Below are 57,335 nucleotides of genomic sequence, written 5' to 3'. Positions count from 1 at the left end.
ATTGGGCTGCTCGCCCGCGCCGGTTCCGCCGGCTGCGCGGCCTCGGCGTCGGCCACGCTCAACTGCAGCGCGGCGTCCAGTTCGGCGGCCAGCTGGCCGTCGTGATAGACGGTGTAGCCCATGGCCTGCAGCCAGGCCTGCTGGGCCGATGACCACAGCACGGGCAGGTCCTGGCTCACGCGGCCTCGGGCTTCTTGCGCAGGCGCTGCACCGCCCACATCACCGGGCCGGACAGCGCGTACAGGATGCCGACCGCAAACAGCACGCGCGGCAGATCGATCACCGCGATGGCGATGGCAACCGGCACCAGTGCCAGCACCAGGAATGGCACCCGGTCCGAACGGCCGCCCTTGGCGGCACCGCCCTTGAAGCTCCAGAAGCGGATGCGGCTGACCATCAGCAGTGCAGCGACAATCGTCACCGCCAGCGCCACATAGCGCAGCTGGTTGCCGTCCCAGCCCAGGTTTCCATCGGCGAAGGCCCAGACGAAGGACATCATCAGCCCGGCCGCGGCCGGGCTGGCCAGGCCGACGAACCAGCGCTTGTCGACCACCGCCACCTGGGTATTGAAGCGGGCAAGGCGCAGTGCCGCGCAGGCGGCATACAGGAAGGCCACGGCCCAGCCGACGCGCCCCAGCAGCGGGTCATCGAACTTCAGCCACGACAGCGACCAGTGGTACATCACCAGCGCCGGAGCCATGCCGAAGCTGACCAGGTCGGCCAGCGAGTCGTACTGCACGCCGAACTCGCTGCTGGTGCCGGTCAGGCGCGCCACGCGCCCGTCCAGGCCATCCATCACCGCCGCTACGAACACGGCGATGCTGGCATTGACGAAATCCCCGTTGGCCGCGGCGATGATCGCGTAGAAGCCGGCGAACAGCCCGGCGGTGGTGAACAGGTTGGGCAGCAGGTAAATCGTGCGCGAGCGCGGCGGCGGTGTGATCGGGTCCATGGAATCCAGTTTAATCGACTTGCCAGTGGTCGGCGGCAATGCTGCAATCGGCGTTCTACGCCCATTCCGTGGAGTTTGCCATGCGTGCCCTGTCCTGCCTTGGATGCCTGCTGCTGTTGGCCAGTGCCAACGCCGTGGCCGGCCCGGTCTATAAATGGAAGGACGCCAATGGCGTGACCCAGTATTCGGAGACCCCGCCGGCGGGCAAGACGTTCGAGACCCGCGAGCAGGCCCGCAGCCCGCAGGCGACGGCAGCAGACGCGCCCGCCGCTCCCGCAGCCACCCCGGTTCCCGAGCAGTGCAGCACCGCCCGCGCCAACCTGGCCCTGCTGGAAGGCTCCGGCACCGTCATGCAGGACACCAACGGCGACGGCAAGGCCGATACCGCGTTGACCCAGGACCAGCGCAGCGCGCAGAAGGGATTGGCTGAAGCCGCCATCAAGGCCTACTGCCCGGCGGAGTGAGGGTATCGGCAGGGCTTGCAGCCCTGCACCTGCTTCAAGCCACATCAACGTCAAATGCCAAAGCGGCTTCCTGAGGGATGGCGGGGCACTGTGGGTTTGCGGGGACGCCGTAAACCCGTCCGTGGGGGCTTGGTCGCCGCATCCATGCGGCTCACACCCCGCAAACCCACAGTACCCCGCCTTCGACAGTTGGCCGGCGGTCAGTAGGTCCACGTCATGCGTGGATCAATCTCCATGGAAATCGAATATTTCGAGAATTGATCGAACAACAGCCGAGCATGGCTCGGCTCTACAAAAGGGCGACAGATCGCGGAAAACTGTCAGAGGCGGGGTGGGTCCGGTTGCGGGGGTGTCAGCCGCATGGATGCGGCTGCCAAGCCCCTAGGGACGGGTTCACGGCGTCCCCCGCAACCGGACCCACCCCGCCCTACCACGGGAAACCCGTTGTTGCTGTTGCTGTTGCTGTTGACGTTGCTTGAGGCGGGTGCAGGGCGCAGCCCTGCCGATACCCCTCCCCCCGGCCGGGCTGGCAGAATAGGCGTCTCTGCCGTTATCCGAAGCCGCCGATGCGCCTCTCCCAGTTCCACCTGCACACCACCAAGGAAACCCCCAGCGACGCCGAGCTCACCAGCCACCGGCTGATGCTGCGCGCGGGCATGATCCGCAAGCTCGCATCCGGCCTGTACACCTGGTCGCCGCTGGGCCTGCGCGTGCTGCGCAAGGTTGAACGCATCGTCCGCGAGGAAATGGACCGTGCCGGTGCCGTGGAATTCCAGATCCCGACCATCCAGCCGAAGGAACTGTGGGAGCAGACCGGCCGCTGGCAGAAGTTCGGCCCGCAGCTGCTGAAGATCAAGGACCGCAAGGACCAGGTGTTCTGCTACAGCCCGACCGCCGAAGAAGCCGCTTGCGACTTCGCGCGCAGCGAGCTGTCCAGCTACAAGCAGCTGCCGGTGAACTTCTACCAGGTGCAGACCAAGTTTCGCGACGAGATCCGTCCGCGCTTCGGCGTGATGCGTTCACGCGAGTTCCTGATGAAGGACGCCTATTCGTTCCACCTGCACGATGAGTGCCTGGTGCGCGAGTACGAGAACATGAAGTCGGCCTACAGCCGCATCTTCACCCGCCTCGGCCTGGATTTCCGCATGGTGCAGGCCGATTCCGGCGCGATCGGCGGTGACGCCTCGCAGGAATTCCACGTGATCGCCGATTCCGGTGAGGACGCGCTGGTGTTCTCCACCGGCTCGGACTACGCAGCCAACATGGAAGCGGCGATCGCTGCCGATCCGGCGCCGCGTGCGGCCGCCACCGAAACGATGCGCAAGGTGGATACCCCCACCCAGAAGACCTGCGAGGATGTCGCGGCGCTGCTCGGCATCGACCTGCAGCGCACGGTGAAATCGGTGGCGCTGATCGCCGGCGAAGGCAAGGCACAGCAGTTCGTGCTGGTGCTGGTGCGTGGCGACCACGAGGTCAACGAGATCAAGCTGGCCAAGGTTGCCGGCCTGGATGAGCAGCGCTTCGCCAGTGAAGCGGAAATCGCCGAGTTCCTGGGCAGCGTGCCGGGCTTCCTCGGCCCGGTCGCTCCGGCCAAGGCCATCCGCGTGGTGGCTGACCGCGAAGTGGCGGCGATGTCCGACTTCGTCGTCGGCGCCAACGAAGCCGGTTTCCACCTGGCGGGCGTCAACTGGGGCCGCGACCTGGCCGAACCGGAAGTGGCTGACATCCGCAACGTGCGTGCCGGCGATCGTGCCATGGACGGCGGTGAGCTGAAGATCGCCCGCGGCATCGAAGTCGGTCACGTGTTCCAGCTCGGCCGTACGTACGCCCGAGCGCTTGATGCCACCGTGCTGGACGAGAACGGCAAGGCGGCGGTGATGGCGATGGGTTGCTACGGCATCGGTATCTCGCGCGTGGTGGCTGCCGCGATCGAACAGAACCATGACGATGCCGGCATCATCTGGCCGGACGCGATGGCGCCGTGGCAGGTGGTGGTGTGCGTGATCAACCCGAAGGGGGACGCCACCGTGGCCGACGCCGCCGCCAACCTGCTGCAGGAACTGCGTGATGCGGGCCTGGACGCTGCGTTGGACGACCGTGGCCTGCGCCCGGGCGCGATGTTCGCCGACATGGAACTGATCGGTATTCCGCACCGCGTGGTGGTGAGCGAACGTGGCCTTGCCGCCGGTACCTACGAGTACCGCTCGCGCCGCGCCAGCGAAGCGGAAAGCCTGGACAAGGCCACCCTGCTGCAGCGCCTGCAGGGTTGATCAAAAAAAGACCGGGGCATGCCCCGGTCTTTTTTTGCGTTGTGTTCATCTAATCGATATTGCAGCGGACATAATCCGGTCAAAATCGACGCAATGCAGCCGGCATGCCGCCAAGCCCTGTCCTGCCTGCATTTGTGCTCTGATTAATTCATCACTATTCTGTCCGCCGACGCCATGGACTGGCTCGTCCCGTCCACACATTAGTTTCCGGAGTAACCGTAAATGAGCATTGACCTGACCGGCCTGTCGGCACGCGAGCTGGGCGCCCTGATCCGCACCGCCAAGAAGCAGCAGACCATCGTCGCCAAGCGCCGGCCGATCACCAAGGTCCGGGCCCAGCTGATCAAGCTGGCCAAGACCGAGGGTTACACCATCGAGGAACTGTTCGGCGATGCCCCGGCCCCGCGCGCGCGCAAAGTGGCCAAGGTCGCCAAGGCCCCCTCGAAGACCGCTGGCCGCAAGCTGGGCAAGGTTGCGCCGAAGTACCGCAACCCGGCCAACCCGAAGGAAACCTGGACCGGCCGTGGCAAGCAGCCGCGCTGGATGGCCGAACTGACCTCCAAGGGCAACAAGAAGCCGGAAGATTTCCTGATCAAGAAGGCCTGAGGCCGGATTGGAATGCAATGAAAAACGCCGGCGAAAGCCGGCGTTTTTCATTCTTCGGTGTGTGGACCAACGGTCCACACCTACAGGGTTTTGCGGGCCGGCATCAGCAGGTTGCCGAACAGCAGGCCGGCGACCAGCGCCATCACCACGTTCAGTACGGTCAGGAACACGCTTTGGCCGGCGCCTACGTCCTGCTGCTGGACCAGGGTCAGCACGCCACGCAGGCTGGTGCTGCCGGGCACCATCATGATGATGCCGGGCAGGCGGATGATCGCGCCCGGGCGCCCGACCAGGCGGCCGAACAGGTTGCCACCGGCGGTCAGCAGCATCGCCGACAGGAAGATGCCTGCCGGCGCTCCCCAGGCATGGCCGCCGAACTTTGAGATCGCATAGCCGGCCACCGAGGCGGCGATCACCCACGGATAGTCGCGGCGGTTGGCCTTGAACAGCATCGCGAAAGCGAAGGCCGCGGTAAGCAGCGAACCCCACTCGACCCACGGCCCCTGCGGACGCGTCGCACGGATCACCGGATCCAGGCCGAGCACGTCGGCCAGGGTCACCGCGATCATCGCGCCTACGCTGAGCTTCATGATGGTGGTCAACGCACCGGCGAAGCGCGCGGTACCCGACACCCAGTGCTGGCTGGCCAGCTCGTTGACCGCATTGGTCAGCGACATGCCCGGCAGCAGCACCACCAGCGAGGCGATGATCACCGTGTTGAGGTTGAGCGCGCCAACGAAGGAGGCCACCAGCGTGGCCACGAGGCCGGCCAGCAGCGCAGCCAGTGCCTCGGCTGCCTCGCGGGTGGCCGGGCGGCGATCGGTGACCATGCCGAGCAGGCCGATCATCAAGCCGATGACACCGGCGGTGGCGATGTCCAGCCACGGCAGCTTCCACATGCCGGCCACGCCGGCCGCACCGAGAGTAAACGAAAGGATGGTGCGCAGCTTGCCGCGCCGGCCCGGATCCTTGTCCAGCTGGCGCAGCGCGGTGTGGCCCTGGGCGATGCTCATCCGCCCATTGGCCACTTCCTCGGCGATATGGTCGGCGACGCTGAGCTTGTGCAGATCGTTTTCACCGGGCGCCAGGCGGATCACGCGGGTGATGTCACTGGAGCCGATCGCCTGCGCCGGGTCGCTGAAGCTGAGAATGATACCGGTGGGATTCGACCACGGTTCACAATCCAGATCGAGCTGGCGTGCCAGTGCCACCACTGCCGTTTCCAGGCGCTGGGCCGTTGTGCCGTAGCTGTGCAGGCGTCCGGCGATCTCGGAAACAAAGGCCACGCGCTGTGCGTAGGTGGCCTGGGGCGTGGGGATCGTGTGAGCGTCTGCGGACATGCGCCGTAGTATTACCTAGGCTGGGGCTTACCGGAGAAATTCATCCGAGTTCGACGCGAAGCCCGATTCAGAACGGTTATGCTGCGACCCGAATGGCCCAAGTGACCCCGAACCACGCCCCCCAGCTCGAACAGGATGCCCATGACCCGGGCCTGATCCGCCTGTCCGGTACCTGGACCCTGAAGACCGCGCTGGCCGCGGCCGAAGTCCTGCGCGACGTTCCCGACACGTTGACCGGCATCGATGCCACCGGCATCGAGAAGATGGATTCGGCGGGCGTGCTGCAGGTGCTGCGCGTGGCCCATCGCGCCGACCTCGGCGAGGACGCGCTGCAGTTCCGTCCGGACCATCAGGCGCTGGTGTGCACCATCGAGGAAGTGGCCGACGACCGGCCCAAGCCCAAGCGCGATTTCGGCGTGCTGGCCGCGCTGGAGCGGCTGGGTGTCAGCGTCCACACCACCGGCCACAACATCAAGGCGCTGTGCAGTTTCCTTGGCGAGAACCTGGTCAAGGCCGCCCGCCTGGTCAAGGAGCCGCGCCGTTTCCGCATGACCGCGACCGTGCACCAGATGGAGCAGGTCGGGCTGGACGCGGTACCGCTGGTGGCGCTGCTGTCCTATCTGGTCGGCGCGGTGATCGCCTTCCTCGGCTCGACCATCCTGCGCGATTTCGGCGCCGAGATTTACGTGGTCGAACTGGTCAACATCGCCTTCCTGCGCGAGTTCGCCGTGCTGCTGACCGCGATCGTGCTGGCCGGCCGCACCGCCAGCGCGTTCACCGCGCAGATCGGTGCGATGAAGGCGCGCGAGGAAATCGATGCGATGCGCACGCTGGGCCTGGACCCGATCGACCTGCTGGTACTGCCACGGCTGCTGGCGCTGCTGGTCACCCTGCCGCTGCTGACCTTCATTGCAATGGTCGCCGGCCTGGCCGGCGGCATCACCGTCGGCGCGTTCGACCTGGATATCCCGCCGCAGATGTATATCGCCCGCATGCACGACACGATGGAAGTGCGGCACATGCTGGTCGGCCTGTCCAAGGCGCCGGTGTTCGCGCTGGTGATCGGCCTGATCGGCTGCCTGGAAGGCCTGAAGGTCGAAGGCACGGCGCAGTCGGTCGGCGAACGCACCACCTCCAGCGTGGTGCAGACGATTTCGCTGGTGATCATCATCGATGCCTTCGCGGCGTTGTGGTTCATGCACATGGACTGGTGACATGAGCACGCATCCGACGCCCGAAGAAATTCCCATGCAGGACGACGACGGCCACGAGCTGGCCATCCGCGTGCGCGGGCTGGTCAACCGTTTCGGCAGCCAGACTGTGCACGAGGACCTGGACCTGGACGTGCGCCGAGGCGAAATCCTCGGCGTGGTGGGCGGTTCGGGTACCGGCAAATCGGTGCTGATGCGCTCGATCCTCGGCCTGCGCGTGCCTGATGCCGGGCAGATCGAAGTGCTCGGCCGCGATGCGCGCGCCGACGACGCCGAGAGCCGCCTGCACATCGAACGCAACACCGGCGTGCTGTTCCAGGACGGTGCGTTGTTCTCCTCGCTGACCGTGGGCGAGAACGTGCAGGTACCGCTGAAGGAGCATCACCGCGAACTGCCCGAGCGCTGGCACTACGAACTGGCGCTGCTGAAGGTGAAGCTGGCCGGCCTGCCCGCCGACGCGATCAACAAGCTGCCCTCGCAGCTGTCCGGCGGCATGCGCAAGCGTGCCGGCCTGGCCCGTGCATTGGCCCTGGACCCGCCGCTGCTGTTCCTGGATGAACCCACTGCTGGACTGGACCCGATCGGCGCGGCGGCGTTCGACCGCCTGATCAAGACCCTGCAGGAAGCACTGGGCCTGACCGTGTTCCTGATCACCCACGACCTGGACACGCTGTACGCGATCTGCGACCGGGTAGCGGTGATCGCCGACCGCAAGGTGGTGGCCAATGCGCCGCTGCCTGACATCGAGAAACTGGATCATCCGTGGATCCAGGAATACTTCCACGGACCCCGCGCGCGTGCCGCGCGTGGCGAACAGATCGAGAGTGCCTGAGCCATGGAAACCAAAGCCAACTACGTGCTGATCGGCGCGTTCACCCTGATCACCGGCCTGGCCCTGCTGGCCTTCGGCCTGTGGGCCGCCAAGTACTCCTCCGACCGCACCTGGCAGGAATACCGCGTGGTGTTCCGCGAGGCGGTCACCGGCCTGTCGGTGGGCAGCCCGGTGCAGTACAACGGCATCGCGGTGGGCTCGATCACCGAACTCAACCTGGTACCGGACGACCCGCGCCAGGTGGTGGCACGCATACGCCTGAACTCCAACACGCCGGTGAAGACCGATACCCGTGCCAAGCTGGCGATCACCAGCCTGACCGGCCCGTCGATCATCCAGCTCAGCGGTGGTACGCCGCAGTCGCCGGCACTGACCACGGTCAACAAGGACCCGGCGCCGATCATTCCGACCACGCCGTCGGCCCTGCAGAACATCACCGACGTCGCCAACCGCATTGTCGAGCGCATGGACCAGATCCTCAGCGACCGCAACGTTGCGTCGATCAACGCAACGTTGGCCAACCTGGAAACCATCAGCGGCGGCCTGGCCGACCGCGACCAGGGCACCCAGGCACTGCTGCTCAGCGCGCGTGACGCCGCACGCAGCCTCGACACCACGCTGAAGACCACCAACGGCACCATCGAGCGGCTGGACAAGAACCTGGTGCAGCAGCTGCCGGGCATCATCGACAAGCTCGACGGCACCCTGGTCAAGCTCGACTCGGCCGCCGGCAACGCCGATTCGATCCTTGGCGAGAACCGCGCCGCGATCAACAGCTTTGCCAACGACGGCCTCGGCCAGCTCGGCCCGACGCTGACCGAACTGCGCGGGCTGATCCGCGACCTGCGCCGGGTCAGCGACCGCCTCGAGAACAACCCCGCGCGCTATCTGCTTGGCCGCGACGCCCCGAAGGAGTTCGAACCCCAATGAGCCCGACCACCCTTCCGCGCCTGCTGCTGGCCGCTTCGATGGTCGCCCTGCTGGGCGGCTGCTCCATCCTCGGCAGCAGCGAAAAGACCGCGGTGACGCTGTATTCGCCGTCCGTGCAGGTGAAGCCGGATCCGGCGTGGCCGCAGGCCAGCTGGCAGCTGGTGCTGGCCAAGCCCAGCGCCGCACGCATGGTCGACAGCCCACGCATCAACGTGCGGCCGACGCCATCGCAGCTGGAGATCTACAAGGGGGCCAGCTGGGCGCAGCCGGCCACCGACATGATCGAGGACACCCTGCTGCGCGGCTTCGAGGATTCCGGCCGGATCCGTGGCGTGGCCCGCAGCACCGCCGGCATCCGTGCCGACTACAAGCTGTCCACCGACGTGCGCCGTTTCGAATCGGACTACCAGGGCCAGGCGACGCCGACGGTGGTGATCGAGGTCAACGCCAAGCTGATCCACGTCGCCGACCAGCGCGTGGTCGCTGACCGTACCTTCCGCCAGTCGCAGCCGGTCGGCAGCACCGACGTGCCGGCGGTGACCGCCGCCTTCGAACGTGGCCTGCAGCAGCTGGCGCAGGATGTGGTCGGTTGGACGCTGCAGAGCGGGCAGGCCGACCAGCCGACCATCGCGCGCTGATCGCCGCATTCGCCGGGCACGTGAGTTACGGGGTCAGATCCCTTTCCGGCAGGAAAGGGATCTGACCCCTTCTTCGTCAACGCGGCGTAATCCAGCGGAAGGTCAGGTTGATGCGCTCACCCTGCACCCGCGCCGTCTTCGGCAACGCATGCTGGTAGAAGCGCTGGGTCTGGCCGGCCATCAGCAGCAGGTCGCCATGGCCAAGCAGGAATTCGGCCTTCCGCGCCGGGTCATCGCGCCGGCGCAGCAGGAACCGCCGCACTGCGCCCAGGCTGAGTGAGGCGATCAGCGGCGCCGGCCCCAGCTCCGGCTCGTCGTCGCTGTGCCAGCCCATGTAGTCGCCACCACCGCGATAGCGATTCAGCAGCACGCTGTTGAAGCGGCCGATGCCTTTGGTTTCCAGATGCTCACGCACACCCTGTAGCGACAGCGGCCAGGGGTGCGGCACGAATTCAGCACCGGAATAGCGGTAGCGCGCCTGCGGATCGCCGATCCAGCAACTCAACCGCGGCGAATCCACCCAGTTGCCGAACATGCGGATCCGGTGGACCTCCCACGGGACTTCGGCCTGCAGCGCGGTCAGGAGCCGATCGGCATCGGCTGCGGCCAGCCAGCCCGGCAGGTGCTGGACGTCGGCATCGGGCAGGTCATCTGGGAACAGCATGGCCACACGCTAGCACGCCGGCGTTTGCTGTCATGACCGCCAGCACCGAAAATGGCCCCATGACCATTGCCCAGATGCTGATGCCGTCCGCTTGCCCCCTTTCGTGGGGCCCAGCCCGATGAGCGTACGCCAATCGCTGTTCCCGTTGCTGCGCGCCATGTTCCGGGCCTTGCCGCTGCCACAGGCGCAGCGTGACCGGCTGCGCACCCGGTTGTTGGCGCGGCATGGCGACTGGGTACCGCCGCCACCCAAGGGCCAGCAGGCTGAGGGGGGCACCGGCGCCAGCGCCCAGCTGCGCTGGCGTGCAGACGAGCCGGCGATCGGCCACGTGCCATGGCGTGAGGCGACCTTGCCGTCTCCTTTGCCGGCGACGCTGGTCGCGTTCTACCTGCCGCAGTTCCACACATTTCCCGAGAATGACGCCTGGTGGGGCAAGGGCTTTACCGAATGGCGCAACGTGACCCGCGCGCTGCCTCAGTTCGAGGGCCACGTCCAGCCGCGCCTGCCGGCAGACCTGGGCTTCTACGACCTGCGCAACCCTCAGGTGATGCGGGACCAGGCACGCCTCGCAGCTGAGTACGGCATCGGCGCGTTCTGCTTCTACTACTACTGGTTCAGTGGCCGCACTTTGATGGAGGACCCGCTGCGCCAATGGCTGGCCGACGACAGCATCGAACTGCCGTTCTGCCTGTGCTGGGCCAACGAGAACTGGGCACGACGCTGGGACGGCCGCGACGAGGACATCCTGATCGGCCAGCTGCACAGCGCCGAGGATGATCTGGCCTTCATCGCACATGTCGCGCCCTACCTGCGCGACCGCCGCGCATTGAAGGTCGAGGGCCGGCCAATGCTGCTGGTCTATCGCCCGCACCTGCTGCCCGACGCCCGGGCGACCACCGAGCGCTGGCGCCGCTGGTGCCGCGACAATGGCGTCGGCGAAATCCATCTGGCGTACGTGCAGGGCTTCGAGCGCCCGGATCCCCGCGACATCGGCTTCGATGCGGCAGTAGAGTTCCCGCCGAACATGAGCAATCCGCGCTCCCTGTCAGCGCAGCAATGGTTGCTCAATCCGGCCTTCAATGGCGATGTCCGCGACTGGCGCGAACTGGCCACCGAGATCGCATCACGGCCGCTGCCAGACTATCCGCTCTACCCTGGCGTGAACCCCGGCTGGGACAATGAGGCGCGTCGCTCCGGTCGCGGCCGCGTCTACCTGCATGCATCACCGCGCGGTTATCGCGACTGGCTGCGCACCACGATCCATGAGCGCCTGTCCGCTGCACCGCAGGCGCAGCGCATGGTCTTCATCAACGCCTGGAACGAATGGGCAGAAGGCGCCGTGCTGGAACCGGATGCGCGGCTGGGCCATGCCTGGCTGCAGGCCACCCGCGATGCGCTGGCGCCTGCTCCGGCACTGCGTCAGAAACCGGCAGTACATCTCCACGCCTGGTATCTGGAAACGCTGCCGGAGGTATTGTCCGCACTGCGCGAGGCCGCCCTCGACTGGACAATCGTGGTGACTACGCCGGCACAACAGGTGGATCTGGCCAGGCAGGCTCTTGTGGCACATGGGCTGCAGGGTGAGGTCATCGCCGTAGATAACCATGGTCGCGACATTCTTCCGTTCCTTGAGGTCTCCGAACGGCTGCTGCAGGCTGATCACGATGTGGTGCTGAAACTCCACACGAAGCGTTCAACCCATCGCGCCGATGGCGACCAGTGGCGGCAGGAACTACTGCAACGACTGGTACAGGGCGGACGTGCCGCACGCATCCATGCCGCGTTCCAGGCCGACCCCGCACTGGGCATGGTGGTCGCCGAAGGACATCTGTTGCCCGTCGCCGCCTTCGTGGGCGGCAATGGTCCCGCATTGGCACGACTGCAGGCGCGACTTGGGCTGGAAACACCAGCGGACGCCAGTCAATTTGGCGCCGGCAGCATGGGCTGGTGGCGGCTGCAGGCCCTGCGTCCATTACTGGACGCGCATCTGCATCGCAGCGCGTTCGAGGACGAGCAGGGCCAGATCGACGGAACGCTGGCCCATGCCATTGAACGTGCGCTGGGCGCCTGCTGCGAACACGCCGGACTGCGCGTCACGACAGCCGCAGCGTGCCTCGGCGAGGCCGATGCCAGCAGCGACGAGTACGCCTACGCCCGACGCAGCTGAGGATGAAGGGGGCACAACGCCCCCCTCCCCGTATCGATCAGCCGCGCTGGAACGCGACCCCGGTCTTTTCCTTCAGCTCGTCATCGCTGACGCCCGGTGCCGCTTCCACCAGCAACAGGCCCTGGTCAGTCACGTCGAACACAGCCAGGTCGGTGATGATGCGGTCGACCACGCCCACACCGGTCAGCGGCAGCGTGCATTCGGCGAGGATCTTGTGTTCGCCGTTCTTGGCGGTGTGCTCCATCAGCACCACCACGCGCTGTACGCCAGCTACCAGGTCCATCGCCCCGCCCATGCCCTTGACCATCTTGCCGGGCACCATCCAGTTGGCCAGGTCGCCCTTGTCGGTGACCTGCATGGCGCCGAGGATGGCCAGGTTGACGTGGCCACCGCGGATCATCGCGAAGCTGTCGTGGCTGCCGAAGTAGCTGGCGCCGGCACGCGCGGTGACGGTCTGCTTGCCGGCGTTGATCAGGTCGGCGTCGACCTCGGCTTCGGTCGGGAACGGACCGATGCCAAGCAGGCCGTTTTCCGACTGCAGCCACACGTCCACGCCTTCGGGAATATGGTTGGCAACCAGGGTCGGCAGGCCGATGCCCAGGTTCACGTATGCACCGTCGGTCAGTTCGCGGGCGGCGCGTGCCGCCATTTCATCGCGGGTCCACGCCATGTCAGTTGCCCTCCGCGCGGATGGTGCGCTGTTCGATACGTTTTTCGGGGGTGGGGTTGTGCACGATCCGGTGCACGTAGATGCCCGGCAGGTGCACCTGGTCGGGATCGATCGCGCCGACCGGCACCACCTCTTCCACTTCCACGATGCAGACCTTGCCGGCCATCGCGCAGGCCGGATTGAAGTTGCGTGCGGTCTTGCGGAACACCAGGTTGCCAGCCTCGTCGGCCTTCCACGCCTTGACCAGCGCGACATCGGCACGCAGCGCGGTCTCCATCACGTAGTGCTTGCCGTCGAACTCGCGGGTTTCCTTGCCTTCGGCCACCACGGTGCCGTACCCGGTGGCGGTGAAGAACGCCGGGATGCCCGCGCCGCCGGCACGCAGGCGCTCGGCCAGGGTGCCCTGCGGGTTGAATTCCAGCTCCAGCTCGCCGGCCAGGAACTGGCGCTCGAATTCCTTGTTCTCGCCCACGTAGGACGAGATCATCTTCCTGATCTGCCGGGTTTCCAGCAGCTGCCCGAGGCCGAAGCCGTCAACGCCGGCATTGTTGGAGATCACGGTCAGGCCCTTGGCGCCACTGTCGCGCAGCGCGGCGATCAGCGCCTCGGGAATGCCACACAGGCCGAAGCCCCCCACGGCCAGGGTCTGGCCATCGGCGATCACACCCTGCAGTGCATCTGCCGCAGAGGCGAAACGCTTGCTGCGCGTGCTGCTGGAAGTCGATTGCTGCATCTCTACTGCCCTACCCGGTGAGAATCCCGCCATTCTAGCGGCACACCCGTTACCGGCTGGGATGCGCCGCAGCATGACTCGGCATGACGGGCTGCCAATCCGTAGAATGTCCCCTTCCCCGCTTGCGTGCCCCGGGCAACGCCTGCTGCAGATGGAGAGGACAGGACGACGCATGGCCGAAGTATTCACCGGAGGGGAACTGTCCCGCTGGCTGGATGCGGGGACACTGGAAAAGGGCAGACAACGCGTATTGGCAGTGCGTGAACTGGGCTACAGGGCACCGCTGCTGACCGCGCAGGTCGAAGCCCGGCAGGTGATGATCGACCTGGAAGCCAGTGCCCGCACACCGCAAAGCCCCCTGCAGAGTCGCTGCACCTGTCCTGCGGGAGGTCACTGCGAACATGTTGCCGCCGTGCTGCTGGCTGCACTGGAGACCTCATTGGAGGGAGACACCGGCTCGCTGCGTCCGGCCGCCCATCCGACACTGCCTACCCTGCAGATCCAGGCGATGACGCCTATTCTCCATCTGCACAGCATGGAATACCGTCCTGCCTGGCTCACCGAGCGCGATGCCTCGCAGTGGCTGGACGTCGCTACCGTCGCCTTCGAGTACGACGAGCACGTGCGCTTTCTCGATGACCCGTCGCTGTTCGTGCATGACGCCGAGGGACAGCTCTACCTGCTGCCGCGTGACCTGCACGAGGAGGCACGGCGGGAAACTGAACTTCACAGCGTGCACCTGCACCGCGAACGGCAACCGCGCATCGCGCTGGATGGTGGCGGGCCACTGTTCGAGCTGCGCAGTTTCGACTGGACCCGCTTCCTTTTGGAGGACGTGCTGCGGCTGGAGGCACTGGGCTGGAAGATAGAGACCGACGATGCCTTCCGCCATCGCATCTTCCGCGTAGACCAGATTGATCTGGACCTGCAGGCGGCGCCGGCCGACAGCGCCACGTTCGACCTGGCCCTGACCATCGAGGTCGATGGCCGCAGCGTCGCGCTGGTTCCGTTGTTGCAGGCCGTACTGCAATCGGATCCACGCTGGCTGCGCGGCCAGCTGGATGCGATCAGCGATGACGAAAACGTGCTGCTGACGACGGCGGACAATGAACGCCTCGCCTTGCGGGCGGGTCGCCTGAAACCGGTGATCGCGCTGCTGGCGGATCTGTTCAGCGACTCTGGACAATCCCTGCGCCTGCAGGCACATGACCGCGGCCGCCTGCAGGCACTGCAGGAAGCCGCCCAGCTGCGCCTGCACGCCAGCGACGATACCCGTGCGCGCGTGCAGCGCCTGCTGGATGCGCCGGCCATGGCCGCGGTACCGCCACCCAAAGGGCTGCACGCTACGCTGCGCCCCTACCAGCTGGACGGCCTGTCGTGGCTGCAGTACCTGCGCCAGCAGGGGCTGGGCGGGGTGCTGGCCGATGACATGGGGCTGGGCAAGACCCTGCAGACCCTGGCCCATCTGCTGGTCGAAAAGGAAAGTGATCGTCTGGACCGGCCGGCCCTGCTGGTAGTGCCGACCTCGCTGCTGCACAACTGGCAGAGCGAAGCGGCACGCTTCACCCCGGACCTGCGCGTGCTGACCCTGCACGGACCGGCCCGCGAGACGCTGTTCGACGCGATTCCCGCACATGACCTCGTGCTCACCACCTATCCCCTGCTGTGGCGCGACGAGCAGGCATTGCAGGCGCACTCCTACCATCTGCTGATCCTGGATGAGGCGCAGCAGGTGAAGAACCCGAAATCACGTGCGGCAGTCACGCTGCGCACGCTGCGGGCCCGCCACCGTCTATGCCTGACCGGTACGCCGCTGGAGAACCATCTGGGCGAATTGTGGACGCAGTTCGACTTCCTGCTGCCCGGGCTGCTTGGCAGCGAAAAGCAGTTCAACCAGCATTGGCGCCACCCCATCGAACGCGGCAGCGACCAGCGCCGTGCCCAGCTGCTGGCACAGCGGCTGCGCCCTTTCATCCTGCGCCGGCGCAAGGACCAGGTGGCTGCCGAGCTGCCACCAAAGACCCTCATCACCCGTGCGGTAACGATGGAGGGCGGGCAGCGTGATCTCTATGAAACCGTGCGTGCGGCGATGGAGAAGCAGGTCCGCGAGGCGATCAGCGACAGCGGACTGGCACGCAGCCACATCAGGGTACTGGATGCGCTGCTGAAGCTGCGCCAGGTCTGCTGCGATCCGCGCCTGCTGCCGGGCGAAACGCCGGCACGCAATGCCGGTTCGGCCAAGTTGGAACTGTTGCGTGAGATGCTGCCGTCGATGGTCGAGGAAGGTCGCCGCATCCTGTTGTTCTCGCAGTTCACCGGCATGCTGGCGCTGATCGCGCAGGCGCTCGACGGGCTGGGCCTGGCCTATGTGACCCTGACCGGCGATACCCAGGACCGGGTCACGCCAGTACAGCGTTTCATGCAGGGCGAAGTGCCGCTGTTCCTGATCAGCCTGAAGGCCGGTGGCGTGGGGCTGAACCTGACCGCTGCCGACACCGTCATCCACTTCGATCCCTGGTGGAATCCGGCCGCCGAGAACCAGGCGAGTGACCGTGCCCATCGCATCGGCCAGCAGCAGCCGGTCTTCGTCTACCGGCTGATTGCCGCCGGCAGCATCGAAGAGCGGATCGCCGAGCTGCAGGAGCGCAAGGCGATGCTGGCCGAATCGATTCTTGAAGGCGGCGGCAGCGCCGGACCACGTTTCAGCGAAGAGGACGTGCAGGCGCTGCTGGCACCGTTGCCGGGCGCACCGGCCAAACGCCCTGGCCGGGCCGGCAGGCGGCCAGCGCAGGCCTGATATCGAACATCAGTCACCTGGCGTTGCCTGATGGAAACGATTCCCATACGGGTCGGGCGCTACAATGAAAGACTGAGCTCACAAAGGATCTGATCGATGCCCCTGCCCGCCTTCAAGGCCTACGATATCCGCGGCCGTGTGCCGGAAGAACTGAACGAAGAGTTGGCCCGCCGCATTGGCATCGCCCTGGCTGCGCAGCTCGCTCCCGGTCCGGTGGTGCTTGGCCACGACGTTCGCCTGACCAGCCCGGCGCTGCAGGATGCGCTGGCATCGGGCCTGCGTGGCGTGGGTCGCGAAGTGATCGACATCGGGCTGTGCGGCACCGAAGAGGTCTACTTCCAGACGGATCACCTCGGCGCAGCCGGCGGCGTGATGGTGACCGCCAGCCACAACCCGATGGACTACAACGGGATGAAGCTGGTCAAGGAGAACGCCCGCCCGATCAGCTCCGATACCGGCCTGTTCGCGATCTCCGATGCGGTCGCTGCCGATACGTCCGATGTCCAGCCGCCGCGCGCCGGGCAGACCGCCCAGCATGACAAGAGCGCCTATATCCAGCATCTGCTGAGCTACGTCGACGCCGCCAAGCTCAAGCCGCTGAAGCTGGTGGTCAATGCGGGCAATGGTGGCGCCGGTGCCATCGTCGACCTGCTGGCCCCGCACCTGCCGTTCGAGTTCATCCGCATCTGCCATGAACCCGATGGCAACTTCCCCAACGGTATTCCCAACCCGCTGCTGCCGGAGAACCGTGCCGCCACCGCTGAAGCCGTGCGCGAACACGGCGCTGATTTCGGCATCGCCTGGGACGGCGACTTCGACCGCTGCTTCTTCTTCGACCACAGCGGGCGTTTCATCGAGGGCTACTACCTGGTCGGGCTGCTGGCCAAGGCCATCCTCGCGCGCAATCCGGGCGGCAAGGTCGTGCATGACCCGCGCCTGGTCTGGAACACCGTGGAAATGGTGGAGCAGGCAGGCGGCGTGCCGGTGCTGTGCAAGAGCGGCCACGCTTTCATCAAGGAAAAGATGCGCGCCGAGGATGCGGTGTATGGCGGCGAGATGAGCGCCCACCACTACTTCCGCGAATTCGCCTATGCCGACTCCGGCATGATCCCGTGGCTGCTGATCGCGCAGCTCGTCTCGGAAAGTGGACGTTCGCTGGCCGACTGGGTGGAGGACCGCATGGCGGCCTATCCCTGCAGTGGCGAGATCAACTTCAAGGTTGCAGATGCCAAGGCTGCCGTGTCACGCGTGATGGAGCACTTCGCAACGCAGTCGCCCGCGCTGGACCACACCGACGGCATCAGTGCCGATTTCGGCGACTGGCGCTTCAACCTGCGCAGCTCCAATACCGAGCCGCTGCTGCGCCTGAACGTCGAGGCACGTGGTGACGCAGCGTTGATGCAGGCGCGCACCGACGAAATTTCCCGTCTTGTCCAGCAGTAATCAAGGAAGATCATGAGCAACATCCAGCCCGTCATCCTCTCCGGTGGTTCCGGAACCCGCTTGTGGCCGCTCTCGCGCGAGGCCTATCCGAAGCAGTTTCTGCCACTGGCGGGCGAGCTGACGATGCTGCAGGCCACCTGGCAGCGCGTTGCACCCATCGCCGCGCATGGCCCGCTGGTAATCGCCAACGAAGAACACCGCTTCGTCGCTGCCGAGCAGCTGCAGCAGGTGGGTGCCGAACCGGCCGCGATCATCCTTGAACCGGTGGGCCGCAATACAGCGCCCGCCATCGCGGTGGCGGCATTGGAGGCCACCCGTGACAGCGCCGATGCGCTGCTGCTGGTGCTGCCCTCGGACCACGTGATCACCGATGAGGCCGCGTTCCGCGCAGTCGTGCAGGCTGCAGCCAGCGCTGCCGAGGCCGGCAAGCTGGTGACCTTCGGCATCGTGCCGACCGGCCCGGAAACCGGCTATGGCTACATCAAGGCCGCTGATGGCCAAGGTCTGCGTGCGGTCGAGCGCTTTGTCGAAAAGCCCGACCTTGAGACCGCCACCGGTTACGTCAGCAGCGGCCAGTATTACTGGAACAGCGGCATGTTCCTGTTCAAGGCCTCGCGCTACCTGCAGGAACTGGAGCGCTTCCAGCCCGACATGCTGGCCGGCAGCCGCCAGGCCTGGCAGCAGGCCCGTCGCGATTCGGATTTCACCCGCCTCGACAAGGAGGCGTTCGCCACCGTCCCCTCCGATTCCATCGACTATGCCGTGATGGAAAAGACCGCAGACGCCGTGGTGATTCCGCTGGACGCGGGCTGGAACGATGTCGGCTCGTGGACGGCACTGCGCGATGTCTCGCAGCAGGACGGCGACGGCAACGCCCACCAGGGTGATGTGATCGCCATCGACTGCCGCAATACCTACGCCTACGCGCAACGCCTGGTGGCGTTGGTCGGCCTGGACGATGTGATCGTGGTCGAGACCGACGATGCGGTGCTGGTCGGCAAGGCCGACCGCATGCAGGAGGTCAAGACCGTGGTGGCGCAGCTGAAGGCCGACGGTCGCAGCGAAGCGACGTGGCACCGCAAGGTCTACCGCCCGTGGGGCGCCTACGATTCGATCGACAATGGTGAGCGCTTCCAGGTCAAGCGCATCACGGTCAAGCCCGGCGGTACGCTGAGCCTGCAGATGCACCACCATCGTGCCGAGCACTGGATCGTGGTCAGCGGCACCGCAGAAGTGACCCGGGGCAACGAGGTGATCCTGCTCAGCGAGAACCAGAGCACCTACATTCCGCTGGGCGTGACCCATCGCCTGCGCAACCCGGGCAAGCTGCCGCTGGAGCTGATCGAAGTGCAGTCCGGCAGCTACCTTGGTGAAGACGACATCGTGCGTTTCGAGGATACGTACGGGCGCAGCTAGTGAGGTAGCGCCGGCCCATGGCCGGCGAGCGCAGCGGTTCAATGCATGCGCCGGGCATGGCCCGGCGCTACCGTCAGCGGGTCAGTTCTGCCATGACCCGCTTCAGTCCATCCTGCCACGTTGGCAGTTCGATACCGAAATCCTGCTGCAGCTTGCGGTTGTCCAGCACCGACCAGGCCGGGCGCTTGGCCGGGGTCGGATACTCGGAACTAGGAATCGCCTCGACGGCCGGCACCTTCGCCAACACGCCGGTGGCCAGCGCCTCGGCGAAGATCGCCTCTGCAAACCCATGCCAGCTGGTCTGGCCGCTGGCCGTCAGATGCCAGGTACCGGACAGCTGCCCCGGATGCTGCAGTGCCTGCGCAGTGACATCGGCAATCAGCGCGGCCGGTGTAGGCGTGCCGATCTGATCAGCAACCACCCGCAGCTGGTCGCGCTCGGCGCCCACCCGTAGCATCGTGCGCAGGAAATTGGCGCCATGTGAGGCATATACCCACGCCGTGCGGAAGATCAGGTGGCGGCCACCGGCCGAACGCACCGCATCTTCGCCATCGCGCTTGCTGGTGCCATACACACCCAGCGGCGCGGTCGGCTCATCTTCGGGGTAGGGCGCGCTGCCCTGGCCATCGAACACGTAATCGGTGGAGTAATGCACGAACGGCACGCCGTGCGCCGCACACCAGCGCGCGATCACGCCCGGCGCCTCCGCATTGGCGGCGAAGGCGGCCGTCGTGTCCTGCTCGGCACGATCGACTGCGGTATAGGCCGCAGCGTTCACCACTACCGATGGCTGCAGGCGGTCCAGCAATGCCGGCAGGCTATCGGGCTGGCCGAAATCAGCCATCTCGCAGGCGCCGCCATCAGGCAGCTGACCACTGCGGGTGGTGGCAACCACTTCACCCAGCGGCGCCAGCGCACGCAGCAGCTCCTGGCCGACCTGGCCATTGCCACCGAACACCAGAACGGTCATGGCACGTAGACCGGCAAGCGATCTTCAGCGATGTCCTTCAGGAACGGCGCGTTCTCGTCCTTGGCCGACAAGGTCGGCGCGCTGACCGGCCAGTCCACGGCAATGTCGGCATCGTTCCAGCGCACGCCGGCATCAAAGTCCTTCAGGTAGACCTCGGTGCACAGGTAGCTGAACACCGCACGCTCGGACAGCACGGCGAAACCGTGGGCGAAGCCCTCCGGAATCCAGAACTGCTTCTTGTTTTCCGCACTCAGCACCACCGCTTCCCACTGGCCGAAGGTCGGCGAGCCGCGGCGGATGTCCACGGCCACGTCGTAGACCTCGCCTTCCAGCACGCTGACCAGCTTGCCCTGCGGGCGCGGCCACTGGTAATGCAGGCCACGCAGCACGCCCTGCGCCGAGGTGGACACGTTGCTCTGCACGAAGCGATCCGGCAGGCCCAGCGCGGCGAAACGCTCGGCATTCCACGTTTCAAAGAAGTAACCGCGGGCATCGCCGAACACGGCCGGCTCGATCACCACACAGCCGGGCAACTTGGTTTCAATTACTTTCACGGAACAACTCCACGCAAAGCGAGTTTATGCAGGTACTGGCCGTAGCCGTTCTTGATCAGCGGCGCAGCCAACGCTTCCAGCTGCTCTGCATTGATCCAGCCCTGGCCGAACGCGATTTCTTCCGGGCAGCAGACCTGCAGGCCCTGGCGGGTCTGGATGGTCTCGATGAAGTTGGACGCTTCCAGCAGCGACTGGTGGGTGCCGGTATCGAGCCAGGCATAGCCACGGCCGAGTGCCTCCAGGTGAAGATTGCCTTCTTCCAGGTAGCGCTTGTTGAGATCGGTGATCTCCAGCTCACCACGCGGCGACGGCTTCAGTTCGGCCGCATGATCGCTGGCCTTGCCGTCATAGAAGTACAGGCCGGTCACCGCATAGCTGGAGCGCGGATTCTCCGGCTTCTCCACCAGATCAATGACCCTACCGCTTGTGTCGAACTCGGCCACGCCGTAACGCTCCGGATCGTTCACCCAGTAGCCGAATACGGTCGCACCGTCCACGCGCTCATCGGCACGCTTGAGCACTTCGCGCAGGCCGTGGCCGTGGAAGATGTTGTCGCCCAGCACCAGGCAGCTCGGCTTGCCGGCGACGAAGTCGCGACCGATCAGGTAGGCCTGGGCCAGGCCATCCGGACTCGGCTGCACCGCGTACTGGATGTCCATGCCCCACTGCGAACCATCACCCAGCAGCTGCTGGAACAGCGCCTGCTCGTGCGGGGTATTGATGATGAGCACTTCACGGATGCCCGCCAGCATCAGCACGCTGAGCGGGTAGTAGATCATCGGCTTGTCGTACACCGGCAGCAGCTGTTTGCTGACGCCTTTGGTGATCGGATACAGCCGGGTGCCGGAGCCACCGGCGAGGATGATGCCCTTGCGCTGCGTCATGTTGTCTCCCGGGTTCAGGCCGTGGTGCCGATGCGCTGCAGTCGGTAGCTGCCGTCGAGCACGCCGTTGACCCATTCCTGGTTGTCCAGGTACCAGTCGACGGTGAAGGTGATGCCCTGCTCGAACGTATAGGCCGGCTCCCAGCCCAGGTCGTTCTTCAGCTTGGAAGCATCGATCGCATAACGGCGGTCATGACCGGGGCGATCGGTGACGTAGGTGATCTGGCTGCTGCGCGGCTGGCCATCCTCGCGCGGGCGGCGCTGGTCCAGCAGGGAACAGATCGCCTGCACCACCTCGATGTTCTGCTTTTCCGAGTTGCCACCAACGTTGTAGGTCTCGCCAACCTGGCCCTTGGCCAGCACGGTACGGATCGCTTCGCAGTGATCGGACACGAACAGCCAGTCGCGCACCTGCTTGCCATCGCCGTACACCGGCAGCGGCTCGCCGGCCAGCGCCTTGGCGATCACCAGCGGGATCAGCTTCTCGGGGAAGTGGTACGGGCCGTAATTGTTCGAACAGTTGGTGGTCAGCACCGGCAGCCCATAGGTGTGGTGGAACGCACGCACCAGGTGGTCCGAAGCTGCCTTGGACGCCGAGTACGGCGAATTGGGCGCGTACTGGGTCGTTTCGCTGAATTTGCCGGTCTCACCCAGCGTGCCGTACACCTCGTCGGTGGACACATGCAGGAAACGGAACGCCGCGCCCTGCTCGGCCGGCAGCGTCTTCCAGTAATCCCGCACCGCTTCCAACAGGCCCAGGGTGCCCACCACGTTGGTCTGGATGAACGCGCCCGGGCCGTCGATGGAACGGTCGACATGACTTTCGGCAGCGAAGTTCACCACGGCATCCGGCCGGTGTTCGGCCAACAGGCGGGTGACCAGGGCGCTGTCGCCGATGTCACCCTGCACGAACACATGGTTCGGATTGCCGTCCAGGCTGGACAGGGTCTTCAGGTTGCCGGCGTAGGTCAGCACATCGAGGTTGATGACCCTTACGCCGCGGGCAACTGCCTCGAGAACGAAGTTACCGCCAATGAATCCGGCGCCGCCGGTGACAAGCCATGTGGGCACTACCTGTTCTCCTGATCAGTTTTCATACCAACCGCATCGGGGCGGCCGGATTCCAAAGCTGAAGGATACAACGACTGCGCGCCGAGACCTTGAACGGCCTCGCCCGACGTGGGGAGCGCCGACCGGGGTTCAGCCAACCTGAAGCAGCCAGACCCTGATATCTGCGGGCATCATGGACAGGATCGGGCTGGCAAGGGTCAGCACCGACGTGACCGCCATCGCCTTGGCGAACGAGACGCTGCGGTCGGTGCGGATGCGGGCGTAGAGCCCCCGGGTGCTCATTGACGGCAAGGTGCGGACGTCAGACACCCGCAGCCCATGATGCGCGGCGATGGCGGCCACGCTGGCATCGTCCAGATAATGGACATGTGGCGATGGGAAGTCCTTCTGCCACATGCGGTCGAACGAAGCCGGCATCCCGAGACTGGCCATCGCCCTGGATATGCGGTACAGCACCCCAGTCCGGGCCGGGGCATTGACAACAATCCAGCCTCCGGGAGTCAGGTGGCGGATGCAGGCCTCAAGGGCGGAATCGATGTCCGGAATGTGTTCCAGGACATCGTTGAAGATGATCACGTCGAATCGTTCTTCGTCCGCTAGCACGCCAGGGAAGAAACCCCTGCGCACATCCAGGCCTTTGGCTGCGGCGATCGCCGCGATGCGTGCATCCGGTTCAATTCCAACCACTTCGAAGTGGGGCATGGTTGCTTCAAGAAACCAGCCGTGCGCGCATCCGACGTCCAGCAGGCGTGGGCGTCTGCCATCGGTACGCGTGATCCGCGCCCCCAGATCCGTGGTCAATGTCTGGAAATTGCGTTGCCGCAGATGCTCCAGCCCTTCCTCGCGCATGGCCTCATCGACAACTTCAACGCTTCCATCGATATCGATGTCAACGCTGAGCGTGCTTCCTTCGTAGGTGCAGTCGTCGCATACACGGTGCCAGGGCCGGAGGCCCACCTTCAGCGTGGAATGACAGCCAGGGCAAAGCTCGTCAGGTCCAGTCACCATTTTCTCCTCGGGTTCTTCCCACGGGGTCACGCTAAGGGTGGACAGAGCGTACCGGCGAACCCGATGGTGTCAAATGCCGAGCTGGAAACTAGCTGCCTCGGCCACTCCAGGAAGAGATCACCACACCAATCAGTATCACCACCGAGCCCACCCAAGTCTGCGGCCGGATCGGCTCGTGCAGAAGCCACCAGGAGAAGGCGGGCACCAGCAGGAACGTCAGGCCATAGAATGGAAATGCGGCTGAAAGCGGCACACGTGCCAGAACCGCCAGCCATAACAGCGTGGCTGCGCCATACACGAACAAGGCCAGGATCAGGGTGCCGGAGAAGAAGCTGGCCGGACGGCTGAACGACAACTGCGAAGATGCCAGCTTGAAGAGGACCTGTCCGCTGGCCAGCATGGCCAGGGTGGTCAGGATCATCGCGATCACGGCAGGGGTCAGTACAGCGGCAGAACGGGTCATCGAAGATTCCTGGCGGGGCGCTACAGCGGGGCGGCGTGATTGAGCTGCATTGCAACATTAAACCTGCGCATGCCGGTGTAGTCCTCCGCCTCAGCGAGTGGTTCATGGTCATACAGCATATACAGGCGCCAGATGTTCCGGAAATGCGGAACGGCTCTGTACGACGAGACACACCATACGCATTCGCATGGTCACCCCAAGCCAGCTAGAATCAGGGTCCCACCCCCGAACCGGTTGCTGTTGCAGGACCGGACGTTCTCCCTGTTACTGAAGGACCCCGTACCAGATGAAAATCCTCGTCGCGTACAAGCGCGTGGTGGACTACAACGTCCGCATTCAGGTCAAGCCGGACGGTTCCGGCGTGGTCACCGACGGCGTCAAGCTGTCCCCCAACCCCTTCGATGAAATCGCCCTGGAAGAAGCCCTGCGCCTGCGCGACAAGGGCATCGCCAGCGAAGTCGTGGTTGCCACCATCGCCCCGGCCGACGCCCAGGCGCACCTGCGCAACGGCCTGGCCATGGGCGCAAACCGTGCCATCCACGTCGTCACCGACCAGGCCATCCAGCCGCTGACCGCGTCGCGCACCCTGCTCAAGCTGATCGAAAAGGAACAGCCGGACCTGGTGATCCTTGGCAAGCAGGCCATTGATGACGACGCCAACCAGACCGGCCAGATGCTGGCCACGCTCTGGGGCCGCCCACAGGCGACCTTCGCCAGCAAGCTCGAAATTGCCGATGGCAAGGCCACGGTGACCCGTGAAGTCGACGCCGGCCTGGAAACGCTGGAAGTGGATCTGCCGGCCGTGGTCACCACCGATCTGCGCCTGAACGAACCGCGCTTCATCAAGCTGCCAGACATCATGAAGGCCAAGGCCAAGCCGCTGGAGACCCTGCAGCTGGCCGACCTCGGCGTTGAAGCCGCCGACACCTTCAAGACCACCCAGTACGCCGCGCCGTCCAAGCGCAGCAAGGGTGTGATGGTCAAGGACGCGGCCGAACTGGTTGCCGCACTCAAGCAGAAGGGGTTGCTGTAATGAGCAGGATTCTCGTCATCGCCGAGCACCACGACAGCAAGCTCAACGCCGCCACCGCCAAGACCGTCAGCGCCGCCACCGCCATCGCCGGTGCCAGCATCGACGTGCTGGTGCTGGCCGCCGACCCGGCCGCCGTTGCCGCTGAAGCGGCGAAGATTGCCGGCGTCGCCAAGGTCCTGACCGTGGCCAACGCCGCCAATGCCCAGGCCCTGGCCCAGGTGCTGGCCCCGCAGATCGCGCAGCTGGCCAAGGGCTACAGCCACGTGTTCGGCCCGTCGACCACCTTCGGCAAGGACCTGATGCCGTGCGTGGCCGCCCTGCTCGGCGTCAACCAGGTCTCCGACCTGATGAGCGTCGAAGGCAGCCACACCTTCAAGCGCCCGATCTACGCCGGCAACGCGATCATCACCGTCGAAGCCCCGGCCGACCAGATCGTGGTCGCGACCGTGCGTGCCGCCTCGTGGCCGGAAGCCGCCCAGGGCGGCAGCGCCGCCATCGAAGCGGCCAGCGTCGATGCTGCCCTGCCGACCCACACCCGCTTCGTCGGTCTCGCCGCCGGTGCCAGCGACCGCCCGGACCTGCAGAGCGCCAAGCGCGTGGTCTCCGGCGGCCGTGGTGTCGGTTCGGAAGAGAACTTCAAGGTCATCTTCCAGCTGGCCGACAAGCTCGGTGCCGCCGTGGGTGCCTCGCGTGCCGCGGTCGACGCAGGCTACGTCCCCAGCGACCTGCAGGTCGGCCAGACCGGCAAGATCATCGCGCCGGAACTGTATGTGGCCGTTGGCATCAGTGGTGCGATCCAGCACCTGACCGGCATCAAGGATGCCGGCACCATTGTCGCGATCAACAAGGACGCGGATTCGCCGATCTTCGAGATTGCCGATATCGGTCTGGTAGGGGATCTATTCGCAATCCTGCCGGAGCTGGAAGCGGCGCTGGGTTGAAGCCGATGCCGTACTGCTGAATCATGTCGGGGCCAGCACATCCAGCGCTGGCCCCGATGTGTTTTCCCAAGCATGGTTGGCGCGACGCGTGTCCATCCAGCCCTGCAAACCACCTGGATCATTGAATGACCGTTCTGATTGCGATTGTGATTCCTTGCTACAAGGTCAAGGAGCACATTCTTGATGTCATCGCCGGCATCGGTGAAGACGTTGCCCGCATCTATGCCGTCGATGACTGCTGCCCCGTGGGCAGTGGTGATTTCATCGAAACTCATGCGACGGATCCGCGCGTGAGGGTATTGCGCCATGCGGAGAACCAGGGCGTGGGTGGCGCAGTCATGACCGGGTATCGCGCGGCAATCGAGGACGGCATGGATATCATCGTCAAGGTGGACGGTGATGGGCAGATGGATCCCGCGCTGATTCCAGATTTCGTAGCACCGATTGTGGCCGGCGAAGCAGACTACACCAAGGGAAACCGATTCTTCGATCTGGAACAGATCCAGCAGATGCCTGCGCTGCGCCTGTTCGGCAATGGCGGCCTGTCGTTCCTGACCAAGCTCTCATCCGGCTACTGGGACCTGTTCGATCCCACCAATGGCTATACGGCCATCCATCGCGATGTTGCTCGACACCTGCCGCTGACCAAGATCAGCCGCCGGTACTTCTTCGAGACGGATATGCTGTTCCGGCTCAACACGCTGCGGGCAGTCGTGGTCGATGTGCCGATGCACGCTCGCTACGGTGACGAAGTGAGCAACCTGAAGATCTCCAAGGTAATGACCGAATTTCTTGGCAAGAACCTGGCGAACTTCGGCAAGCGCGTGTTCTACAACTACTATCTGCGCAACTTGACGCTGGCTTCGCTGGAGCTTCCGCTCGGGCTTGCATTCACGCTGTTCGGCCTTGCCTACGGCATCAAGCACTGGTTGTTCAGCATCGACAGCGGCCAGGTCGCCAGCAGCGGCACCGTCATGCTCGCCGCCATGCCAGTCCTGGTCGGCGTGCAGCTGTTGCTTGCATTCTTCGGCCAGGACATCGCCAGCACCCCGCGCCGCGCGATCCATCGCCGCCTGGCCCGTTCGGCGCTGCGGGGCCCGAGCGCGTGACGGATACCCGGACCGCATTGCCGCCGCAGCAACCTGTACTGTGGCCATTCTTCCTTGCGTTCGCGATGCTGCTGTCGATCGTTCTCTCCGCGTTGACCCCATCGTTCCAGACCCCGGATGAGCTGGACCATGTCAAGCGTGCCTATCTGTTGAGCAAGGGCCAGCTCCTGCTGCATGCACGCGATGGCAACCCCTCCGGCGGCGAGGTCGATACCGGCCTGCTGTCCTACATGCAGCAGTTCACGCAACTCGTGGGCAAGCGCGCACAGAAGCTGACCGCCGAGGAGCTTGCCCGGTCCGAGTCGATCGCCTGGTCCGGTGAAACGGTGTACCAGGCGCCTTCTGGCACCGCCTATTACTTTCCCGCCGTCTATCTGCCCCAGGCCACTGGACTGGCCGCCGGCCGGGTGCTGGGATGGACCGTGGCGGATTCCTACCGGCTGGCCCGCTACCTCTCGCTGGCCGCAGCCATCGCCCTGCTGGCCCTGGCATTCCGGATCTTTGCTCCACCTGCGGGGGCACTGGCCCTGCTAGTGCTGCCAATGACGCTGTTCCAGTTTGGCGGCGCCGTGCTGGACCCGGTTGCCACCGGACTGACCTTCGTGGCCGTCGCTGCTTTCATGCGTCTTGCCGTCGACGGACGCCAGGCCAACGCTCGCATTTTCATTGCATTGGTCGCGGCCACATTGCTTGTCTGCGCAAGCCGCGCGCACATGTTACCGATGCTCGCATTGCCCTTTGCTGCCGCATGGTTCGCGCGCTGCGGCCGTCGCTTCTGGATCGCCCTGGCCCTGGCAGTGTTCGTACTGGGCTGGACGGCGGTGACCATCAAGACAACGGTATACGCCCCCGGACCGCGCGACGCGGATCACGCAGCGCGCCTGATGCACTATCTCACCCACCCTTCCGAGCTTTGGCACATGCTCTGGGTGACCTGGTCGCACCCGGTCCGCATGAGCGAGTACTGGGAATCCTTCCTGGGCGTACTGGGCTGGCTCGACATCGGCTTCCCTGCCTCGTTCTATCTCTGGGCGGGCACAGCCTTCCTGGCGACAGTGGCCGCGTCCGTTGCCACCGGTGCCTGGCGCAGCCTGGCCTTGGCTCGTACTCTGCTGGTGGTCGTCTGCTTCTCGGCAATCCTGCTGACCTTCCTTGCGCTGCTGGTGCAATGGACCGAGCCTGGTTCGCGCCTGATCGAAGGCGTGCAGGGACGCTACTTCCTGATTCCTGCCGTCTGCCTGTCCTACGCGCTTCTGGCCCAGCCGCACCCGCGTCCGCGTGCGCTGCACCTGGTGTCACACCTGCTGCTGGCCGGTCTGGTGCTCATCTCCGGCTATGGCACCGCGAAACTGCTGGCCGACCGCTACTACATGCAGCCGGTACGCCCTGTGGCCTTGCCAGCGTACTCGCTGGAGGCGGGGCAGGCGATCGCCACGGACGCGCCCACCCAACTACAGCTTCCACAAGCAGTGACGGGACCTGAAACAGCCATCGATTCGGTCTCCATCCTGCTGGACATCAGGAAAGCCATCACCGATCCGCGGGCCAAGGCGAGCCTGCGCCTGTGGGACTCGGACGGCAGCGAACATCGCTTCGAACTGCCTTTGACCGGAAACGGGGACGACGATTACCACAGCGTGCCGGTTGACGCGCGTGCCTATGTCAGGGGCGATGTCCGGATCGATGGCACAGCTGAGGTTGGATTATGGGAAGCCGTTGACGGCACCGGCCAGCGCACCAGCTGCCTGGCGGTGCATGCCACCGACGGCACCCGACGCGTTACGCCGGGCTGCCCCCTACCCTAGGCCCGAAAAACAAGGCCGAGCCCTTGCCCGGACGCTGGTGTCCATGCAGGCAACAACATGGTCCTCGCACGCTCTGCCTGCGGGACCATCCTGTTGTGCGTGCAGGCCGGTGACTCAACCGCGCAGACGGCGAATGACGGATGCCGGCACCATCTTGCGTACCAGTGATGCCAGTCCCGGCCGACGACGAACAAAACGCTCCAGCGACGACGAGGAAGGATCCAGTGCGACCTCGTCCGGAGCCGAGTCGAAATGCGCGATGATGGTCTCGTACTGTTCGTACGGGCGCGGGATCATGCGCTTGAGCGCGGGCTGGCTGCGATAGTAGCGGCGCCAATCGGCCGGAATCTTGCGACCGTTGGCAAACACGCCGTACTTGTCAGGCAGGCCCGCCGGATTCTTCAGTCGCTCCAGTTCCGAGGTGTACCACTGGGTCATCGCCTGCAGGGTGGTGTTGCCCGCGTCGTGCTTGCCCAGCATCTTCTCATGCGTACCAATGTCGAAGCCCGAGAAGTGATAGAAGCGCAGCGGATAGCTGCCGTTGACCACGATCGTGCCGTCGGCGCGGGTGCTGACTTCGCGGTAGTAAAGATTCCAGGTCGCGACGTTGTAGGACGGCACACGAAGAATTCCCAGCGTCTGGAAGAAGCAGGGAGCCAGGTCCACCCACTTCTGATCAGTGAAAAGCCCACGCTGGTTATCGTCGAAGCAGTAGTCGCGGCAGCGATCCAGCCACCACTGCAGGAACGCCGGGCCCTCTCCCTCACGGGTCAGCGCGAGAAAGCCCAGATTGAACACGCCATGGCGCAGGCAACCGAGCATTTCTCCATCCTGAAGGTCATCGGTATCCGTCGCGGGCACTGATACATGCGGAGTCAGCACGATCGGATGGCTGACCATCTCCCGCTCCAGCTCCTCCAGCCGTGCATACAACACCGTATCAGGATCCTGATAGACGACATTGGCAAAACCATGCTTCTGGAACAGGTGTGCAAATGCAAAGGGCTTCACTGCCGTGCACAATTCCACCACCGTATGATCGAACAACCATGACTGGAGTTCGCCGACACCTTCGACGACATCATCCGGGGTCAGGACGATATCGAAATCGGAATAGTCCAGGGCCGGGTCCTGATGATCGCTCAGCATGAGCGCCATCTTGGCTTCAGGATGATGGCGGCGGACCGAAGCGGCGAGGATGCGCGCCTTCGGCAGGTAACCGTTGTTGATGGAGGTAAAGATGCATTCGATCATGGGATTCACTTCTTCATGTTGTCGCGCAAGCGGCGCACCAGCGGCAACAGCCCGGTGGCACCCAGGGTGGATCGGACAGCGTTGCGCCATGCCGTTGAGCCCGCCGGCGCAACCTCACCGCGAAGCTCGCTGATTGTACGCTTGAGGGCCGCGATCTCGTGCTGCAGCTCGGTGTTCTGTTTCTTCAGCAATACCGGATCGGTGATGCTCCATTGACTGGAGATGCCAGCAACCGCCTGCTGGTAGAACATGTCCTCGTCCGAGATCAGCGAGGTGTCCTGATACCAGGGCAAGTGCAGCGCTGAATATGGCGGAGCGGTGCGGATCGAACGCCACCAACGCTCCTCGTCGCAGTGGACGCCAGGGCGGTAGAGAGCGAACGTGGTATCAAGAGCCGCCTCATAGTTGCCGTCCTCCAGCAGGTTCTGCCAGAACGGCGATTCCCAGGCGATCACCTGCTGCTTGAACGCATAGTGGTCAGGCAGGTCATCGATCCTCAGTGACAGCCCGGCCTTGTTGTGCCGCGGATAGCGCTCCAGCAGCTCAGCCAGGTGCTCGGTGATGTCGGACGGGCAATCATGGGCCGGCATGACATCGCTGTCGTTCAGGATGAAACGCTCGCGCTGGATGACGTCGTCGAAACGACCACTGCGCCAAAGCGCAAGATGGCCATAGTTCTTGTCGAGCCGGACCACGCGATGCGGACTGTGGTTGAGATAGTCCAGCAGTGGTTCGTAGGTCGACGCATTGTCGACCACGATGAGATTCTGGAAATCCAGCGCTTCCAGCCGCTCGATCACGCTCCTGATGTAGCCGACCCGGTTGTAGGAAATGATGAAGACCGGAACGGTACGATTGGACAGTACGCTCATCCTTCCACTCCAAAGATGTCGAAGCCGCGCCCAATCACAAGGGCGCCAAGCATCCTTTCCATTACATGCTCAAGCCCGCCCTCAACCTCCCTGCTGTCCAGACTGAACTCATCGAGCGACAAGCCAAGCTCGAGCAGCGGCCTGAGCAATGAGGATCGAATCCAGAACATCGTGCCGGCCACGAACGGAGCTCCCTGCGGCACTCCAAAGCGCTCGTACGCCGCTTGGCTGAGCGCTGCATTGGCATCGGGAACACTGGTGATGAACGGTCGTGCTCCCACCATGCCGATCGCCGGATCATCCTGGAACAGTTTCAGCACGTTGTTGATCTGCCAGGTGCTGCCGGTCAATGGCTGCACAAGCGCGCGGCGCCAATGATCGCCATCGCGTATTTCCTGCCCGAACAAGGCAGAAATTGCCTGGAAGTAGCTTTCCGGATTGTGGCTCTTCTTGGAGTGCAGCTTCAGCACCAGATCTGAATCGAGGAGACCTCCATCACGGATCGCCGCCAGCAATCCGCCCACGTCCTTGCCGCGATTGGGGACGACCAGAATCTGCACATCCACACCGCGCGCAACCAGTTCATCCAGTGGACCGTCGAAGTCCTCGCGACTCCAGGGCCCGGTAATGACCACTTTGCGCAGGTTCGGTATGCGCAGCGCATCGGCGATCAGTTCGGGGGCAAGATCACGGTAGAAAATGTGCAGATGGACCGCCACCTCTGCTACCAAGGGCACGATCGGCAGAGGATCACGCGCGACATGCCGGACCGTACCAGCCGTGACTCCATTGCGCAGGAAGCCGATGGATTCGTTGATGCGGCGCGCGCTCCTGATGGCGCGCGACACGCGCTGACGCAAACTCAACGGCATTCCGTAGGCTGGGGAGCCTGGCAGATTTCGCCCTTCAAGGTGTTCCAGCATCCGCACCTCGCGGCAACGCTGCAGGTCCCGCTCGTACCTCACCCGCAGAGAATCGCCGTATACATCCATGCGCTGGGCGTGTGCACGCTTGCGATACTCCGCGTGCACCTGCTCCAGCGACGCCTGCTGCTCCTGCTGCACTATCAGCGCCTCACGCAGCTCTGCTTCGACCACCTGCGCTTGCCGGCGCTCGGCTTCGCTGGCCTGCTCCCGCTGGCGCCGCTCCGCCTCGATCAACTGCTGGCGTTGTTTCAGAAGCTCTACATGAGCATCGCGATCTGCTTCAACTGCATGGAATGACTCGCGGTACTTGTTGACCTGGCCCTGCAGGTAGCGACGCAACAGGCGGTCATGCCGGTGGTGACTGAGCAGCAGGCTCTGGGGTGCATGCATCCGACGACGGTAGATCTGCCGCGTGATCAGCTGAGCCTCGGCCGCAGCGCCGGGCATGCCACTGAGAATCGCGTTGTCACCGTGCAACCGATAGCGCATCAGACGCTGGTCGACGAACTCCACCTTCACGCCCTCGGTATCCAGACAGCGCAGCACGTAGTCCCAGTCCAGGTTGTAGCGGAAGCGCCGAAACCAGCCAACACTGGCCAACAACTCCTTGCGGAACAGGAAGTTCGACGTGGAAACAGTGAAGTTTCCATACAGCAGCCCGTTCACCACACCTTCGCTGCGCACGCGCTCGCGCAAACGCTGCACGCTGAAGTTCCACCAATGAGACGGGTCATCGATGAACTCGCCATCGGCATCAATCAGGCGGATATCGCTGAACAGGAACTGCGCATCTTCGCGCTCGGCGTGCTTGAGCATCTGCTCCAGCCGCTCAGGCTCCCAGATATCGTCCGAGTTGAGGACCGCCAGCCATGCGCCCCGCGCTTTTGACAAGCCACGGTTGATCGCCGCGTGCGACCCCGCGTTGTCCTGGCGCACCACTCTTATCCGGTCATCCTCTGCCGCCATGGCAGTTGCAACCAACACAGAATCATCCCTGGAACCATCATCGATGATGATCAGTTCCAGAGAAGACATCGTCTGTGCCAGCACAGACTCGATGGCCTCGCCGATGAAGCGCGCGTGGTTGTAGGACGGGATCACCACGCTCACGCGTGGCAGTGCAGCGTGGTCTGCGAGGGTCACTTCAGCCACTCGCCACCTCGTCGGCCCAGCGCTGCAGCGCTTCTGCATCCTCGACCCGCCACGGGCGCTGCGGCACTTCACTGCGACGCGCCTCCAGCACGAACTGGAACACGTTGGCGGTGGGATGTCGGTTGAGCATGTGCTTGATCGGTTCCGGCAGAGGCTGCCAGTACTCAAGGAACTGCTCGTGGTTTCCGCCGGCATTGACTGCTTCGCGCCTGGCAACCTCCAGGCCCTGTGCGTTGAGCATGCGCTCCAGCGAATCCCAGGTGAAGAAGCGCAGGTGGGTTTCGTCGAGCAGCCCTGTCGGCGTGTAGTCGAAGCGCCCGCAGAACAATGCAGCGATGATGCCGGCATGACCCACGTTGGGCACGGACGCCACCAGACGGCCGTCCGGGGCCAGCAGGGTCAGTAGCTGGCCGAGTGTGTATGCAGGATCACGCAGGTGTTCCAGCACGTCCGCGCAGACGATCACATCGTAGGTGCCGCGAACCGCTGCCAACCAGTCGTCACCTTCCAGAGTTCCAACATGCAGCGCATTCAGGTAGGGACGAGCCTGATCGGCACTGATCGGATCGATCTCCACGCCGGTCACTGTGCACCCTTGTGCCTGGCTGAGTTGACGCGATATGACACCGTAGCCGCAGCCGAGTTCCAGCACCCGCTGCCCCTGTCCCACCATCCGCGAGATGCGGGCAGCAGTACTCGGCCCTTCCGGATCGAAACTGTAGTCGTATGGCGAAACGCGATCTTCAATCTTCATTGGCATCCACCTCGATTGCGACCTCCAGCATGGGAATGCCCACCAACCCCGTGGAGACGCTGGTCGACACTGAGCGGACGATCAGTACGTCATGCCCCCACTTGAGCTGCCGATGGTCCAGCTGGGTGCCCTCGGCGATAGCGACGTCAAAACTGTAGTCACCCACCGGCAGGATCGGCATCGGGAAGCTGAACACCGCACGGAAGCGCTCGCCGCTACTGACCATGGGGGGGGCATCCAGGTAAGTCAGGTACGTGTTGTCGCCAAACAGTGTTTGCCCGTGCTTGTCCTTCAGGAAGAAGCCGACAATGGGTTGCTGCAGATCAACCAGTGCGCGCGCCTGCACGACCAGCGATACCGCCTCGCCGCCGACCACCCACGACAGCGGGTTATGTTCGCGGTCCTCCAGCACCACCTGGGTGATTTCCACGCCGCCCTGACCAAAGGATGCACTCTCCGGCGTGAACTGCATCACCTGGATGTCATTGCGCAGCGTGCTGCCATTGATCATCGATTGGCGCTGATCCTTCCAGTCCTCGGCCGAGAGGATGTCCTGCACGGCATGGTCTCGTTCCGGTGCGCTGCTCTGCGACTGGTTGAACAAAGAGGCCAGGTACTTCTCTGTCACGCTCTTGGCATCGCCAATCGCTTGCACCCGGCCATGCTCGATCCACATGGCCTGGTCGCACAGGCTTCGCACCGCGCCACTGTCATGGCTGACGAACACCAGCGTGCCGTTCTCCTTGAACTTGCGCAGCCAGCGCATGCACTTCTGCGTGAACTGCGCATCCCCCACGGCAAGCGCCTCGTCGATGACCAGGATGTCAGCGTCGACGTGGGTGATCACCGAGAAGGCCAAGCGCACGAACATGCCACTCGAGTACGTTTTGACCGGGCGATCGATGAATTCACCGATCTCTGCGAATTCGATGATCGACGGCAGGCGTTCGTTGATTTCCGCAGTGGTCAGGCCATAGATGCCGCCACTGAGAATCGCGTTCTGACGCCCGGTGAATTCGGGATTGAAGCCTGCCCCCAGTTCCAGCAGCGCTGCCACTTTGCCGACACGTTCGACGCTGCCGCTGGTAGGCGACAACGTGCCGCACACGATCTGCAGCAAGGTCGACTTTCCAGAGCCATTCTTTCCGATGACGCCGAACGTCGTGCCCTTCCGCACGCTGAAGTCGATTTCACGCAGCGCCCAGAAATCGCGGTAGAACTTTCGCCGTCCACCCAATAGACCCTGCCAGAGGCGGTGCGCGGGCTTCTCATAGATGTGGTAGCACTTGGACAGATTGTGGACCCGGATCGAGACGTCAGATGACATCGGCGAAGCCTCCACGCATCTTCTGGAAGAACATGTAGCCCAAGGCTGCCACCGGCAGGGCGATCAGCAGATAGACCCCCAGCGCAGCCCAATCCGGGGATTGGCCAAGCATCAATGCCGCACGTGATTCCTGCATCGGCAATGTCAACGGATTGAACATCACCCAGGTCTGCGCGGCCTTTGGCAACGCGGTGATCTGGTAGAACAACGGCGACAGGAACATGAAGGCACTGATCAGCAACGTCACCATCTGGTTGATGTCGCGGATGTAGGTTCCGAGTGCCGCCAGCAACCAGGTCACTCCCAAGATCAACACCATCAGCGGCAGAAGAATTACCGGGATCCACAGCCCCTGCCAATGCATGGGCGAATCCAAGTACCAGGACACGGCAATGAGCACCAGCATCGCCACGAACGCGTTGAACACAGCCGTGATCAGGGTGACGACAGGCAGCACATCAAGGGGGAAAACAACTTTCTTCACGTAGTTCGCATTGGCCAGGATCAGCGTTGGCGCACGCGTGACGCATTCGGCGAATAGATTGAACACGATCAAGCCGATGAAGAGCGCGACGGTGAAGTTGCCCGACGGATGATCACCCTGCCCCCATCGGTTCTTGAACAGCGTACCGAACACGAACGAGTAAAGCGTCAGCAACAGCAGGTTCTGGATCACATACCAGGAGAGGCCACCGTAGGATCCTTTGAACCGTGCAGCGATCTCACGCTGGGACAATGCCCAGAGCAGCTCAGCCTTGCGTTGTACGCCACTGATCATCACGCCAGCGCCTTTTCCAGATCCACCTGCAGATCCCCCAGATCCTCAACACCCACGCTCAGCCTTACCAGCGCATCACTGATGCCCAGCTGCTCGCGCCGCGCCACCGGGATCGATGCATGCGTCATCACCGCTGGATGGTTGACCAGGCTTTCCACGCCGCCCAGCGACTCGGCCAGGGTGAACAGTTCGGTCTTCTCGCAGAAGCGCTTGGCCGCGTCGAAGCCGCCCTTGAGCACGATCGAGACGATGCCGCCGTAGCCAGCCATCTGCTTGCCCGCCAGCTCGTGTTGCGGGTGCGAGGCCAGGCCCGGGTAGATCACCTTCTCCACCGCCGGATGCTTTTCCAGCCACTGGGCCAGGGCGAGCGCGTTGGCGCAATGTGCCTTCATGCGCAGCGGCAGGGTCTTCAGACCACGCAAGGCCAGGAAGCTGTCGAACGGGCCCTGCACGCCACCCACCGAGTTCTGCAGGAAGGCCATCTGCTCGGCCAGTTCGGCGTTGTCGCCAACCACAACCATGCCACCGACCATGTCCGAGTGCCCGTTGAGGTACTTGGTGGCCGAATGAAGGACCAGGTCCGCGCCCAGTTCCAGCGGACGCTGCAGCATCGGCGAGGCGAAGGTGTTGTCGACGACTACGATCAGGCCATGACGCTTGGCGATGGCGGCGACCGCAGCGATGTCGACGATCTTCAGCATCGGGTTGGTCGGGGTCTCGATCCAGACCATCTTCGTCTTCGACGTGATGGCGGCCTCGAACGCGGCCAGATCGGTCAGGTCGACGAAGCTGAAGTCCAGCGCAGCGGTACGGCGACGCACACGCTCGAACAGGCGGAAGCTGCCACCGTAGATGTCATCCATCGCCACCACGTGGCTGCCGGCGTCCAGCAGCTCGATCACGGTCGAGCTGGCGGCCATGCCCGAAGCGAAGGCGAAGCCACGGGTACCGCCTTCCAGCGAGGCCACGCAACGCTCGTAGGCGAAGCGCGTCGGGTTGTGGGTACGCGAATACTCGAAGCCCTGGTGCTCGCCCGGGCTGGACTGGGCATAGGTCGAGGTCGCGTAGATCGGCGGCATCACCGCACCGGTGCTGGGGTCCGGCGACTGGCCACCGTGGATGGCCAGGGTAGCCAGGGCCAGGGCGCGATCCTGGGAAGTAGCGTTGGACATGTTCTTTCCTGAGGGGCGCCGACGCACGGCGCCATCGAAGGTGCGGAAGTCTATCAGCGCGGCCTTAACGACCTTTGACGCGGATAAACCAGGATTCAGCGGCGAACATCTGCGATCAGCGGCTTATTGAACACGCCGACGCAGGTAGTTCAGCAGGTCGATACGGGTGATCAGGCCCAGGAAGGCGTCACCGTCCATCACGATCGCCACCTGGCCGCGGTCGAACACCGGCAGCAGCGCTTCGATCGGCGACTTCACGTCCAGCCGGTCCAGCTTGCTGACCATCGCGGTCGCCACCGGGTCGCGGAAACGGGCTTCATCGCCATAGACATGCAGCAGCACGTCGCTTTCATCGACGATACCGACCAGCTGGTCGCCGTCCAGCACCGGCAGCTGCGACACGTCATACAATTTCATGCGCTGATAGGCGGTGGTCAGCAGGTCGTTCGGGCCGATCACCACGGTGTCGCGCTGGCCATACGGGCGCAGGATCAGGTCGCGCAGGTCGCCGTGCTGGGGGCGCTGCAGGAAGCCGTTGTCCAGCATCCAGTAGTCGTTGTACATCTTCGACAGGTACTTGTTGCCGGTATCCGGCACCAGCACCAGCACCTTCTTCGGCGTGGTCTGCTCCTTGCAGTACTTCAGCGCCGCCGCCAGCAGGGTGCCGGTGGAGGAACCACCGAGGATGCCTTCCTTGCCCAGCAGCTCTCGCGCGGTGTGGAAGCTCTCCGCATCGGAGATGGCGTAGGCCTTCTTCACCCGGCTGAAATCGGAGATCGACGGCAGGAAGTCCTCACCGATGCCTTCCACCAGCCAGCTGCCCGACTTGTCGTTCAGATTGCCGTCGTTGATGTACTCGGCCAGGATCGAGCCGACCGGATCGGCCAGCACCAGCTCGGTCTTCGGCGACAGCTTCGCGAAGGCACGCGACAGGCCGGTCATGGTGCCGGAGCTGCCGCAGCCGAACACGATGGCGTCAAGGTCGCCGTCCATCTGCTCCAGGATTTCCGGGCCGGTACCGAATTCGTGCGCGGCCGGGTTGTCCGGGTTGCCGAACTGGTTGATGAAGTAGGCGCCCGGGGTCTGCTCGGCGATGGTCTTGGCCAGGTCCTGGTAGTACTCGGGATGACCCTTGGCCACGTCCGAGCGGGTCAAGCGCACTTCGGCACCCATCGCCTTCAGATTGAAGATCTTTTCGCGGCTCATCTTGTCGGGAACGACCAGGATCAGCTTGTAGCCCTTCTGCTGCGCTACCAGGGCCAGGCCCAGGCCGGTGTTGCCGGCGGTGCCCTCGACCAGGGTCGCGCCTGGCTTCAGGTCGCCGCGCTTTTCCGCGGCCTCGATCATCGACAGGCCGATGCGATCCTTGATCGATCCGCCCGGGTTGGCGCTCTCCAGCTTCAGGTAGAGCTCGCAGACACCGGTGTCCAGGCGCTGGGCCTTCACGATCGGGGTCTGACCGATGAGTTCGAGGACGGAAGAGTGGATGGGCATTCGGGGACTTTCGGTTCGCGCCACGCAGGGCCGGACCGATGATTATCCGACGGATGGCGATGAAAGTCAGGTCGGCATGGCCGCAGCCTGTCCACCGTAAAAAAGGGATGCGGACGGCCCCGGATCGACGAGGAGACCGGTACCGCCCGCATCGGTGAGTGTGCCTGCAGGCCAAGGCACCACCGCCTGTGGTGCCTTGGCGCGGCCGCCTCATCGGCGGTGCCGCGATGCCGGGGCATGAGCGCCCGGCGGGGCCATCTCTGGCCGGGTCACGCCGTTCCGGGCGTGACGGGGTGCGTCAATGCGCGGGGGACGTCGTTGGAAGCGGTGTCTCGTACATTCGCAGAAGACGTTGCTTGGCCAGCAGCTTCTCACGCTTCATGCGACCCAGGGTGACATCATCGATCGGGAGTACACCCAACTCCGCGTCCATGCACTTCTTGTTCAACTTGCGGTGCTGGTCATGGAGTGCCCGGAACTCCGGATCGCGCGCGCGGCGGGCGTCGATCTCGCTCTGGGGCTGATCTTCAAACATGATGGACCTCCTTCGACAGATACACGAACGCCCCGGCTGCAAGGCAAGGGCGTTGTTCATGGAGGAGCGCCGGTCGATGGCCACCTGGACGCCTGCAACGACCTGCGGCACTGGCCTGCGCACGTCGATTCGCTGCGGTTCGCGCCCTGCTTGCATCGGCCCGGCCCTCCCATCGTCCGGTCCGCGGCATTGCGTCCCGGACGATTGACCCTACGCCTGCTCCGGGCGGGGTTCAAGCCCCTGCGTCAAAAAGACCGAACCCCGCCGGGGCGGGGTTCAGGCTGAATGCTCATCACAACGAAAAACAAACAATATCAATCAATTACGGGGCGATGATGACCTCGGCCGAACGCGCCCGGGTGGACGCTGCCTTCTTGCCGCTGAGCTGTATCCGGTTGCTTGCGACACCGCCGGCAACGAGTGCATCGCGCAGCGCTTCGGCCCGCTTCTGGCCGACGCCATTGGCACTGTCATACGCCTCGATGCGCAGGCGGCCCTTCTTGCCGATGTTCAGATACTCGGCCAGTGCCTTGGCCTGGTTGCGGGCACCACCGGACAGGCTGGAGGCACCGGCGGCGAAGGCGTCACCATTGAAGGTGAACACCTCACCGCGGCCGTCGAACTTCGAGCCCGGCAGCTTCTGCCCGGACACCAGCTCGGCTTCCTCGCGGGCCAGTTTGGCAGCGTTCTGCTGCGCGGCGCTGAGACGCTGCTGCTGCTTGCCGGCCACGCTGGTCAGGGCATTCTCGGCATCCTGGCGGGCCAGCGTCTCGGCCTCGGCGGCCTGACGCAGGCGCTCTGCCTCCTCGGCCTGCATCTGCGCCTGCATGCGCAGCTGCTCGGCTTCCTGGCGGGCACGGGCAGCATCGCGGCGGCTGGCTTCGATCAGCAGGTCGCTGCGGGTACGCTCGAGACGATCGACCTCACGCGCCGCCAGTGCGGTACGCACGGCGGTCTCGGCGATCTCGACGCGGCGTTCTGCCAGGTAGGTGGCCAATTCCTGGTCGCGGCGCTTGGCCTTGTCCAGGGTGACGATGGCCTGCTGCGCCTGCATGCGCTCGAAAGCGCCCAGCTCAGCCGTGTCGGGATTGGCCTGGATGGCCATCAGGCGCTGGCTCAGCTGCGCCACCATCGGGTTGTCAGCGGCCACGGCCAGGGTCGGCAGCGCCAGCAGCGCGGCCAGGGTTGCGGCGGTCATCGGCTTCACCGGCGGTCCTCCCCGGTCGACAGCTGGCGTTGCAGCTGGTTGACCTCGTTGCGGCGCAGCTGCAGCTGCGCGGTGGCGGTGGCTTCCTCGCTGCGGACGCGGGCCAGGTCGGCATCGGCGGCGGCGCGCAGGGCCATCGCCGGGGCGTTCTTGCGCTCGCGGCGGTCGCCGGCGGCGCGCTGGGCCTGCTCCAGCCCCTGCCGGGCCAGCCCGATAAGGTCCGGAGCGTACTGGTCGGCATCGGCCTGGGTGGCCTTGTCGACCGCCTGCCGGGCCTGCGCCAGTTCCAGTGCGGCGTCCTGCGCCCAAGCGGGGGCAGACAGTGCGAATGCAAACGCCATCACATACAGGCCATGGCGCATTCGTGCGAAGCTAAGTCGTTTCATTGGGGAGGCCGTACCGGTTGTCGGTTCACGGCCATTGTCGTCAAGCCGACACCGTGCTGGCAACGGGCGTCGACCGTTTCGTTGGGGAAAATTCGCAATGGATATCGGCTACTTCCTGAAGCTGATGACCGAAAAGAACGCTTCGGACATGTTTCTGACCACCGGGGCTCCGGTCTACATCAAGATCGAGGGGAAGCTCTATCCGCTGGGCAATACCGGCCTGCCGCCGGGCATGGTCAAGAAGATCGCCTACTCGCTGATGGACGAGGGCCAGGTGCCGCAGTTCGAGCGCGAGCTGGAGCTGAACATGGCCATCGCCCTGCCTGATGCCGGGCGCTTCCGGGTCAATGTATTCAAGCAGCGCGGCGAAGTCGGCATGGTCATTCGCGCCATCCGCAGCCGCATCCCGAGCATCGAAGAGCTGAACCTGCCACAGGTGCTGAAGGACGTCATCATGACCCCGCGTGGGCTGGTGCTGGTGGTGGGGTCCACCGGTTCCGGCAAGTCCACCTCGCTGGCGTCGATGATCGACCACCGCAACAGCACCACCACAGGCCACATCCTCACCATCGAGGACCCGATCGAGTACCTGCACAAGCACAAGATGTCGATCGTCAACCAGCGCGAGGTCGGGCTGGACACCCATGCCTTCCACAACGCGCTGAAGAACGCGATGCGTGAAGCACCGGACGTGATCCTGATCGGCGAGATCCTGGACGCGGAAACGATGGAGGCGGCGATCGCCTTCGCCGAGACCGGTCACCTGTGCCTGGCCACCCTGCACTCCAACAACGCCGACCAGACCATCGAGCGCATCCTCAACTTCTTCCCGGAAAGCGCGCACAAGAATGTGCTGATGAACCTGGCGCTGAACCTGCGTGCGGTGGTCAGCCAGCGCCTGGTGAAGAACAAGGAAGGCCGCCGGCTGCCAGCCACCGAGGTCCTGATCAATACGCCGATGATCCGCGACCTGCTGCGCCGCGGCCAGGTGCACGAGATCAAGGCGGCGATGGAAGGCTCGCTGGAAGAAGGCATGGAGAGCTTCGACCAGTGCCTGTTCCGGCTGGCCAAGGCCGGCACCATCGAGCAGGAAGAAGCGTTGCGTGCGGCTGACTCGCGTGATGGCCTGGCCCTGAAGTTCCGACTGTCCGAAGGCAGCAGCGGCGACCACGACCCGTACGCCGATTTCTCGGCCGGTGCGCCCAGCATCACCCACGGCTTCTGATCCTCGCACTGCTCTTTCGATACCGGTAGCGCCGGGCCATGCCCGGCGGAAGCCTGAAGGATTCAGGGGCGGTCTCATCCAATGAGACCCCTCATCCGTAGGTTTCCTCAATGGAAACCATCCGCAAGCTGGCCATCCTGGCCGATGCCGCCAAATACGACGCCTCCTGCGCCTCCAGTGGCTCGGGCAAGCGCGATTCGCGCGCCAGCGGCGGCATTGGCAGCACCGAAGGCATGGGCATCTGCCACAGCTATACGCCGGACGGCCGCTGCGTTTCATTGCTGAAGATCCTGCTGACCAACTTCTGCGTCTACGACTGCGCCTACTGCGTGAACCGGGTCTCCAGCAACGTAGCCCGTGCGCGCTTCAGCGTGGACGAGGTGGTCGCGCTCACCCTGGACTTCTACAAGCGCAATTACATCGAGGGGCTGTTCCTGTCCAGCGGCATCATCCGCAATGCGGACTACACCATGGAGCAGATGGTGGAGGTTGCCCGGCAACTGCGCGAAGAGCACCGCTACGCCGGCTACATCCATCTCAAGACCATTCCCGAGGCTTCGCCCGAGCTGCTGGCCAGTGCCGGGCGCTACGCCGACCGCCTGTCGATCAACGTCGAACTGCCGACCGAAGCCGGCCTGATCGCGTTGGCGCCGGAGAAGACGGTGCATTCGATACGCGGCGCCATGGGCGAACTACGCTGGCGCATCGAGGAAGCCAAGGAGGCGCGCAAAGCCCCCGCAGCGGTGGCGCCGACGGCCAGCCGCAGTACACGCCCGCGCCCTCCCCGTTTCGCACCAGCCGGGCAGAGCACGCAGATGATCGTCGGCGCGGACGGGGCCAACGACCAACAGATCCTGGCCAGCGCCGATGCGCTGTACGGCAACTACCGCATGCGCCGGGTGTACTACTCCGCGTTCAGCCCGATTCCGGACGCCAGCCGGCAGCTGCCACTGCAACCGCCCCCGCTGCAGCGCGAACATCGCCTCTACCAGGCCGACTGGTTGCTGCGCTTCTACGGGTACGGCGTGGAAGAAATCACCGATACCGCCCAGAACGGCATGCTGGACCTGGACATCGACCCGAAGATGGCTTGGGCGATCCGCCACCCCGAGCGCTTTCCGGTCGATCTGAACCGGGCACCGAAGGAAATGCTGCTGCGCGTTCCCGGCCTCGGCGTGCGCAACGTCAAGCGCGTGCTGATGGCACGCCGCCACGGGCGGCTGCGCGTGGCCCACATTGCGCGCCTGAAGGCACCGATGAGCAAGATGCTGCCGTTCGTGCTGCTGGCTGACCATCATCCGCGCAAAGCGCTGGACGACCCGGCGGCGCTGCGCGCGCAGCTGGCCCCGCCCGCGCGACAGGGTTCGCTGTTCGATGCACCGTCCGCGGCCTGACGCGCAGCGCTGGTCGCTGCGGGTGGATCCGCCATGGTCGCTGGAGGCCTGGCGCAACGGTGCGCGTGAAGCCCTGCTGCGCGACGTCGCGCCGGAGCAGCTGGACTGGCTGGAGGGCAGCGACGCATCACTGCTGGATGCACCCGCGGTCACCTCGGCGCCCGTGCAGGCCGATGCTGGCACACCGAACGTACCGCGCGACTTCCTAGAGCTGGCGGCCACCTGCCTGTGTCATCGCGACGGGCAGCGCATGGCCCTCCTGTACCGGTTGCTGTGGCGCATCACCCATGGCGAACGCTCGGTGCTGTCAAACCCTGCCGATGCCGACGTACTGCGGGCGATGGCCATGGCCCAGGCGGTCCGCCGTGACACGCACAAGATGAAGGCATTCGTGCGCTTCCGCGAGGTGCCTGGCCAGCCAGATGCGTTCATCGCCTGGTTCGAGCCACAGCACTATATTGTCGATCGGGTCGCGCCGTTCTTCGCGCGCCGCTTCACCGGCATGCGCTGGGCCATTCTCACGCCTTCGCGCAGCGTCGCCTGGGATGGGCAGGCACTTGCCTTCGGCCCCGGCGCACGGTGCGAGGATGCCCCGGCCGAGGATGCGCGCGAATCACTGTGGCAGACCTACTACGCCAGCATCTTCAATCCGGCGCGACTCAATACACGGATGATGATGCAGGAGATGCCGGCGAAGTATTGGCGCCACCTGCCGGAAGCTCAGCTGCTGCCACGCCTTGTGCGCGATGCGGCCGACCGCGTGCAGGAAATGCATGACCGTCCCGCGCAGGCACCGCAGCGACGGATTCCCCTGCGAGCGAACGCTGCGACATCGGCGACCGAAGCCAGCAGCCTGGAGAATCTGCGCGGACAGGCCAGCGCCTGCCGCCAGTGCCCGCTCTGGGAGCAGGCCACGCAGACCGTGTTCGGGCAGGGGCCGGCAGACGCCAAGGTGATGCTGGTCGGAGAACAGCCTGGCGATACCGAGGACCTGCGCGGACAGCCGTTCGCAGGACCTGCCGGCCAGCTGCTGGACCGCGCACTGGTGGAACTGGGAATCGATCGCGCCCAGCTGTACCTCACCAACGCGGTGAAGCACTTCCACCATGAACGGCGCGGCAAGGTGCGGCTGCACAAGCGGCCGGAAAGCCGCCACATCCAGGCCTGCCGCCCTTGGCTGATGGGTGAGATCGCCCGCGTGCGACCCCAGGTGATCGTGTGCCTCGGCGCGACAGCGGCAGCCTCGGTATTCGGTCGTGATTTCGACCTCTCACGCGACCGCGGACGCTGGCACGCCCTGGAGGAAGGCACGCGCGGGTACGCCACGGTGCACCCGGCATGGGTGTTGCGGCAGACTGACGATGCGCGCCGCGAGGATGCCTACCGGTTGTTCCGCGATGACCTGGCCCGATTGCAGCAGAAAGGGGACGGAGGGGATTAAGTCGTAAGTGTACATACGACTTAATCCCCTCCGTCCCCTCTACTTTCAGGCCGCGTCGAGCTGGTTTTCCGGGCGTGCGCGCTCGAAGGCGTCCAGCGCTTGGCAGGCGGCCTCGATGCGGCGCAGAGTCGGGTACGGCGCCAGGTCCAGGCCGAAGCGGTGCGCGTTGTACAGCTGCGGCAGCAGGCAGATGTCGGCCAGGCCTGGGCGGTCGCCGTGGCAGAATGTGCCGGTGTCGCGGCTGTTGGCCAGCATTGCCTCCATCGCCGTAAAGCCTTCGGCGATCCAGTGCAGGGTCCATTGCGTGCGGGCGTCGGCCGGCACCTGCAGGCTGCGCTCCAGGTACTGCATCACCCGCAGGTTGTTGATCGGGTGGATGTCGCAGGCCACCAGCTGGGCCAGCGCACGCACCCGCGCACGACCGGCAGCATCAGCTGGCAACAGCGGCACCTGCGGAAAGCGCTCATCCAGGTACTCCAGGATCGCCAGCGACTGGATCAGCGCATGCCCTTCATGCAGCAGGGTCGGCACCAGCTGCTGCGGATTGAGCGCGCGATAGGCGTCGAGATGCTGCTCGCCGCCTTCGCGCACCAGGTGCACCGGCCGGGCCTCCCAGGCCAGGCCCTTCAGCTCCAGGCCGATACGCACGCGGTAGGCGGCGCTGGATCGCCAGTAGGTGTACAGCACGATGCCGTCGTCGACCGGGATCTCCATCGCCGCCTCCATGCTCAGGGCTTGGCCGCCTGTTCGATGCGCTGCTCGATCGCACCGAAGATGCTGTTGCCGGCGGCATCGAGCATCTCGATGCGAACCACGTCGCCGAAGGACATGAACGGCGTGCTCGGCTTGCCGTCGCGCAGGGTTTCGACCACGCGCTGTTCGGCGAAGCAGGAGGCACCCTTGCTGGTGTCTTCGTTGGCGATGGTGCCCGAGCCAACGATGGTGCCGGCGCTGAGCGGACGGGTCTTGGCCGCATGCGCGACCAGCTGGGCGAAGTTGAACTGCATGTCCACGCCCGCTTCCGGCGCACCGAACCACTGGCCGTTGATGTGGGTCAGCAGCGGCAGGTGCACCTTGCTGTCCTGCCAGGCGGCGCCCAGCTCATCGGGGGTGACGAACACCGGCGACAGCGCCGAACGCGGCTTGGACTGCAGGAAGCCGAAGCCCTTGGCCAGCTCACCCGGAATCAGGTTGCGCAGCGAGACGTCATTGACCAGGCCGACCAGCTGGATATGGCCCGCAGCCTGTTCCGGGGTGGCCGCCATCGGCACGTCGTCGGTGATCACCACGATCTCGGCTTCCAGGTCGATGCCGTACTCCTCGCTGACCACTTTGACCGCATCGCGCGGGCCATGGAAGCCGGCGCTGGTGGCCTGGTACATCAGCGGATCGGTGTAGAAGCTCTCCGGCACCTCGGCACCACGCGCGCGGCGGACGCGCTCGACGTGCGGCAGGTAGGCGCTGCCATCGACGAACTCATAGGCGCGCGGCATAGGTGCGGCCAGCGCCTGCGGGTCCAGGTCGAACACGCCATCGGCGTCGCCGGCGTTGAGCGATTCGTACAGCGCGTTAAGGCGCGGCGCGATGTGGCTCCAGTCTTCCAGGGCCTGCTGCAGGGTGGCGGCAATGCCGGTGGCGCGCACGCCGTGGCGCAGGTCACGCGAGACGACGATCAGGGTGCCGTCGCGGCCGCCTTCCTTCAAAGAACCAAGCTTCATGGGTGGGTGTCCGGAGTCATGGGCAAACAAGTTTCAAGTGTAATCAAATATGCGGCGGCGCCAAGCTGCAGCGCCGCATCGGCCCACCCTACCGCAGCAGGGGGTTCGGCAGGGCTTGCAGCCCTGCACCTGCTTCAAGCCAGAGCAACAGCCGAAGCAACAGCAACAGCGGGCATTCCGTGGGATGGCGGGGCACTGTGGGTTTGCGGGGACGCCGTAAACCCGTCCATGGGGGCTTGGTCGCGGCATCCATGCCGCTCACACCCCGCAAACCCACAGTACCCCGCCTTCGACAGTAGGCCGGTGGCCAGTAGATCAACGCCATGCGTGGATGAATCTCCATTGAAATCGAATATTTCGACAATTGAACGAAGAGCATCCACGCATGGCGTGGATCTACCGCAGATCGCGGAAAACTGTCGAAGGCGGGGTGGGTCCGGTGGCGGGAGTGTCCGCGGCATGGACGCCGTGAACCCGTCCATGGGGGCTTGGCCGCGGCATCCATGCCGCGGACACTCCCGCCACCGGACCCACCCCGCCATACCTCAGGAAATCGGCTTTTGACGTTGACGTTGCTTCGGCTTCGGCGGGTGCAGGGCGCAGCCCTGCAGACAGAACCACTACCTGAACAGGCCGTTTTGCGCGGGGTCTCAACCATCGGTTAGACTATGCGGGTCTGCAGCGGCCGTCCGTTTCCCTCCGGGATCGCCGGCGACCTGGGTCCGCCCACTTCGCCCGCCCCCACTCCGACGCCGTTCGTCACGCATTCCAGCCTGCGCTCCGTGCCGGCTGCACCCAATTCTCGCAGCGCGGTTCACGGGAACGCTCCGAGTCAGCCGATCAGTTTGGTCTGCCCCCGTCTGTCCGTTCGGACAGGCGTTTCTTGTACTTGGAGCAATCTCAATGTCTTTTGAATCTCTGGGCCTTGCGCCCTTCCTGCTGCGTGCGCTCGCCGAGCAGGGCTACGAAACCCCGACCCCGATCCAGCAGCAGGCGATCCCGCTGGTGCTGGCCGGCCGCGACCTGCTGGCCGGCGCGCAGACCGGTACCGGCAAAACCGCTGCCTTTGGCCTGCCGCTGCTGCAGCACCTGGGCACCGCCTCGCAGGAAGTGCGTACCGGCCCGCGCAAGCCGCGCGCCCTGATCCTGGCCCCGACCCGCGAGCTGGCCACCCAGGTGCATGACAGCCTGCGCGGTTACAGCAAGTACCTGCGCATTCCCAGCGCCTGCATCTACGGCGGCGTCGGCATGGGCAACCAGCTGGACATCCTGCGCCGTGGCGTGGACCTGCTGGTGGCCTGCCCGGGCCGCCTGATCGACCACCTGGAGCGTCGCAGCATCGACCTGTCCGGCATTGAACTGCTGGTGCTGGACGAAGCCGACCGCATGCTCGACATGGGCTTCCTGCCCTCGATCAAGCGCATCCTGGCCAAGCTGCCCAAGCAGAACCGCCAGACCCTGCTGTTCTCGGCCACCTTCGAGGACAACATCCGCCAGCTGGCGCTGGAATTCATGCGCAACCCGGAGCAGATCCAGGTCACGCCGAAGAACACCGTCGCTGAAACCATCACCCATCGCGTGCACCCGGTCGATGGCGGCCGCAAGCGCGACCTGCTGCTGCACTTGCTGGCGCAGGACAGCCGCGAGCAGACCCTGGTGTTTGCCCGCACCAAGCACGGCAGCGACAAGCTGGCTGCGTTCCTGGAAAAGTCCGGCATCAAGACCGCGGCGATCCACGGCAACAAGAGCCAGGGCCAGCGCCTGCGTGCACTGGGCGATTTCAAGGCCGGCCGGGTGACCGTGCTGGTGGCTACCGATATCGCTGCGCGCGGTATCGACATCAACGAGCTGCCGAAGGTGATCAACTTCGATCTGCCGATGGTGGCCGAAGACTACGTGCATCGCATCGGCCGTACCGGCCGCAACGGCGCCACCGGCCAGGCAATCTCGCTGGTCGCGCAGGATGAAGTGAAGCTGCTGCGTGCGATCACCCGCCTGCTCGGCCGCGACATGGATATCCGCGATGTGCCGGGCTTCGAGCTGCAGGTGCCGATCCGCTGGGGCAACAGTGCACCGGGCAAGGCCGAGCACGAAACCGGTGAGCGCGCACCGCGCAAGAACCACGCGCGCCGTCCGCACGGCGATGCACCGCGTCACGCGCATGCCGGCCCGAAGAAGGCTGGCGGTGGTCGTCGTGAGGGCGGTGGCAATGGCCAGCAGCGTGCCGGTGCAGGCGCCGGTCAGGGCCAGCGTCGTGGCGGTGGTGGCAATGGTGGCGGCCGTGGCCGCGGCCAGGGCGGCGGCGGCGGTCGCGCCGGCTGATCCCAGCTGACAGGGATGGCGTCTCCCGCTGCGCGGGGGCTGCTTATCGGGGGACGACGCTTACGCGTCGTCCCTTTTTTGTTGCGGGCTACCGGATGGTTTGAAAGCTGGCGGTGGGTTTTGTGTGGGCGTTGGGGAGCGGGGGCGGTGCAAAACACGCCGTAAACCCATCCATGGGGGCTCGTAGGCGCCATCCATGGCGCCTGCGGTTTTGCACCGCCCCCGCTCCCCAACGCTTCAGACATTTCCAGCGCCTACTTGTCCCGCCGGGTAGCCGGGAGAAGAAGGATCAAATTCAAATTCAAATTCAAATTCAAATTCAAAGACAAAGACAAAAGCCGGAATTCCAGCTTTTGCTTTTGCTTTTGCTTTTGCTTTCGCCCTTGCTCCCGCCTTGCGGTTCGATGCGTCCGCGCCCGCAGGAAACTGTCGAGGGGAGGCCGGGCGGGGTGCGCAGGACCGTTGGCGCCATGGATGGCGCCATCGAGCCCCCAAGGACGGGTTTACGGCGTGTCCTGCGCAGCCCGCCCGGCCTCCCCATACACGCATCAATCAAGACGCCAAACGCCTCAACCCCGCGCTTTACTCGGATTCACCAGATTCCCGAAGAAGATCGCGTTGATCAACAGCCGATCGGTCCCGTGCCAGTACTTGCGGTGCGCCGGATCATCCGCAAACAACACCACGTTGCCCTGCCCCTGCGCCGAGACCAGCAGCCACGCGCTGCCGGCCACGCGGCTGCGGTTGCGCTCGGACAGATAGCCGTTCACCCGCGGCGTGTCATCGATGCGCACCACCGTGGAGAACGGGTTCGCGCTCGGCTGCAACGTCACCGTGTTCTCCTTGTTGATCGCCAGCTGCCGGCGCGGCACGCCGAAGGCCAGCGGATGGCTGGTGTCCACATCAGCGCTGAGGATGTTGCCGTTGACGCGCTCGATCGCAGCAATGTCACGCTGGTCGCCGAACGCGCGGCGGCTTTCGTCAGCAGCGTCTTCTTCCTTGCCGAGCTTCTCGCCGTCGGCCAACTTCTGTTCGATCGCCCACTTCGAGGCACTACCGTAGGTCACCAGCGAACCACCGGCCTGCACCCAGCGCTTCAGTGCGGCCACTGCCGTGGTATCGACGCCGGTGTACGTGCCGCCCGACAGCACGATGGTGGTGTAGCGGTCCAGCGGCACTTTGCCCAGCTGTTGCGGGTCCAGCTTGCTGGCCGGCAGATGCAGCTGCTGATCGAGCAGGAACCAGGCCGAACCGATTTCGGTGGCGGCCACACCCTCGCCCATCACCAGCGCGACGGCGGGCTTGCGCAGCGCCTTGACACCGTCACTGCCGAGGTCGATGCCCTCGCGGCTGCGGCCGCTCGCCAGCGAGTGCACCTGCACACCGGCGTCGCGTGCGGCGGCGGTCACCGCCTCGAGCAACGCCGCATCCTGCAACGGTTGACCGGCGACCGGAATCACCAGGCTGCCAGCAGCGAAGTTGACCTCGCCCTGTGCGGTCGCTGTGGTGAACGACTGGAACGCCGCACGCGCGCTCAATCCCTTGTCCTGCAGCGCGGCCAACGCACGCCCGGCCTTGTAGTCGCGCCAGTCGATGGCATAGGCGAACCCGGCCTGGCCACCCAGCACCGCGCCCTGCGCTGCCGGCACCGCAGTCACGCGCGCGCCGCCTTCGATACGGCTGCGGCTGCCGGCGAAGGCCACGCCATACGCGGGTGCGATCGCATAGCTGGTGCTGCCGTAGAATACATCCCCCTTGATCGCCGGTGTCTCGGCAAAAATCGAATGCACCAGGCGGAACTGCGCCTGCTGCACCGGCACCACGTAGGCGCTGCCCGCTTCGAAGTGTTGCCCATCGACACTGACTGCACGATCCAGCGCGCGCACCTCGATGCGATGCAGCAGCAACAGTTCCAGCAGGCGCCGGGTCAATGCAGGGTCATGCGCATCACCGAACACGAAGCTCTTCACCGGCTGCTGCGCGGCCTGCTTCAGCGCGCTCTGGAAGAACTGCTTCTGCAGGTCGAACAGCCCGCTGCGCTCGCTCACCGCGCCGCGCACTGTACCCAGACCGGTAGCGACCTGATTGCGGATGGTGAACGGGAAGGTCAACAGGCCGTTCACTGATTCCTGCACGCGGCCGCGCGAACTGGCCTGTTCAACGGTGACGCCCACTGCACCATGGAAGTCCGGATAGGTTGAGCCGTAGACCGGCGAGAAGTTGTCGAAATTCTCGCCGGTGTAGTACAGCGACCCCAACGCATCCAACGCCTGCGCGTGGTACTTGGCCAGGGTCTTGTTGAACTCGTACGAAGCCGGCGGAATCAGCGGGCTGTGCATGCTCTTCGGCGAGGGCTCGAAGTAGTAGGTACTGTCCTTGCCCATCTCGTGGAAGTCGATCTGCACGTTCGGGTACCACTGGTGGAACACCTCCACCTTCGGCCGCGAATCCTGCTGGGTCAGGGCAAGCCAGTCACGGTTGAGATCGGTGAAGTAGTGGTTGGTGCGGCCCTGCGGGAACGGCTCGACGTGCTCCTTGTCGGCCGGGTCGGCCGAGGCTGGATCGGAGGCCCACGCGTTGTGCCAGTTGGCCGCACGATCACGGCCATCCGGGTTCTGCGCCGGGTCGAACAGCACCACCGCCTGCTGCAGCCACTGCTGGGTTTCGGCACTACGACTGGCCACAAGGTAGTAGGCGGTCAACATCGCCGCCTCGGCACTGGAGGTCTCGTTGCCATGCACGCTGTAGCCCAGCCACACCACCACCGGGCTGTCACCGGCGGCGCTGCGCGGCTGCGCCGGATCGGCCAGGGTCGCGTGCTGCTGGCGGATCTGTTCCAGCCGCGCATGATTGCCTGCAGCGGTGACGGTGGCGATCAGCAACGGGCGACCTTCATAGCTGCGGCCGATCTCGCGCACGCTGATCTTGTCCGAGCGTTTCGCCAGTTCCTGGAAGTACGCCACCAGCTGGTCGTGCCGGGTGTAACGGCTGCCGATCGGGTAGCCGAGAAACTGCTCGGGCGTGGGCACCGATGCATCGAACGCCGCTGCGTCGCTGACCTGCGGGAAGAAGTAGGCGCTCTGCGCCTGCGCCGGCTGCGGCGAGGACAGTGCGGTGGCGGCGGCAAGCAGCAACGGAAGAACGGCATGGCGATGCAAGGACACGGTGACTCCCCTGGAACACAACGGCAGACGATCGCGCGGCCGGTCCCTTCAGTTGACCGGCCGCGGCAGATGGATCAGAAGCGATAGTCGAAGCCCAGCGTGAAGTAGCGGCCACGCAGGTCGTACTGACTGAAGTCGTACGGCGCGCGGATGCCCGGGAACGAGGCGTCGTACGGCGGCGTCTTGTCGGCCAGGTTCTGCACCTTGGCGTACACGGTCAGCTTGTCGATGCCGGTGTAGGCCAGGTACAGGTCGTACTGGCTGTAGCTGCCGACCTGCTGCTGCACGGCCTTGGCGGCGGTGCTGGCTTCCTGGCGATAGCTGCTGGTGTAGTACCAGGTCACCGCCGCGTTGAAGTCGCCGTACTTCCAGTCCAACGTGGTGGTCGCCTTGTCCTTGGGCAGGGTCGCGCCCAGGTTGCTGCCCGCATAGTCCACCAGCGGGCCACCGACCACGGTCGGGCGACGGTAATCGCGCACATGGGTATAGGCCGAAGACACGGTGAAGTCACCGAACGCAGCGGTCGGGATGCGCTGGCGCAGTTCGACATCGATGCCCGAAGTCTTCAACTCGCTAAGGTTCTGGTAGCGGTTGTAGACCGCCTGCAGCTTGCCGCGCTCGTCGCGCTGCACCGCACCGGCGACATTGTCGTTGACCAGGGTCTGGGTGTTGTTGGTACCGACCAGGTTGTCCAGCTGGATGCGGTAGTAGTCCACGCTCAGGTTGGTATTGGCCCACGGCGACAGCACCACGCCGAAGTTCAGGCTCTTGGTCCGCTCCGGCTTCAATTCGTTGTTGCCAACGGTGAAGAAGGTCGGGTTCTGCCGCGAGCCAGGCACGTCCGGATCACGCGGATCGACCACGCTGCCGTAGGCGATGCTGGTGCTGTTGGAGTTCTCAGACAGCGATGGCGCACGGAAGCCCTTCGACGCCGAGGCACGCACCAGCAGGAAGTCCAACGGCTGCCAACGCAGCCCGATCTTCGGCGAGAACGCATCGCCGAAATCATCGTAGTGATCGGCGCGCGCGGCGGCGGACAGCTCCAGCGTCGAGGCCAGCGGCACGTTCACTTCGGCGTAGGCCGCACTGACCTGGCGTTTGCCGTGCACTTCGGCAATGGCCGGGCGCACCTGCAGGCCGGCATCGATCTGCCACGGGTTGTTGGAGTCGAGCTTCTCGCGGCGCCACTCGGCACCGGCAGCGAAACCGATCTCGCCGGCCCAGGTATGGCCGAGGCTGCCGGAGATCTTCGCGTCGATGCCCTGCAGCTTGGACTCGGCCGGACGCAGCGTGGCGATGTTGATCGAGTCACGCACCGACTGCGGCGTCGCGGCCGGATTCAGCAGGTTGTAACTGCCGGTGGCCAGCGCATCGGCCAGCGCCCAGCGGTTGGCGAAGCCGCCGGAGACGGTTTCGCGCTCGCTGCTGCGCGCGCCGAACGCCGCCACTTCCCAGTCCCACTTCGCGGTGGTGCCACGCAGGCCGAACACGCCGCGGTAGGCGGTGGAGCGGTTGGTCTTGAGGGTGCCGCCGAGGTCGAAGAAGGTGTATTCGATCGGGATCGCACGGCCGTACGGGTTGTACGGATTGTTGGCCGGCAGCAGCGACGACACCGGCTCGGCCAGGCCACTGTCCGCGTTCAGTGCGAAGCGGCCACTCTCCAGGGTGAAGAAGGGGCTGCTGCCGAACCACGCGGTGCTCTTGATCTGGCTGTACAGCACTTCGCCGAAGGCTTCGACGTTGTCGTTCAGGCGGAAGGTACCGTTGGCATAGGCCTGGTAGCGCTTGGTCGAAGGGATCAGCGTGGTGAACGGCGCTTGGTTGAAACCGCAGGTATCACCGGCCAGGCCGTCGATCGGCGCGCTGGCAACGCGGGTGGTGCCGGTGGGGCAGTTGCCGTTGGCATCGAGCATCGGCACGGAGGTGCCATTGACCAGATAGCGCGCGCCCTTGGCCGACCAGCCGTTCCAGCGGCCGCCGGGCTTGTCGGTGTAGATGCCGCTCTTGGTCAGGTTGCGCTCGTCCTGGTCCAGTCGCTCGCGGTTGTAGCCCTGCAGGCTGAAGAGGATGTTGTAGCCGTCCTTGTCGATGTCGCCCAGGCCACCAACGAACTTCAGGTTCTGCTCGTGCAGGCCGCCCTGGTCGGCGCCGCCGAAGCTGCCACCGATCTCGGCGCCTTCGAAGTTCTGCCGGGTGATGATGTTGACCACGCCGGCCACGGCGTCGGAGCCGTACACCGCCGAGGCACCGTCCTTGAGCACTTCGATGCGCTCGACTGCGACCAGCGGCAGCGCGTTGAGATCGACGAAGGTGTCGGACAGGCCGCCAGCGGGGAAGCCATAGTTGGCCAGGCGGCGGCCGTTGAGCAGCACCAGCGTGTTCTTCTGCGAAAGACCGCGCAGGCCGATGCCGGCCGAGCCGGAGGCCCAGCCGTTGTTGGTGGTTTCGTTGCTGGCGTTGCCGGTATTGGCCGAGATCGAACGCAGCACGTCGGCCACGGTGGCCTTGCCGGTCTGTTCCAGCTGCTGGCGACCGATCACCTGCACCGGGTTTGAGGCCTCGGTATCGGCACGTTTGATGTTGGAACCGGTGACGCGGACGGCAGCGAGGGTGCTGGCTTCGCCACTGGCGGCGGCGGAGGTTTCGGCGGCGGCGGACAAAGGCGCGGCCAGAGCGACGGCCAGGGCCGCCACGAGCAGGGTGTGCTTGGGCATGACGATGTGGGGGAGGTGGTAAGGGCGACGAAGTTCCGCAGTAATCCATGCCTGGCCGGGGGCGACCAATAACATCTCTTCATACGGATATAAGAGAAACTATCATCTCTTCATCCGGATGGAAAGAATTTCTTCACCGGGACCCAACATCCGCTCAGGCTCGCTGCCCGCGTGCGGCGTACAATCGCGCCATGGAAATCTTCAAAGTCTTCATGCTCGAGGCGGCGCACCGCCTCCCCAACGTGCCGCCGGGGCACAAGTGCGCGCGCCTGCATGGCCACTCGTTCCGGGTGGAACTGAAGGTCGAGGGCGAGCCCGGCGCGCAGACCGGCTGGATCATGGATTTCGGCGACGTGAAGGCGGCCTTCCAGCCGATCTACGACCGCCTGGACCATCACTACCTCAATGACATCCCCGGCCTTGAGAACCCGACCAGCGAGAACCTGGCGGTGTGGATCTGGAACGAACTCAAGCCCAGCCTGCCGGCGCTGAGCGAGATCACCGTGCACGAAACCTGCACCTCCGGCTGCCGCTACCGCGGCCCGACGACCTGATCAACCCATTGATCTGAAAGGTGTTTCAAAGGCGCCTTGGGCGCCTTTGTTATTTTTGTTGCATTGCCGCATCAACGGCGTATGCTGCATTGCATCAAGCCACTCCCTGATGCCCCCATGGCCTCCGCCTTCAGCGATCGCTTCAGTGATGCCACCCGCCAGCTCGCCGCCGCGGCAACGCGCGCGAACCGGTTGGCGTTGGAGAACGCGGAAAGCATGTTCGGGGTGCAGCTGAAGGCAATGGAACGCAACCTGACCGCGACCGGCGGCTGGCTCGGCGAGCTGGCCCGCAGTGACGACGCGGCCGGGGTGCTCAACAAGGGCGCACAGCTGTGGCAGGACAACCTGCAGCGGCTGGGCCAGGCCCAGCAGGACGTGGTCGGCCTCGGCCTCCAGGCCGGCAAGGCCTGGTCCGAACTGGTGCAGGGCTACAACCAATCAACGGCGGACGCGAACGGCAACAGCCACTGACGCGACGCAACGCTCATTGCATGGGTCCCTCCCCCCATGCAATCCGGACCCGGCAGATCCCTCCCTCTGCCGGGTCTTTTTTTGCCTGGCGTCTGAGTTACGAAGCGCGCCTTCGTCCGGATTCGCCGCGAACTGATGGGCCCCGCCGGGGTGGGCAGGGGCTTGGGCAGATGTCCCCCGGCGCCGGCCGTTGGCCGTCACCTCCTCCTTTACTTTGCCCAGACCCCTCCCCGCCCCGACGAGGCTCGGCTTGCGATGAGTAAAGCGCAGCGCTCGCGGCAGCCTTTCAATGAGGCGCCGGAGGACATTCGTACGCAAGGGTATCCGCGCCGCGCCATGCAGATTGAACCCGCCGCTCGCGATGCAGGAACGGCTCAGCGCCCGCGGTCACCGTGCCAGTGCTGGTGCCACGCCTGGAACATCAGCACGTTCCACAGGTGCGTGTGCCACTTGCGCTCACCCCGCAGGAAGGCCTCCCAGATGCCGCGCACGCGTACTGCATCGAAGCAGCCCTGGTTGCGCAGCAGCTGCGGGTCCAGCAGCGCCTCGGCCCAGTCGCGCAACGGACCGGCCAGCCAGCGTGCCATCGGAGGGCCGAAGCCGCGCTTGGGGCGGTACACCAGCGGTTCCGGCAGGTAACGCGCCAGCAGGTGTTTGAGGATCCGCTTGTGCTCACCGTCGTGGTATTTCAAATGCTGCGGCAGGCGCCAGGCCAGGCGCACCACCTCCATGTCCAGCAGCGGCGCACGTGTCTCCACGCCGGCCGCCATGCCGGCACGGTCGACCTTGGCGAGGATGCCCTCGGCCAGGTCCATGCGGAAATCCAGCAGCTGGATGCGCGCTTCAGCCGGCAGCGCGGTGTCCTGCTGCTGGAAGATCGTCATTGGTTCGCGCGCGCCCAGCACCACCTGTGCCGGCTGCCGCCAGCGGGTGACGCGCTGCAGGTAATGACCTTCCACGTCATTGGCGGCAACCTCGGCCACCAGCGCGCGCCAGCCACCGAGGCGCCCACGTTCGACGTTCATGCGGTTGCCGCTGCGCCGCGCCAGGTCACGCACCCAGTCCGGCAGGCCACCGCAAAGGCGTGCGTTACGCAGTGCGCGGCCATAGCTGGGATGGCCGAAGAACAGCTCATCGCCACCGTCGCCGGTCAGCGCCACCGGCTTGCGCGCGCCCAGCAGCTCGCTGGCCAACAGGGTCGGCAGCTGCGAGGCGTCGGCAAATGGCTCACACCAGACCTGAGGCAGCCGCTGCAGCAGGTCCAAACCCTGCCGCGCGTCCATACGGTGCAGGTGATGCTGCACGCCCAGGTGGCGCGCGACCTGCGAGGCCCAGTCGCTCTCATCGTGGCCCGGATCGTCGAAGCCCACCGTCCATGCCTCGATCGGCAGCGTCGACTGCGCCTGCATCATTGCCGTCACCAGTGAGGAGTCGGTGCCGCCGGACAGGAACGCGCCGCAGGCCAGCGGCGAATGCATGCGTGAAGCAATGGCCTTCTGCAGTAC

General features: G+C 65.0%; 48 protein-coding genes and 1 pseudogene (2 of these 49 cut by a window edge). 21 read left to right on the top strand and 28 right to left on the bottom strand.

Annotated features, from left to right (window positions below; genetic code table 11):
- Both AC07M7_RS14660 and pssA read right to left on the bottom strand, forming a co-directional pair.
- On the bottom strand, positions 1-179 hold the 5' portion of the coding sequence (locus AC07M7_RS14660; RefSeq protein ID WP_426354416.1) for a hypothetical protein. 325 nt of this gene lie to the left of the window's left edge; only the first 179 of its 504 coding nucleotides appear in the window; it begins with the start codon at positions 177-179; its stop codon lies off the left edge, out of view.
- Complete coding sequence (gene pssA / locus AC07M7_RS14655; RefSeq protein ID WP_046983850.1) at positions 176-952, bottom strand: CDP-diacylglycerol--serine O-phosphatidyltransferase; 777 nt, start codon at positions 950-952, stop codon at positions 176-178. Before pssA ends, AC07M7_RS14660 begins: the two co-directional genes overlap by 4 nt.
- A gap of 80 nt (positions 953-1,032) precedes the next feature.
- On the opposite strand from pssA, the gene AC07M7_RS14650 reads away from it, so the two are divergent.
- The 3 genes and pseudogenes from AC07M7_RS14650 to AC07M7_RS14640 form a co-directional block, all read left to right on the top strand.
- A complete protein-coding gene (locus tag AC07M7_RS14650) occupies positions 1,033-1,416 on the top strand; it encodes a DUF4124 domain-containing protein (protein WP_046983861.1) in 384 nt (127 codons plus the stop codon).
- Between the two features lie 566 nt (positions 1,417-1,982).
- Positions 1,983-3,686 (top strand): proline--tRNA ligase, encoded by a 1,704-nt coding sequence (locus AC07M7_RS14645; protein ID WP_426354420.1) that lies wholly within the window; start codon positions 1,983-1,985, stop codon positions 3,684-3,686.
- A 222-nt stretch (positions 3,687-3,908) separates the two neighbouring features.
- Positions 3,909-4,286 (top strand): annotated as a pseudogene (locus AC07M7_RS14640) (H-NS histone family protein); the annotation flags it as partial.
- Between the two features lie 86 nt (positions 4,287-4,372).
- Here the strand turns inward: AC07M7_RS14640 and AC07M7_RS14635 are convergent.
- A complete protein-coding gene (locus AC07M7_RS14635; RefSeq protein WP_004142069.1) occupies positions 4,373-5,632 on the bottom strand; it encodes a threonine/serine exporter family protein in 1,260 nt (419 codons plus the stop codon).
- 92 nt (positions 5,633-5,724) lie between these two features.
- Between AC07M7_RS14635 and AC07M7_RS14630 the strand changes: the two genes are divergently transcribed.
- Genes AC07M7_RS14630 through AC07M7_RS14615 form a run of 4 tightly spaced genes read left to right on the top strand, consistent with a single transcriptional unit; the run spans position 5,725 to position 9,243 of the window.
- Positions 5,725-6,846 carry an ABC transporter permease gene (locus AC07M7_RS14630; RefSeq protein WP_046983180.1) on the top strand — a complete coding sequence of 374 codons (1,122 nt, stop codon included), beginning with the start codon at positions 5,725-5,727 and terminating at the stop codon, positions 6,844-6,846.
- A 1-nt stretch (position 6,847) separates the two neighbouring features.
- Positions 6,848-7,675, top strand: coding sequence for an ABC transporter ATP-binding protein (locus AC07M7_RS14625; protein WP_046983181.1), 828 nt, complete (start codon positions 6,848-6,850; stop codon positions 7,673-7,675).
- Between the two features lie 3 nt (positions 7,676-7,678).
- Positions 7,679-8,605: an MlaD family protein gene (locus AC07M7_RS14620; RefSeq protein WP_046983182.1), complete on the top strand. Its 927-nt coding sequence runs from the start codon at positions 7,679-7,681 to the stop codon at positions 8,603-8,605.
- Positions 8,602-9,243 carry an ABC-type transport auxiliary lipoprotein family protein gene (locus AC07M7_RS14615; RefSeq protein ID WP_046983183.1) on the top strand — a complete coding sequence of 214 codons (642 nt, stop codon included), beginning with the start codon at positions 8,602-8,604 and terminating at the stop codon, positions 9,241-9,243. Before AC07M7_RS14620 ends, AC07M7_RS14615 begins: the two co-directional genes overlap by 4 nt.
- Positions 9,244-9,319: 76 nt before the next feature.
- On the opposite strand, the gene AC07M7_RS14610 is transcribed toward AC07M7_RS14615, so the two are convergent.
- Complete coding sequence (locus AC07M7_RS14610) at positions 9,320-9,907, bottom strand: alpha-ketoglutarate-dependent dioxygenase AlkB family protein (RefSeq protein WP_495207728.1); 588 nt, start codon at positions 9,905-9,907, stop codon at positions 9,320-9,322.
- Between the two features lie 118 nt (positions 9,908-10,025).
- Here AC07M7_RS14610 and AC07M7_RS14605 point away from each other — a divergent pair, with 118 nt between their 5' ends.
- Complete coding sequence (locus tag AC07M7_RS14605; RefSeq protein ID WP_495207727.1) at positions 10,026-12,074, top strand: glycoside hydrolase family 99-like domain-containing protein; 2,049 nt, start codon at positions 10,026-10,028, stop codon at positions 12,072-12,074.
- Between the two features lie 37 nt (positions 12,075-12,111).
- On the opposite strand, the gene AC07M7_RS14600 is transcribed toward AC07M7_RS14605, so the two are convergent.
- Positions 12,112-12,744, bottom strand: a complete 633-nt coding sequence (locus AC07M7_RS14600; protein ID WP_046983186.1) for a CoA transferase subunit B — start codon at positions 12,742-12,744, stop codon at positions 12,112-12,114.
- 1 nt (position 12,745) lies between these two features.
- The gene (locus AC07M7_RS14595) at positions 12,746-13,477 is read right to left on the bottom strand and encodes a CoA transferase subunit A (RefSeq protein WP_046983187.1); all 732 of its coding nucleotides are present in this window, start codon (positions 13,475-13,477) and stop codon (positions 12,746-12,748) included.
- 172 nt (positions 13,478-13,649) lie between these two features.
- Between AC07M7_RS14595 and AC07M7_RS14590 the strand changes: the two genes are divergently transcribed.
- The 3 genes from AC07M7_RS14590 (at position 13,650) to AC07M7_RS14580 (ending at position 19,133) form a co-directional block, all read left to right on the top strand.
- Positions 13,650-16,274, top strand: coding sequence for a DEAD/DEAH box helicase (locus tag AC07M7_RS14590; RefSeq protein ID WP_495207726.1), 2,625 nt, complete (start codon positions 13,650-13,652; stop codon positions 16,272-16,274).
- A gap of 96 nt (positions 16,275-16,370) precedes the next feature.
- Entirely contained in the window at positions 16,371-17,717 is a 1,347-nt protein-coding gene (locus AC07M7_RS14585) for a phosphohexomutase domain-containing protein (protein ID WP_495207725.1), read from the top strand.
- Between the two features lie 12 nt (positions 17,718-17,729).
- Positions 17,730-19,133 carry a mannose-1-phosphate guanylyltransferase/mannose-6-phosphate isomerase gene (locus AC07M7_RS14580; RefSeq protein WP_428709933.1) on the top strand — a complete coding sequence of 468 codons (1,404 nt, stop codon included), beginning with the start codon at positions 17,730-17,732 and terminating at the stop codon, positions 19,131-19,133.
- Positions 19,134-19,206: 73 nt separating this feature from the next.
- Here the strand turns inward: AC07M7_RS14580 and rfbD are convergent, their stop codons facing one another.
- The 6 genes from rfbD to AC07M7_RS14550 form a co-directional block, all read right to left on the bottom strand.
- Entirely contained in the window at positions 19,207-20,103 is an 897-nt protein-coding gene (gene rfbD, locus AC07M7_RS14575; RefSeq protein ID WP_480982979.1) for a dTDP-4-dehydrorhamnose reductase, read from the bottom strand.
- Positions 20,100-20,657, bottom strand: a complete 558-nt coding sequence (rfbC, locus tag AC07M7_RS14570) for a dTDP-4-dehydrorhamnose 3,5-epimerase (protein ID WP_004141806.1) — start codon at positions 20,655-20,657, stop codon at positions 20,100-20,102. Before rfbC ends, rfbD begins: the two co-directional genes overlap by 4 nt.
- Positions 20,654-21,541 carry a glucose-1-phosphate thymidylyltransferase RfbA gene (gene rfbA / locus AC07M7_RS14565; RefSeq protein ID WP_495207724.1) on the bottom strand — a complete coding sequence of 296 codons (888 nt, stop codon included), beginning with the start codon at positions 21,539-21,541 and terminating at the stop codon, positions 20,654-20,656. The genes rfbC and rfbA overlap by 4 nt, the downstream gene beginning before the upstream one ends.
- A 14-nt stretch (positions 21,542-21,555) precedes the next feature.
- Positions 21,556-22,611 (bottom strand): dTDP-glucose 4,6-dehydratase, encoded by a 1,056-nt coding sequence (gene rfbB / locus AC07M7_RS14560; RefSeq protein ID WP_046983194.1) that lies wholly within the window; start codon positions 22,609-22,611, stop codon positions 21,556-21,558.
- Between the two features lie 129 nt (positions 22,612-22,740).
- Positions 22,741-23,616: a class I SAM-dependent methyltransferase gene (locus tag AC07M7_RS14555; protein ID WP_169050336.1), complete on the bottom strand. Its 876-nt coding sequence runs from the start codon at positions 23,614-23,616 to the stop codon at positions 22,741-22,743.
- Between the two features lie 91 nt (positions 23,617-23,707).
- Positions 23,708-24,082 carry an EamA family transporter gene (locus AC07M7_RS14550; RefSeq protein ID WP_136638619.1) on the bottom strand — a complete coding sequence of 125 codons (375 nt, stop codon included), beginning with the start codon at positions 24,080-24,082 and terminating at the stop codon, positions 23,708-23,710.
- A gap of 286 nt (positions 24,083-24,368) precedes the next feature.
- Between AC07M7_RS14550 and AC07M7_RS14545 the strand changes: the two genes are divergently transcribed.
- The 4 genes from AC07M7_RS14545 to AC07M7_RS14530 all read left to right on the top strand — a co-directional run bounded on the left by AC07M7_RS14545 (position 24,369) and on the right by AC07M7_RS14530 (position 28,970).
- Positions 24,369-25,115 carry an electron transfer flavoprotein subunit beta/FixA family protein gene (locus AC07M7_RS14545; protein WP_012509979.1) on the top strand — a complete coding sequence of 249 codons (747 nt, stop codon included), beginning with the start codon at positions 24,369-24,371 and terminating at the stop codon, positions 25,113-25,115.
- On the top strand, positions 25,115-26,056 hold the full coding sequence (locus AC07M7_RS14540) for an electron transfer flavoprotein subunit alpha/FixB family protein (protein WP_495207723.1): 942 nt from the start codon (positions 25,115-25,117) through the stop codon (positions 26,054-26,056). Before AC07M7_RS14545 ends, AC07M7_RS14540 begins: the two co-directional genes overlap by 1 nt.
- 125 nt (positions 26,057-26,181) lie before the next feature.
- A complete protein-coding gene (locus tag AC07M7_RS14535) occupies positions 26,182-27,165 on the top strand; it encodes a glycosyltransferase family 2 protein (RefSeq protein ID WP_495207722.1) in 984 nt (327 codons plus the stop codon).
- A gap of 65 nt (positions 27,166-27,230) precedes the next feature.
- A complete protein-coding gene (locus AC07M7_RS14530) occupies positions 27,231-28,970 on the top strand; it encodes a DUF2142 domain-containing protein (RefSeq protein ID WP_495207721.1) in 1,740 nt (579 codons plus the stop codon).
- 114 nt (positions 28,971-29,084) lie between these two features.
- Here AC07M7_RS14530 and AC07M7_RS14525 read toward each other — a convergent pair whose 3' ends face one another.
- The 11 genes from AC07M7_RS14525 to AC07M7_RS14475 all read right to left on the bottom strand — a co-directional run bounded on the left by AC07M7_RS14525 (position 29,085) and on the right by AC07M7_RS14475 (position 40,803).
- Positions 29,085-30,224, bottom strand: coding sequence for a hypothetical protein (locus AC07M7_RS14525; protein ID WP_495207720.1), 1,140 nt, complete (start codon positions 30,222-30,224; stop codon positions 29,085-29,087).
- A gap of 5 nt (positions 30,225-30,229) precedes the next feature.
- Positions 30,230-31,096 (bottom strand): glycosyltransferase family protein, encoded by an 867-nt coding sequence (locus AC07M7_RS14520; protein ID WP_136638623.1) that lies wholly within the window; start codon positions 31,094-31,096, stop codon positions 30,230-30,232.
- Complete coding sequence (locus AC07M7_RS14515; protein ID WP_430766229.1) at positions 31,093-33,132, bottom strand: glycosyltransferase; 2,040 nt, start codon at positions 33,130-33,132, stop codon at positions 31,093-31,095. Before AC07M7_RS14515 ends, AC07M7_RS14520 begins: the two co-directional genes overlap by 4 nt.
- 34 nt (positions 33,133-33,166) lie before the next feature.
- Positions 33,167-33,928 (bottom strand): class I SAM-dependent methyltransferase, encoded by a 762-nt coding sequence (locus AC07M7_RS14510; RefSeq protein WP_169050338.1) that lies wholly within the window; start codon positions 33,926-33,928, stop codon positions 33,167-33,169.
- On the bottom strand, positions 33,918-35,255 hold the full coding sequence (locus tag AC07M7_RS14505) for an ABC transporter ATP-binding protein (protein ID WP_495207719.1): 1,338 nt from the start codon (positions 35,253-35,255) through the stop codon (positions 33,918-33,920). The genes AC07M7_RS14510 and AC07M7_RS14505 overlap by 11 nt, the downstream gene beginning before the upstream one ends.
- Entirely contained in the window at positions 35,245-36,033 is a 789-nt protein-coding gene (locus tag AC07M7_RS14500; RefSeq protein WP_046983200.1) for an ABC transporter permease, read from the bottom strand. Before AC07M7_RS14500 ends, AC07M7_RS14505 begins: the two co-directional genes overlap by 11 nt.
- Positions 36,033-37,205, bottom strand: a complete 1,173-nt coding sequence (locus AC07M7_RS14495; protein WP_046983201.1) for a cystathionine gamma-synthase — start codon at positions 37,203-37,205, stop codon at positions 36,033-36,035. Before AC07M7_RS14495 ends, AC07M7_RS14500 begins: the two co-directional genes overlap by 1 nt.
- A 123-nt stretch (positions 37,206-37,328) precedes the next feature.
- Entirely contained in the window at positions 37,329-38,699 is a 1,371-nt protein-coding gene (locus AC07M7_RS14490) for a pyridoxal-phosphate dependent enzyme (RefSeq protein ID WP_046983202.1), read from the bottom strand.
- Between the two features lie 298 nt (positions 38,700-38,997).
- Complete coding sequence (locus AC07M7_RS14485) at positions 38,998-39,234, bottom strand: HP1242/YdcH family protein (RefSeq protein WP_012509964.1); 237 nt, start codon at positions 39,232-39,234, stop codon at positions 38,998-39,000.
- A gap of 322 nt (positions 39,235-39,556) precedes the next feature.
- Complete coding sequence (locus tag AC07M7_RS14480) at positions 39,557-40,441, bottom strand: OmpA family protein (RefSeq protein WP_495207718.1); 885 nt, start codon at positions 40,439-40,441, stop codon at positions 39,557-39,559.
- Complete coding sequence (locus tag AC07M7_RS14475) at positions 40,438-40,803, bottom strand: DUF4398 domain-containing protein (RefSeq protein WP_136638631.1); 366 nt, start codon at positions 40,801-40,803, stop codon at positions 40,438-40,440. The genes AC07M7_RS14480 and AC07M7_RS14475 overlap by 4 nt, the downstream gene beginning before the upstream one ends.
- A 121-nt stretch (positions 40,804-40,924) precedes the next feature.
- On the opposite strand from AC07M7_RS14475, the gene AC07M7_RS14470 reads away from it, so the two are divergent.
- From AC07M7_RS14470 to AC07M7_RS14460, 3 genes are all read left to right on the top strand, one after another.
- On the top strand, positions 40,925-42,052 hold the full coding sequence (locus AC07M7_RS14470) for a PilT/PilU family type 4a pilus ATPase (protein WP_046983204.1): 1,128 nt from the start codon (positions 40,925-40,927) through the stop codon (positions 42,050-42,052).
- A gap of 110 nt (positions 42,053-42,162) precedes the next feature.
- Complete coding sequence (locus AC07M7_RS14465) at positions 42,163-43,446, top strand: putative DNA modification/repair radical SAM protein (protein WP_495207717.1); 1,284 nt, start codon at positions 42,163-42,165, stop codon at positions 43,444-43,446.
- On the top strand, positions 43,427-44,887 hold the full coding sequence (locus tag AC07M7_RS14460) for a UdgX family uracil-DNA binding protein (protein WP_495207716.1): 1,461 nt from the start codon (positions 43,427-43,429) through the stop codon (positions 44,885-44,887). The genes AC07M7_RS14465 and AC07M7_RS14460 overlap by 20 nt, the downstream gene beginning before the upstream one ends.
- A gap of 45 nt (positions 44,888-44,932) precedes the next feature.
- Here the strand turns inward: AC07M7_RS14460 and maiA are convergent, their stop codons facing one another.
- Complete coding sequence (gene maiA, locus AC07M7_RS14455) at positions 44,933-45,601, bottom strand: maleylacetoacetate isomerase (protein WP_495207715.1); 669 nt, start codon at positions 45,599-45,601, stop codon at positions 44,933-44,935.
- A 14-nt stretch (positions 45,602-45,615) separates the two neighbouring features.
- On the bottom strand, positions 45,616-46,605 hold the full coding sequence (locus AC07M7_RS14450; RefSeq protein ID WP_495207714.1) for a fumarylacetoacetate hydrolase family protein: 990 nt from the start codon (positions 46,603-46,605) through the stop codon (positions 45,616-45,618).
- Positions 46,606-47,508: 903 nt separating this feature from the next.
- Between AC07M7_RS14450 and AC07M7_RS14445 the strand changes: the two genes are divergently transcribed.
- Positions 47,509-48,927, top strand: coding sequence for a DEAD/DEAH box helicase (locus tag AC07M7_RS14445; protein ID WP_136639268.1), 1,419 nt, complete (start codon positions 47,509-47,511; stop codon positions 48,925-48,927).
- A 569-nt stretch (positions 48,928-49,496) separates the two neighbouring features.
- On the opposite strand, the gene AC07M7_RS14440 is transcribed toward AC07M7_RS14445, so the two are convergent.
- Together AC07M7_RS14440 and AC07M7_RS14435 are read right to left on the bottom strand one after the other, a co-directional pair.
- Positions 49,497-52,091, bottom strand: a complete 2,595-nt coding sequence (locus AC07M7_RS14440) for a M14 family zinc carboxypeptidase (protein WP_495207713.1) — start codon at positions 52,089-52,091, stop codon at positions 49,497-49,499.
- 74 nt (positions 52,092-52,165) lie between these two features.
- Positions 52,166-54,805, bottom strand: a complete 2,640-nt coding sequence (locus AC07M7_RS14435; protein ID WP_495207712.1) for a TonB-dependent receptor — start codon at positions 54,803-54,805, stop codon at positions 52,166-52,168.
- 191 nt (positions 54,806-54,996) lie between these two features.
- On the opposite strand from AC07M7_RS14435, the gene queD reads away from it, so the two are divergent.
- Positions 54,997-55,359, top strand: a complete 363-nt coding sequence (gene queD / locus AC07M7_RS14430; protein WP_046984141.1) for a 6-carboxytetrahydropterin synthase QueD — start codon at positions 54,997-54,999, stop codon at positions 55,357-55,359.
- Between the two features lie 117 nt (positions 55,360-55,476).
- Entirely contained in the window at positions 55,477-55,830 is a 354-nt protein-coding gene (locus tag AC07M7_RS14425; protein ID WP_046984142.1) for a phasin family protein, read from the top strand.
- Positions 55,831-56,204: 374 nt separating this feature from the next.
- Here AC07M7_RS14425 and asnB read toward each other — a convergent pair whose 3' ends face one another.
- Positions 56,205-57,335, bottom strand: partial view of an asparagine synthase (glutamine-hydrolyzing) gene (asnB, locus tag AC07M7_RS14420; RefSeq protein WP_495207711.1) — the 3' portion only. 771 nt of this gene lie beyond the right edge of the window; 1,131 of the gene's 1,902 nt are visible here — the last part of the coding sequence; its start codon lies off the right edge, out of view; the stop codon is at positions 56,205-56,207.

This window comes from Stenotrophomonas sp. GW821-FHT09E08 (genome assembly GCF_059416125.1).
This window is presented reverse-complemented; position numbering and strand designations above follow the sequence as displayed.

What these genes read in the sequence shown, in the direction of transcription:
- pssA (WP_046983850.1), bottom strand. Translation starts at nt 952, where the DNA reads ATGGACCCGATCACACCGCCGCCGCGCTCGCGCACGATTTACCTGCTG.
- AC07M7_RS14650 (WP_046983861.1), top strand. Translation starts at nt 1,033, where the DNA reads ATGCGTGCCCTGTCCTGCCTTGGATGCCTGCTGCTGTTGGCCAGTGCC.
- AC07M7_RS14645 (WP_426354420.1), top strand. Translation starts at nt 1,983, where the DNA reads ATGCGCCTCTCCCAGTTCCACCTGCACACCACCAAGGAAACCCCCAGC.
- AC07M7_RS14635 (WP_004142069.1), bottom strand. Translation starts at nt 5,632, where the DNA reads ATGTCCGCAGACGCTCACACGATCCCCACGCCCCAGGCCACCTACGCA.
- AC07M7_RS14630 (WP_046983180.1), top strand. Translation starts at nt 5,725, where the DNA reads ATGGCCCAAGTGACCCCGAACCACGCCCCCCAGCTCGAACAGGATGCC.
- AC07M7_RS14625 (WP_046983181.1), top strand. Translation starts at nt 6,848, where the DNA reads ATGAGCACGCATCCGACGCCCGAAGAAATTCCCATGCAGGACGACGAC.
- AC07M7_RS14620 (WP_046983182.1), top strand. Translation starts at nt 7,679, where the DNA reads ATGGAAACCAAAGCCAACTACGTGCTGATCGGCGCGTTCACCCTGATC.
- AC07M7_RS14615 (WP_046983183.1), top strand. Translation starts at nt 8,602, where the DNA reads ATGAGCCCGACCACCCTTCCGCGCCTGCTGCTGGCCGCTTCGATGGTC.
- AC07M7_RS14610 (WP_495207728.1), bottom strand. Translation starts at nt 9,907, where the DNA reads ATGCTGTTCCCAGATGACCTGCCCGATGCCGACGTCCAGCACCTGCCG.
- AC07M7_RS14605 (WP_495207727.1), top strand. Translation starts at nt 10,026, where the DNA reads ATGAGCGTACGCCAATCGCTGTTCCCGTTGCTGCGCGCCATGTTCCGG.
- AC07M7_RS14600 (WP_046983186.1), bottom strand. Translation starts at nt 12,744, where the DNA reads ATGGCGTGGACCCGCGATGAAATGGCGGCACGCGCCGCCCGCGAACTG.
- AC07M7_RS14595 (WP_046983187.1), bottom strand. Translation starts at nt 13,477, where the DNA reads ATGCAGCAATCGACTTCCAGCAGCACGCGCAGCAAGCGTTTCGCCTCT.
- AC07M7_RS14590 (WP_495207726.1), top strand. Translation starts at nt 13,650, where the DNA reads ATGGCCGAAGTATTCACCGGAGGGGAACTGTCCCGCTGGCTGGATGCG.
- AC07M7_RS14585 (WP_495207725.1), top strand. Translation starts at nt 16,371, where the DNA reads ATGCCCCTGCCCGCCTTCAAGGCCTACGATATCCGCGGCCGTGTGCCG.
- AC07M7_RS14580 (WP_428709933.1), top strand. Translation starts at nt 17,730, where the DNA reads ATGAGCAACATCCAGCCCGTCATCCTCTCCGGTGGTTCCGGAACCCGC.
- rfbD (WP_480982979.1), bottom strand. Translation starts at nt 20,103, where the DNA reads ATGACCGTTCTGGTGTTCGGTGGCAATGGCCAGGTCGGCCAGGAGCTG.
- rfbA (WP_495207724.1), bottom strand. Translation starts at nt 21,541, where the DNA reads ATGACGCAGCGCAAGGGCATCATCCTCGCCGGTGGCTCCGGCACCCGG.
- AC07M7_RS14550 (WP_136638619.1), bottom strand. Translation starts at nt 24,082, where the DNA reads ATGACCCGTTCTGCCGCTGTACTGACCCCTGCCGTGATCGCGATGATC.
- AC07M7_RS14545 (WP_012509979.1), top strand. Translation starts at nt 24,369, where the DNA reads ATGAAAATCCTCGTCGCGTACAAGCGCGTGGTGGACTACAACGTCCGC.
- AC07M7_RS14540 (WP_495207723.1), top strand. Translation starts at nt 25,115, where the DNA reads ATGAGCAGGATTCTCGTCATCGCCGAGCACCACGACAGCAAGCTCAAC.
- AC07M7_RS14535 (WP_495207722.1), top strand. Translation starts at nt 26,182, where the DNA reads ATGACCGTTCTGATTGCGATTGTGATTCCTTGCTACAAGGTCAAGGAG.
- AC07M7_RS14530 (WP_495207721.1), top strand. Translation starts at nt 27,231, where the DNA reads ATGCTGCTGTCGATCGTTCTCTCCGCGTTGACCCCATCGTTCCAGACC.
- AC07M7_RS14525 (WP_495207720.1), bottom strand. Translation starts at nt 30,224, where the DNA reads ATGATCGAATGCATCTTTACCTCCATCAACAACGGTTACCTGCCGAAG.
- AC07M7_RS14520 (WP_136638623.1), bottom strand. Translation starts at nt 31,096, where the DNA reads ATGAGCGTACTGTCCAATCGTACCGTTCCGGTCTTCATCATTTCCTAC.
- AC07M7_RS14510 (WP_169050338.1), bottom strand. Translation starts at nt 33,928, where the DNA reads ATGAAGATTGAAGATCGCGTTTCGCCATACGACTACAGTTTCGATCCG.
- AC07M7_RS14505 (WP_495207719.1), bottom strand. Translation starts at nt 35,255, where the DNA reads ATGTCATCTGACGTCTCGATCCGGGTCCACAATCTGTCCAAGTGCTAC.
- AC07M7_RS14500 (WP_046983200.1), bottom strand. Translation starts at nt 36,033, where the DNA reads ATGATCAGTGGCGTACAACGCAAGGCTGAGCTGCTCTGGGCATTGTCC.
- AC07M7_RS14495 (WP_046983201.1), bottom strand. Translation starts at nt 37,205, where the DNA reads ATGTCCAACGCTACTTCCCAGGATCGCGCCCTGGCCCTGGCTACCCTG.
- AC07M7_RS14490 (WP_046983202.1), bottom strand. Translation starts at nt 38,699, where the DNA reads ATGCCCATCCACTCTTCCGTCCTCGAACTCATCGGTCAGACCCCGATC.
- AC07M7_RS14485 (WP_012509964.1), bottom strand. Translation starts at nt 39,234, where the DNA reads ATGTTTGAAGATCAGCCCCAGAGCGAGATCGACGCCCGCCGCGCGCGC.
- AC07M7_RS14475 (WP_136638631.1), bottom strand. Translation starts at nt 40,803, where the DNA reads ATGCGCCATGGCCTGTATGTGATGGCGTTTGCATTCGCACTGTCTGCC.
- AC07M7_RS14470 (WP_046983204.1), top strand. Translation starts at nt 40,925, where the DNA reads ATGGATATCGGCTACTTCCTGAAGCTGATGACCGAAAAGAACGCTTCG.
- AC07M7_RS14465 (WP_495207717.1), top strand. Translation starts at nt 42,163, where the DNA reads ATGGAAACCATCCGCAAGCTGGCCATCCTGGCCGATGCCGCCAAATAC.
- AC07M7_RS14460 (WP_495207716.1), top strand. Translation starts at nt 43,427, where the DNA reads ATGCACCGTCCGCGGCCTGACGCGCAGCGCTGGTCGCTGCGGGTGGAT.
- maiA (WP_495207715.1), bottom strand. Translation starts at nt 45,601, where the DNA reads ATGGAGATCCCGGTCGACGACGGCATCGTGCTGTACACCTACTGGCGA.
- AC07M7_RS14450 (WP_495207714.1), bottom strand. Translation starts at nt 46,605, where the DNA reads ATGAAGCTTGGTTCTTTGAAGGAAGGCGGCCGCGACGGCACCCTGATC.
- AC07M7_RS14445 (WP_136639268.1), top strand. Translation starts at nt 47,509, where the DNA reads ATGTCTTTTGAATCTCTGGGCCTTGCGCCCTTCCTGCTGCGTGCGCTC.
- AC07M7_RS14435 (WP_495207712.1), bottom strand. Translation starts at nt 54,805, where the DNA reads ATGCCCAAGCACACCCTGCTCGTGGCGGCCCTGGCCGTCGCTCTGGCC.
- queD (WP_046984141.1), top strand. Translation starts at nt 54,997, where the DNA reads ATGGAAATCTTCAAAGTCTTCATGCTCGAGGCGGCGCACCGCCTCCCC.
- AC07M7_RS14425 (WP_046984142.1), top strand. Translation starts at nt 55,477, where the DNA reads ATGGCCTCCGCCTTCAGCGATCGCTTCAGTGATGCCACCCGCCAGCTC.